The 42,834-nt window shown below is 70.2% G+C and carries 36 protein-coding genes; 18 read left to right on the top strand and 18 right to left on the bottom strand.

The window, feature by feature from the left end; translation table 11 throughout:
- Positions 1-233, bottom strand: a 233-nt coding sequence (locus tag AB0O34_RS22475) for a hypothetical protein (protein WP_363918232.1), incomplete at its 3' end; no start/stop codon positions are given.
- A gap of 489 nt (positions 234-722) precedes the next feature.
- Here AB0O34_RS22475 and AB0O34_RS22480 point away from each other — a divergent pair.
- The 4 genes from AB0O34_RS22480 (at position 723) to AB0O34_RS22495 (ending at position 4,489) form a co-directional block, all read left to right on the top strand.
- Positions 723-2,246: an ATP-binding protein gene (locus tag AB0O34_RS22480; RefSeq protein ID WP_363918234.1), complete on the top strand. Its 1,524-nt coding sequence runs from the start codon at positions 723-725 to the stop codon at positions 2,244-2,246.
- Positions 2,247-3,158: 912 nt separating this feature from the next.
- A complete protein-coding gene (locus AB0O34_RS22485) occupies positions 3,159-3,539 on the top strand; it encodes a hypothetical protein (protein WP_363918236.1) in 381 nt (126 codons plus the stop codon).
- Between the two features lie 302 nt (positions 3,540-3,841).
- The gene (locus tag AB0O34_RS22490; RefSeq protein ID WP_363918238.1) at positions 3,842-4,243 is read left to right on the top strand and encodes a hypothetical protein; all 402 of its coding nucleotides are present in this window, start codon (positions 3,842-3,844) and stop codon (positions 4,241-4,243) included.
- A 96-nt stretch (positions 4,244-4,339) separates the two neighbouring features.
- Entirely contained in the window at positions 4,340-4,489 is a 150-nt protein-coding gene (locus tag AB0O34_RS22495) for a GPGG-motif small membrane protein (RefSeq protein ID WP_358552277.1), read from the top strand.
- A gap of 385 nt (positions 4,490-4,874) precedes the next feature.
- Here the strand turns inward: AB0O34_RS22495 and AB0O34_RS22500 are convergent, their stop codons facing one another.
- The gene (locus AB0O34_RS22500; protein WP_363918240.1) at positions 4,875-5,087 is read right to left on the bottom strand and encodes a SelB C-terminal domain-containing protein; all 213 of its coding nucleotides are present in this window, start codon (positions 5,085-5,087) and stop codon (positions 4,875-4,877) included.
- A gap of 158 nt (positions 5,088-5,245) precedes the next feature.
- Here AB0O34_RS22500 and AB0O34_RS22505 point away from each other — a divergent pair, with 158 nt between their 5' ends.
- Entirely contained in the window at positions 5,246-5,452 is a 207-nt protein-coding gene (locus tag AB0O34_RS22505) for a hypothetical protein (protein ID WP_363918242.1), read from the top strand.
- A gap of 53 nt (positions 5,453-5,505) precedes the next feature.
- On the opposite strand, the gene AB0O34_RS22510 is transcribed toward AB0O34_RS22505, so the two are convergent.
- Together AB0O34_RS22510 and AB0O34_RS22515 are read right to left on the bottom strand one after the other, a co-directional pair.
- Positions 5,506-6,663, bottom strand: coding sequence for an acyl-CoA dehydrogenase family protein (locus tag AB0O34_RS22510; RefSeq protein ID WP_363918299.1), 1,158 nt, complete (start codon positions 6,661-6,663; stop codon positions 5,506-5,508).
- A 52-nt stretch (positions 6,664-6,715) separates the two neighbouring features.
- A complete protein-coding gene (locus AB0O34_RS22515; protein WP_363918244.1) occupies positions 6,716-7,783 on the bottom strand; it encodes a Xaa-Pro peptidase family protein in 1,068 nt (355 codons plus the stop codon).
- Between the two features lie 308 nt (positions 7,784-8,091).
- Between AB0O34_RS22515 and AB0O34_RS22520 the strand changes: the two genes are divergently transcribed.
- The 3 genes from AB0O34_RS22520 to AB0O34_RS22530 are packed head-to-tail and all read left to right on the top strand — an operon-like array spanning position 8,092 to position 11,348.
- The gene (locus tag AB0O34_RS22520) at positions 8,092-9,006 is read left to right on the top strand and encodes a PP2C family protein-serine/threonine phosphatase (RefSeq protein WP_363918246.1); all 915 of its coding nucleotides are present in this window, start codon (positions 8,092-8,094) and stop codon (positions 9,004-9,006) included.
- A gap of 4 nt (positions 9,007-9,010) precedes the next feature.
- Positions 9,011-9,916, top strand: coding sequence for a 5'-3' exonuclease (locus AB0O34_RS22525; protein WP_363918248.1), 906 nt, complete (start codon positions 9,011-9,013; stop codon positions 9,914-9,916).
- A gap of 31 nt (positions 9,917-9,947) precedes the next feature.
- A complete protein-coding gene (locus AB0O34_RS22530) occupies positions 9,948-11,348 on the top strand; it encodes an RNB domain-containing ribonuclease (protein WP_363918250.1) in 1,401 nt (466 codons plus the stop codon).
- Between the two features lie 47 nt (positions 11,349-11,395).
- Here the strand turns inward: AB0O34_RS22530 and AB0O34_RS22535 are convergent, their stop codons facing one another.
- The 4 genes from AB0O34_RS22535 to AB0O34_RS22550 form a co-directional block, all read right to left on the bottom strand.
- Positions 11,396-14,146 (bottom strand): DEAD/DEAH box helicase, encoded by a 2,751-nt coding sequence (locus tag AB0O34_RS22535; RefSeq protein WP_363918252.1) that lies wholly within the window; start codon positions 14,144-14,146, stop codon positions 11,396-11,398.
- Between the two features lie 158 nt (positions 14,147-14,304).
- On the bottom strand, positions 14,305-14,742 hold the full coding sequence (locus AB0O34_RS22540; RefSeq protein ID WP_363918254.1) for a hypothetical protein: 438 nt from the start codon (positions 14,740-14,742) through the stop codon (positions 14,305-14,307).
- 98 nt (positions 14,743-14,840) lie between these two features.
- The gene (locus AB0O34_RS22545; RefSeq protein WP_363918256.1) at positions 14,841-15,398 is read right to left on the bottom strand and encodes a hypothetical protein; all 558 of its coding nucleotides are present in this window, start codon (positions 15,396-15,398) and stop codon (positions 14,841-14,843) included.
- An 11-nt stretch (positions 15,399-15,409) separates the two neighbouring features.
- Positions 15,410-15,922 carry a hypothetical protein gene (locus AB0O34_RS22550; RefSeq protein ID WP_363918258.1) on the bottom strand — a complete coding sequence of 171 codons (513 nt, stop codon included), beginning with the start codon at positions 15,920-15,922 and terminating at the stop codon, positions 15,410-15,412.
- A 256-nt stretch (positions 15,923-16,178) separates the two neighbouring features.
- On the opposite strand from AB0O34_RS22550, the gene AB0O34_RS22555 reads away from it, so the two are divergent.
- Positions 16,179-17,066 carry a PfkB family carbohydrate kinase gene (locus tag AB0O34_RS22555; protein ID WP_363918301.1) on the top strand — a complete coding sequence of 296 codons (888 nt, stop codon included), beginning with the start codon at positions 16,179-16,181 and terminating at the stop codon, positions 17,064-17,066.
- A 34-nt stretch (positions 17,067-17,100) separates the two neighbouring features.
- Here AB0O34_RS22555 and AB0O34_RS22560 read toward each other — a convergent pair whose 3' ends face one another.
- The 6 genes from AB0O34_RS22560 to AB0O34_RS22585 all read right to left on the bottom strand — a co-directional run bounded on the left by AB0O34_RS22560 (position 17,101) and on the right by AB0O34_RS22585 (position 21,498).
- The gene (locus AB0O34_RS22560; protein ID WP_363918260.1) at positions 17,101-17,988 is read right to left on the bottom strand and encodes a YegS/Rv2252/BmrU family lipid kinase; all 888 of its coding nucleotides are present in this window, start codon (positions 17,986-17,988) and stop codon (positions 17,101-17,103) included.
- A 52-nt stretch (positions 17,989-18,040) separates the two neighbouring features.
- Positions 18,041-18,901 carry a twin-arginine translocase subunit TatC gene (tatC, locus tag AB0O34_RS22565; RefSeq protein WP_363918262.1) on the bottom strand — a complete coding sequence of 287 codons (861 nt, stop codon included), beginning with the start codon at positions 18,899-18,901 and terminating at the stop codon, positions 18,041-18,043.
- A gap of 55 nt (positions 18,902-18,956) precedes the next feature.
- Positions 18,957-19,283, bottom strand: a complete 327-nt coding sequence (tatA, locus tag AB0O34_RS22570; protein ID WP_363918264.1) for a Sec-independent protein translocase subunit TatA — start codon at positions 19,281-19,283, stop codon at positions 18,957-18,959.
- A gap of 66 nt (positions 19,284-19,349) precedes the next feature.
- Positions 19,350-19,538, bottom strand: a complete 189-nt coding sequence (locus tag AB0O34_RS22575) for a hypothetical protein (RefSeq protein WP_363918266.1) — start codon at positions 19,536-19,538, stop codon at positions 19,350-19,352.
- A 62-nt stretch (positions 19,539-19,600) separates the two neighbouring features.
- Positions 19,601-20,557, bottom strand: a complete 957-nt coding sequence (locus tag AB0O34_RS22580) for a WYL domain-containing protein (protein ID WP_363918268.1) — start codon at positions 20,555-20,557, stop codon at positions 19,601-19,603.
- A complete protein-coding gene (locus AB0O34_RS22585; protein WP_363918270.1) occupies positions 20,554-21,498 on the bottom strand; it encodes a WYL domain-containing protein in 945 nt (314 codons plus the stop codon). Before AB0O34_RS22585 ends, AB0O34_RS22580 begins: the two co-directional genes overlap by 4 nt.
- A gap of 36 nt (positions 21,499-21,534) precedes the next feature.
- On the opposite strand from AB0O34_RS22585, the gene AB0O34_RS22590 reads away from it, so the two are divergent.
- The 6 genes from AB0O34_RS22590 (at position 21,535) to AB0O34_RS22615 (ending at position 34,750) form a co-directional block, all read left to right on the top strand.
- A complete protein-coding gene (locus tag AB0O34_RS22590; RefSeq protein ID WP_363918272.1) occupies positions 21,535-22,617 on the top strand; it encodes a DUF3866 family protein in 1,083 nt (360 codons plus the stop codon).
- 373 nt (positions 22,618-22,990) lie between these two features.
- Positions 22,991-26,461 carry a LamG-like jellyroll fold domain-containing protein gene (locus AB0O34_RS22595; protein WP_363918274.1) on the top strand — a complete coding sequence of 1,157 codons (3,471 nt, stop codon included), beginning with the start codon at positions 22,991-22,993 and terminating at the stop codon, positions 26,459-26,461.
- Between the two features lie 52 nt (positions 26,462-26,513).
- Positions 26,514-33,560: a polymorphic toxin-type HINT domain-containing protein gene (locus tag AB0O34_RS22600; RefSeq protein ID WP_363918276.1), complete on the top strand. Its 7,047-nt coding sequence runs from the start codon at positions 26,514-26,516 to the stop codon at positions 33,558-33,560.
- Positions 33,560-33,826, top strand: a complete 267-nt coding sequence (locus AB0O34_RS22605; protein WP_363918278.1) for a hypothetical protein — start codon at positions 33,560-33,562, stop codon at positions 33,824-33,826. The genes AB0O34_RS22600 and AB0O34_RS22605 overlap by 1 nt, the downstream gene beginning before the upstream one ends.
- Positions 33,827-34,179: 353 nt before the next feature.
- A complete protein-coding gene (locus AB0O34_RS22610) occupies positions 34,180-34,491 on the top strand; it encodes a type II toxin-antitoxin system Phd/YefM family antitoxin (protein WP_363918280.1) in 312 nt (103 codons plus the stop codon).
- 94 nt (positions 34,492-34,585) lie between these two features.
- Complete coding sequence (locus AB0O34_RS22615; RefSeq protein ID WP_363918282.1) at positions 34,586-34,750, top strand: type II toxin-antitoxin system RelE/ParE family toxin; 165 nt, start codon at positions 34,586-34,588, stop codon at positions 34,748-34,750.
- A gap of 78 nt (positions 34,751-34,828) precedes the next feature.
- On the opposite strand, the gene AB0O34_RS22620 is transcribed toward AB0O34_RS22615, so the two are convergent.
- Complete coding sequence (locus AB0O34_RS22620; protein ID WP_363918284.1) at positions 34,829-35,056, bottom strand: DUF397 domain-containing protein; 228 nt, start codon at positions 35,054-35,056, stop codon at positions 34,829-34,831.
- Between the two features lie 19 nt (positions 35,057-35,075).
- Positions 35,076-35,930 carry a helix-turn-helix transcriptional regulator gene (locus tag AB0O34_RS22625; RefSeq protein WP_363918286.1) on the bottom strand — a complete coding sequence of 285 codons (855 nt, stop codon included), beginning with the start codon at positions 35,928-35,930 and terminating at the stop codon, positions 35,076-35,078.
- A 317-nt stretch (positions 35,931-36,247) separates the two neighbouring features.
- Between AB0O34_RS22625 and AB0O34_RS22630 the strand changes: the two genes are divergently transcribed.
- Entirely contained in the window at positions 36,248-36,448 is a 201-nt protein-coding gene (locus AB0O34_RS22630) for a hypothetical protein (protein ID WP_363918288.1), read from the top strand.
- A gap of 243 nt (positions 36,449-36,691) precedes the next feature.
- Positions 36,692-36,883, top strand: coding sequence for a type II toxin-antitoxin system RelE/ParE family toxin (locus tag AB0O34_RS22635; protein WP_363918290.1), 192 nt, complete (start codon positions 36,692-36,694; stop codon positions 36,881-36,883).
- Positions 36,884-37,049: 166 nt separating this feature from the next.
- Here AB0O34_RS22635 and AB0O34_RS22640 read toward each other — a convergent pair whose 3' ends face one another.
- On the bottom strand, positions 37,050-40,970 hold the full coding sequence (locus tag AB0O34_RS22640; protein ID WP_363918292.1) for a DNRLRE domain-containing protein: 3,921 nt from the start codon (positions 40,968-40,970) through the stop codon (positions 37,050-37,052).
- 304 nt (positions 40,971-41,274) lie between these two features.
- Here AB0O34_RS22640 and AB0O34_RS22645 point away from each other — a divergent pair, with 304 nt between their 5' ends.
- Positions 41,275-42,273, top strand: coding sequence for a winged helix-turn-helix domain-containing protein (locus tag AB0O34_RS22645; protein WP_363918294.1), 999 nt, complete (start codon positions 41,275-41,277; stop codon positions 42,271-42,273).
- A gap of 56 nt (positions 42,274-42,329) precedes the next feature.
- Here AB0O34_RS22645 and AB0O34_RS22650 read toward each other — a convergent pair whose 3' ends face one another.
- Entirely contained in the window at positions 42,330-42,803 is a 474-nt protein-coding gene (locus AB0O34_RS22650; RefSeq protein ID WP_363918296.1) for a DUF3291 domain-containing protein, read from the bottom strand.
- Positions 42,804-42,834: the final 31 nt, after the last annotated feature.

Below are 42,834 nucleotides of genomic sequence, written 5' to 3' on the forward strand. Positions count from 1 at the left end.
GACGGCGGGCCCGGACGGCGGGCCCGGACGGCGGGCCCGGACGGCGGGCCCGGACGGCGGGCCCGGACTGCCGGGCGCCGGTGGTGGCGCCCGGCCGTCACGGCCATGTCTCCCGGCCGTCTCCCGCGCACGGTCGAGCCGTTCAGCACGATGTCGTCGACGGCGATGGCGCCGCCCTTGTTCAGCCCCCAGATCAGGTAGTAGTCGGCGAAGTTCTTGGTCGTGAACGTCACCGAGGCCGTCTTCACGTCGCCGTCAGAGGTCTCGTCCCACCTGGTGAACCCGGCGTCCTCTTCGACTTGGTCTCATCGATAATCTCTCTCGGCGGGAAGCCCGCGTATCGGAGCTTGGCGACCGGGTGCCGCGCCGGCCTGCCGGGGAGTTCCGGACAGCGAAAGCCCGGCCGTGTCCCCACGGCACGACAGGAGAGCGGCCCCGGAACGCCGTGGCCCGGCGAGCGCGTGGATTCGGGCACGTGTGAAAGCGCTTACGGATAACCGTCACACGAGGGCAAATAGATCATTTGATGAGTAATCCCGCCCGGTTCCGGCGCTATCCACCGCGCGACTGATCCGTGGTCACCCCACAGGTTGACGGGTTTCCGGCCCGGTGGGCGTCCGGGCGTCGGCATCGCCGAGGCCGAGTGGGCCGCCGGCTCCCTGTGTCGCTACGATTCCGGGCATGTTCCCCACCGTTGAGATCGCGCCGGGCACGGCGTGAGCGTGCGCTGGAGCGCTCAGGCCTGGTTCAACCTGGTGCTCGTCGTGATGGTCGTCATGCTGGGCGTTTCCGCGGTGGCGGGTTCGGCGGTCCTCCGCCACACCACGCAGGTCTCCAACCGGCTGACCGATGTGATCTCCCCCGCCAGGCTCCAGGCCGAGCGCGTCCAGACCGGCCTGCTCGACCAGGAGACCGGCCTGCGCGGCTTCCTGCTCTCGGGCAAAGACGAGTTCCTCGAACCGTACCGGCGCGGGCAGGTGACCGAGAGGCGGGCCGCCACGGCCATCCGCGAGCTGGCGCCCGGCGCGCCGCCGCTGCGTGAGCTCGACGAGATCGAGCGGCTGAGCGCCGACTGGCGTGCGCGGCACGCCGAGCCGATGATCGCGTACGTCCGGAGCCAGGGCGCCGACAGTGTGCCCGGCGACCAGACCGAGGCCGGCAGGCACGCCTTCGACGCCATGCGCGCCGCGCTGACCGCCCAGGAGACGGCCTGGGCCCGCGCCCGCGAGGACGCCCGCGCCGACCTGGCCTCGGCCAGAACCTTCAGGGACCTCTCCTTCGTCACCATCGTGGTGGCCTTCCTGCTGACCATCCTCGCGCTCGCGCTGCTGCTGCGGATGGTGGTGTTCCGGCCGCTGACACGGCTGAGCGCGGCCTCGCGCAGGGTCACGGCGGGCGACTTCGGCCACCACGTGGACACCGGCGGTCCCGCCGACCTCGCGGCGCTGGCCCGCGACATGGAGGCGATGCGGCGGCGGATCGTCACCGAGCTGGACGAGACCCGCCAGTCCCGCGAGCTGCTCGCCCAGCAGACCGAGGAGCTCAGGCGCTCCAACAGCGAGCTTGAGCAGTTCGCCTACGTCGCGAGCCACGACCTGCAGGAGCCCCTTCGCAAGGTCGCCAGCTTCACCCAGATGCTGGAGCAGCGTTACGGCGACGAGCTCGACGAGCGGGCCAAGCAGTACATCCACTTCGCCGTCGACGGCGCCAAGCGGATGCAGGTGCTCATCAACGAGCTGCTCAACTTCTCGCGCATCGGCAGGGTCAACGCCGAGTCGGTGCGGCTGAAGCTCAACGACGCCGTGGAGGTGGCCCTGCGTAACCTCGGCGCCCGGCTGGAGGATTCGGGCGGGCGGGTCGACGTGGGGGACCTACCGGAGATCAGCGGCGACCCGACCCAGTGGGTGATGCTGTGGCAGAACCTCATCGGCAACGCGCTGAAGTTCCGCCACCCTGACCGCGTCCCCGTGGTCGCGATCGAGGCCGAGCGGGCCGGCGACCAGTGGCGGATCACCGTCGCGGACAACGGCATCGGCATCGAGCCGCGCTTCGCCGAGAAGATCTTCCTCATCTTCCAGCGGCTGCACAGCCGCGACCGGTACGGGGGCACGGGCATCGGACTCGCGCTGTGCCGGAAGATCATGGCCTACCACGGCGGGCACATCGAGCTGGACACCGGCTACACCGGCGGCACCCGCTTCGTCCTCACCCTGCCGGCCGAGGACGCGCCGCCGGACACGCCCTGATGGACGGTGCGCTCACTCCTCGGGGAGAACGTTCATCACCAGGATGATCCCCCTCGGCGACGCGTCCTCGGCCTGCGGCCGGGAGAGCTCGACCTTCAGGCGGGCGGGACGCCCGCGCCGGATCACGGTGGAGCGCCGGTTCTCTACCTCCGGGGGCCTCCCTCGGCGTGCCCGGCCAGCTGGGGCAGGAACTTCGCGGGCGGTGTTCGCGGGGGGAACGGCCGGGCGTGGCCCGCGCCTGAGGGCGGGGCCCGGCTCCCGCTCCGGTCAGGAGCTACGGGAGGGGCTCGCGTACGGCCTGGATCGGACGTGCTGCGTGGTGGTGGGAGCGTCCACCTGGACGCCTCCCGGAGGCGTCGTGAGGTCGGCCCGCTCACCCGAGCACTGACAGTAGCCGTGAGTGAGGATGAGCCGGGCCCGGACCAAGGTGTAACGGCCGGGATCGATAGCGGTGAGAACTCCGCGACATCTGCCGCACTGGCCACCCTTGACTGCCATGCCGTTCCTCGCGTTCGGTTCGTCGTCTGTCCAGACGATGGCGACCCGGCTCAACGCCCTTCAGAGCCCGGGCCGGGTCTTCGCCGGGCAGAGATCTCATCGGTCACGCCGAGAGGGGGCATCCCCGATAGGCCACAGCATATGGTGACGACGCGAATACGTCTGGTTGATGCGTGTTTTGTGGTTACAGCCCCAACGCCAGGGGGATCCGGTAGGCCGCCGCGGGCGAACCGGGGGCCTCACCTGGCGCGACGGGCTCCGGTGTTCCATGCCAAAGCCCAGGTAATCATCTGCGCCAATGGATCACTCCGGGCGGGACCGGCCCCGTGCGCGGGTATGGAGGGTGACATCGCCCAGATGCCGACCGGCCGGTCCCCGCCGCCATATGACCTGAAGGGGCAGGTGCCCAGCGACATGACCCGTCACGGCGCGGAGAGACCGCTCGCCGAGGTGCCCGCCCATGTACGACGGCTGACGCTGGCCGCGCTGGTGATCGCGGCGGCGGGGGCCGTCGCCTCGCCGTCGCAGGCGAGCGCGGGGCCGCCGGCGACTTCCCGGGGCTCCCTGGCGGCCGTCCTGGCCGGCGATCACGGCCCTGTCCGCATGCGCGACGCCAACGGCAAGCACAACACGAGCTATTCGCAGATCCTCAGCCCCATCGCCAGTACGGGCCTGCAGAATGTGTCGAATACCAGCGTAGGCGGAAACAGCCATACCGAGTCGGCCGTCTGCAAGAAGAAGGTTCGTATCTGTGAGATCACCCAGAAGCTCCGGACGCGCCTCGAGCGGTGGTAGCGCCGCCCACAATATCGACGCCCACAAGTGGTTCATTTTGGTATTCATCGTATTTGCTAGACGCCTGACGGATTTCACCATCACCCAGGGCAATGATGCGGTAATAATCTGGGGGTGAATCACCGGGAACGCGACCTACGCCCCGATGAACGATATGTTGACGATCAGGTCCGGATCCAAGGACTGCCTGCCCGGACTCAGTCTGATGCAGCAGGGGGCGACAAACAATGATTTGTCAGCATGACGGCATGGTTCTTCCACGAAGGACCCTTGCCGTGTGCTTTCTTGCCGGTGTAACGGCTTTGACGACGTTCATCGGGATCATCGCGCCTTCCCCCGCGCGCGCGCTCGCGGAGCGCCCCCACACGCACCACGCGGCGAGAGACGGCGGAGGCGATGACGACGACCGCGGCGGGGTGCGCAGCCATGACGGCAACGGCACCCGCAACCGCAACATCTTCTCCGTCAAGAGCCCCTCGATCAACCGCGGTTACCAGCACACCTCGGCCAGCACCGCGGGCGGTGCGACCACCGTTCAGAACGCGCTGTGCAGGCATGCCAAGGTCTGCAACATCACCCTCCAGGTCATCGTCATCGCCCCGAAGAAGGCCAAGAAGCCGGCCTCGAAGAAGGCGAGGGAACAGGACACGACCGACGCGGACGAATCCGGGGACGACGACCGGTGTTGTTGCGAGGACGACTGACGCGGGACGCCGCAGGCGACGGCCGTGACCGAAACGCGATCTTTCCCGCGTGACCGGTCTCGTTTACCGCCCCGGCGCTCGGGCAGCGGCTAGGTCATGGCTACCTTGTTGTGGATCCTCGCAGTCGTCCTCGTCATCTCTGGCATCTACGTCCTCCTGGCACGCCGTGACATCCTCTGGGGCGTGGTACTGATCGTGGTCGGCCTCCTGGTCGGGCCTGGAGGAGTGAGTATCTTCAATGTGTAGGCACGGGATACCGTGCCCAGCTGACCCTTCCGTGGTCGCCAATCCTTGACCACCCACCCGGCCGGCGACGGCGCCGGGTCCGTGGCGGGCGGTAATACCGAGAAACAGGGCCGGATGCCCCTCCCAATGGAGGGCACCCGGCCCTTCGTCATGGCGCCTCGATCCCGCCGTCGGTACGGCGGCGTAGCTCGCCGCCCGGTTCGGGAGCTGGTCGCCCGGCCTGCCCAGCAAGGGGAAGCGCAGCGCCACCGAGTCCATGCCGTAGCGGCGGGCCATCATCGCGGCGGTCGCCTCGTCCACCTGCTTCGACAGGGCGTAGGGATCCTCCACCTGGAGCGGCAGCGGGCGCTGGCCACGGTCAGGATCGGGTGCCGCCGGAGAGGTCTCATGGCGCGCGGCGGCGCCCACCGTCTTCGGACCGGACGGTCAGCCCGAGCCGGTCGAGGTGCTCCAGCAGGGGGACGGCGACGCGGCGGCTGGTACCGAGCGCCTGGCGCGCCTGGCTGACCGTGAAGGGCTGGGGCAGCCCGGTCAGGAGCCCGGCGGCGCGGCGGTCGGCGCCGGGGAGCAGCACGATGCCGTCGGCGACGCGGAGCAACGCGCCGGCCCTAACTGCGCGGCCCGTACGACCTGATCTTCGATTCGGGCTGCTTCCACCACCTGCCGCCGCACCGCCGCCTCAGCTACCTCGCCCTCCTGGACCGCGCCCTCGCGCCCGGCGGCCATTTCGCCCTCACCTGCTTCGCGGCCGGCGAGATGGGCTCCGAGCTTCCCGACGACGACTTCTACCGCCAGTCGCGCCTCCATGGCGGCCTGGCCTACACACCGGAGTCCCTGCGGTGGATCTTCTCCGACCTGACCGAGGTGGAGATCCGCCGCATGCGCGACGAACCCCCCGAGTCCCGGAGCTTCGGCGAACCCTTCCTCTGGACGGCCCTGTTCCGCCGCGACGCCCGGCCGTAGCCGCGCTGGTCAGACCATCGGAGTCGCGGGCGGCGGCGGAGCGACAAGGCACGTCACGACGGGCCGTCCTTGGTGAGGGCGCGGCTGATGACCACGCGCTGGATCTGGTTGGTGCCCTCGACGATCTGCAGGACCTTGGCCTCGCGCATGAGGCGTTCGACCGGGAAGTCCTCGACGTAGCCGTAGCCGCCGAGCACCTGCACGGCGTCGGTGGTGACCTTCATCGCCATGTCGGTGGCGAACAGCTTGGCCATCGCGGCCCGCGTGCCGTACGGGCGGCCCGCGTCGCGCAGCCGGGCGGCGTCCAGGTACAGCGCACGCGCGGCGGCGACCTGGGTGGCCATGTCGGCGAGCATGAAGCCGAGGCCCTGGAAGTCGGCGATGCGCGAGCCGAACTGGCGGCGCTCGCGGGCGTAGGACGTGGCGGTGCCGAGGGCCGCCTGGGCGACGCCGACCGCGCATGCCGCGATGCCGAGCCGCCCGCCGTCCAGCGCCGCCATGGCGATGCGGAAACCCTCCCCCTCCGCTCCGACCAGCGCGTCCGGCGGGAGCCGTACGGAGTCGAGATGGACCTGGGCGGTCGGCGAGGACCTCATGCCCATCTTGCGCTCCGGGCGGGCGAACGACAGCCCCGGCGAGGACGCCGGAACGTGGAAGCACGAGATGCCGCGGGCCCCGTCGCCGGAGGTGCGCGCCATGAGGGTGTAGAAGTCGGCCACGCCTCCGTGGGTGGTCCAGGCCTTGACGCCGCTCACGGTGTACCCGCCGTCGTCGGCGGCCACGGCCCGGGTCGTGAGGGCGGCGGCGTCCGAGCCCGACTGCGGCTCCGACAGGCAGTACGCGCCGAGCAGGTCGCCGCCGATCATGGCGGGCAGGAGCGCGGCACGCCGCTCCTCCGTGCCGTAAGCGGCGAGGGGGAAGCACGACAGCGTGTGCACCGACAGGCCGAGCCCGACGGCCAGGAACGCGCCCGCCATCTCCTCGACGACCTGCAGGTAGACCTCGTACGGCTGGTCGCCGCCGCCGTGCTCCTCGGGGTAGGGAAGGCCGAGCAGCCCGGCGCGGCCGAGCGTCGCGAACACCTCGCGGGGGAAACGGCCCTCGGCCTCGTCGCCCGCCGCGCGTGGCGCGACCTCCCTGGCGATCAGGTCTCTGACCAGGTCGAGCAGGTCATGGGCCTCGGGGGTGGGCAGGGCGCGGTCGACCGCCATCGATGCACTCCGGGTCACAGGGGGTCACTTCTCATGGGGGGTCACACCTGCGTCACACGATGACGAGATCGCGAGGCTGGTTGTTGAGGCGCTCGCCGCCCGTCTCGGTGCAGACGAGGATGTCCTCGATGCGGGCGCCGTGCCGGCCGGGAAGGTAGATGCCCGGCTCGACCGAGAACGCGAAGCCGGGCGCCAAGGGCTCGGTGTTGCCCGAGACGATGTAGGGCTCCTCGTGCGTCTCCAGGCCGATGCCGTGGCCGGTGCGGTGGACGAAGCGGTCACCGTGGCCCGCCTCGGCGATCAGCTCCCTGGCCGCCGCGTCCACCGCCTCGCAGGTCACGCCGGGCCGTACGGCCTCACAGGCGGCGTCCTGGGCGAGGCGCAGCACCTCGTAGTAGGCCGCGAAGTCGGCGGGAGGCTCGCCCACGCTGTAGACGCGGGTGGAGTCGGAGCAGTATCCGCTCGGCATCTGACCGCCGATGTCGATCACTACGGGGTCGCCCGCCTGGATCACGCGGTCGGACAGCTCGTGGTGGGGGCTCGCGCCGTTCGGGCCGGAGCCCACGATGACGAAGTCGACGGTGACGTGCCCGGCGGCGATGATCGCCTCGGCGATGTCCTTGCCCACCTCGCGCTCGGTGCGGCCCGCCTTGAGCAGGCCGGGCACCTGCGCGTGCACGGCGTCGATCGCGGTGCCCGCCTCGCGCAGCGCGGCGACCTCGGCGGGGCTCTTGCGCATGCGCAGCTCGCGCAGCACCGACCCGGCGAGCACCTGCTCGGTCCGCGGCAGGACGTCGCGGAAGCGCAGCGACTGCATGGCCCACATGCGGTCGGCCAGCCCGACGGTGGCCACCCTGCCGATCCTGCCCGCCACCAGGGAGTACGGATCGTCGGTCTCGTCCCAGGGGACGAACTCCAGCCCGAGGCGCGCGGCCGGCGAGGCCTCCGCGGCGGCCAGCTCCAGCCTCGGCACCACCATGAACGCCTCGCCGCCGGCGGGCACCACCAGGCAGGTGAGCCGCTCCAGCGGAAGCGCGTCGTATCCGGTGACGTAGCGGAGGTCGGGGCCCGGGGTGAGCAGCAGGGCGTCGATGCCGGCGGCGGCGGTGGCCTCACGCACGTCCGCAACGCGGGTAACGGGGTAAAGATCAGACGACGTCGTTGTCACACCGACCAATGTATTCCACCGGTGTTCCCCGGCCCGCACCCCCTGCCGCCCAGATCACACCGCCGGCGGCCCCCGGGCACCGATGGGGGTGTACCCCACCAAGGCGGACCACCCGGTGGAGCCGACCCCCCAGGGAAACCCCTGCCACCAGAGGAAACACCCCTCACGCTCGCTCCGGAATGATTACTATTCGCATAGGGGCGATCACGATCCGCTCCTTAATATTCCAACTACCCGGTGTTTTGAGAGCGAGCTGCTACATGGTCGGCGTAGTGGGCGGCTCACCGCCACCCCTTCCCACACCGAACGACCCAGAGGCTGCACTCCCCCACGGCTCCGCGCCGCTGACGACCACCGAGACGATCCTGCGGCTGCGAGCGCGGCTCGCCAACGCGCAGCGGATCATGTGGGAGTCCCGGAGGCAGCTCCTGCAGGCGCGCCAGAAGGCGGCGGAGGCGCGGCGCGTCTCGGTGGCCCTGCGCGATGCGATCCTGCCCGATCCCGGCGGGTCGATCCTGATGCCGAGCGCCCACATCGCCGTGCGCTACGTCCCAGCCGAGAAGACCTCCAGCCTGGGCGGCGACTGGTATGAGGCCACCACGCTGCCCGACGGGCGGGTGCTGCTGGCCATCGGCGACGTCGCCGGCCACGGCCTGCCCGCGATCGCCCAGATGGCGCAGCTCCGCCACGCCCTGGTGGGCCTCGCCATGACCGGGAAGCCGGCCGACCGGCTGCTGGCCTGGCTCAACGGCCTGGTGTGCCACCGCATGGGCGAGGGCACGGCCACGGCCGTCGCCGGCCATCTGGACCCGCTGTCCGGCCTGTTCACCTGGGCGCAGGCGGGCCATCTGCCCCCGATCCTCGTCAGGGACGGGGTGGCCCGGCAGCTGAGCCCCCCCGACGGGGTGGTGCTCGGCGCGAGCCTCGACCTGCCGTACGCGCTGGGCAGCCTGAGCCTGTGCCCGGGCGACCTGCTGCTGCTGTTCACCGACGGGCTGGTGGAGCGGCGCGGGCGCGACATCGACGAGGGCCTGGCGCTCACCGCCGCCGCGGCCGAGACGCTGACGTGGGACGCCTGCCTGGAGGAGAAGCTCGACACGCTGGTCGAGTCGGTGGGCGGGCCGAACCCGGAGGACGATATCTGTCTGCTCGCCGTGGGAGTGCTGGAAGGATAGGGCCATGCCAGGGCTGATGCTTCTCGACACCCCATCTCTGTACTTCCGGGCGTTCTACGGGATCCCGGAGTCGATGACCGCCCCCGACGGCATGCCCGTCAACGCCGTCAGAGGGCTGATCGACATGATCGCCACACTGGTCCGCGGCCACTCCCCCGACGAGATCGTGGCGTGCATGGACGCCGACTGGCGGCCCGCCTTCCGGGTGGCGGCGATCCCCTCCTACAAGGCCCACCGTGTGGCGACCGGCCACGAGGAAGAGGTCCCCGACACCCTCGCCCCCCAGGTTCCGGTGATCGAGCGGGTGCTCGACGCCGTCGGCATCGCCCGGGTCGGCGTGCCGGGGTACGAGGCCGACGACGTGATCGGCACCTACACGGCCCGCGCCGCCGGGGAGGTCGAGATCGTCACCGGCGACCGCGACCTCTTCCAGCTCGTGAACGACGATCAGCCGTGCCGTGTCCTTTACACGATAAAGGGGATCCGCAACCTCCAGGTGATCGACGAGGCCGAGGTGTCCGCGAAGTACGGCATCCCCGGTCGCGCGTACGCCGACTTCGCCACCCTGCGCGGCGACCCCAGCGACGGGCTCCCCGGCGTCCCCGGGGTCGGCGACAAGACGGCCGCCGCGCTGGTCACCCGGTTCGGGTCCCTCGACGCCATGCTGAAAGCGATCGACGACGGGGTCACCGACGGGTTCCCCGCGGGCAGCCGCCTGAAGCTCACCAAGGCTCGCGACTACCTCGCCGTCGCCCCGGCGGTGGTCAAGGTGGCCCACGACGCGCCGCTCCCCGATGTCTCCATCGCGCGCCCGTCCGCGCCGCGCGACTCCGAGGCGCTGGTCGCCCTGGCCGACCGCTACGGCCTCGACAACCCCTTGAACCGCCTGCTCGCCACGCTGGCCCCCTAAGATCCTCGATGTGCGTCCCAAAACGATCCATGTGTCCGACGCGCCGCGGCTCGCCGAGGGCTTCGAGCGCATCCGCGGCGAGCTAGAGCTCCCCGGGGAGTTCCCTCTTCCCACGCTGGAGGAGGCTGCCCGGGTCGCCTCGGCTCCGCTTCCCTCGCTTCCCGACCGCACCGACCTGCCGCTGCTGACCGTCGACCCCCGCGGGTCGATGGACCTCGACCAGGCGGTGTGCATCGAGGAGCGGCCCCGAGGCTACCGGGTCTGGTACGCCATCGCCGACGTCGCCTCGTTCGTCCCGCCGGGGAGCGCGATCGACGCCGAGGCCAGGAGGCGCGGCGAGACCGTCTACATGCCGGACGCGCGCGTCCCGCTGCATCCGCCGGTGCTGTCTGAGGGGGCGGCCAGCCTGCTGCCCGGCGTCGTGCGGCCGGCGGCGCTGTGGTGCGTCGACCTCGACTCCGACGGGCGCACCGTGGGGGCCGACGTGAGCCGGGCGCTGGTACGCAGCCGCGAGCGGCTGGACTACGACTACGTGCAGGCGGCGATCGACACCGGCACCGCCGACGGCACCCTGCGGCTGCTCCCCATCGTCGGCGGGCTGCGCCAGGAGCTCGAACGCGCGCGTGGCGGGGTGAGCCTGCCCACGCCCGAGCAGGAGGTCGTCGGCCACGGCGACGGCTACCGCGTCGAGTTCCGCACCCCGCTCGCCGCCGAGGACTGGAACGCGCAGATCTCCCTCATGACCGGCATGGCCGCCGCCGCGATGATGCTCGACGCGGAGATGGGCGTGCTGCGCACGCTGCCGCCCGCCCCGCAGGACACCGTCGCGCGCGTCCGCAGGATCGCCGCGGCGCTCGGCGTGCCCTGGCCGGAGGGCGCCGCCTTCGGCGAGGTCGTGCGGAGCCTCGACCCCAAGATCCCCGGCAACGCGGCGTTCCTCAAGGAGTCGACGGTGCTGCTGCGCGGCGCCGGGTACACCGCGTTCAACGGCGAGCCGCCGAGGGACGCCACCCACGCCGCCGTCGCCGCGCCGTACGCCCACGTGACCGCCCCGCTTCGTCGCCTGGTCGACCGCTACGGCACCGAGGTGTGCCTGGCCGTGGCCGAGGGCGTGCCGGTGCCCGAGCCGGTGCAGGAGGCCCTCGAAGGGCTTCCCGCGCTCATGGCGGGCACCGGACGCCGCGCCGCCGCCGTCGAACGCGCCTGCGTCGACCTGGTGGAGGCGTTCGTGCTGCGCGACCGCGTCGGGCAGACCTTCGACGCCGTCGTGGTGGACGCCGAGGACGGCAAGGCGGGCGGGGTGGTGCAGGTGGCCGACCCCGCCGTGGTCGCCCGCTGCGACGGCGAGGGGCTGCCCCTCGGCGCGAGGGTGCAGGTGCGGCTGACCCGGGCCGACCTCCTCACGCGAGAGGTGCGGTTCACCCTCGCCTGACCCCGCGCCCCTCCCGCGTTGCGCGCGGAGGGGCGCGGCGGGGCAGGTCAGGCCACCGAGGAGTAGGCCACGACGCCGCGGCGGAGGGCCTCGATGGCCTTGGCGGCGTTCTGCTTGACCTTGCTGCCGGGGGGCGCCGCCTTGCCGACCTGGTCGAGCAGGTCGAGCAGCTGCTTGACCCAGCGCACGAAGTCGCCCGCGGCGAGGTCGCCGTCGGTGAGTACCGCGTCGAGGCTGTGGCCCTTGGCCCAGCGGAAAGCGGCCCAGGCGAACCCGAAGTCGGGCTCCCTGATGAACGACAGCCCGTGGTCGCGCTCGATGTCCTCCAGCTCGGCGAAGATGCGTACCGTCGAGGCCAGCGCCTCCTTGGCGCCGCCCGCCGGGATCTTCGGCTGCCGCGCGTCGTCAGCCTGCCGGGACTCGAACACCAGGGACGACACGCACGCGGCCAGCTCGGCCGGATCGAGCTCCTCCCAGATGCCGGCACGCAGGCACTCGGCGGTGAGCAGGTCGAGCTCGGTGTAGAGCTGCGCGAGCCGGCGGCCCTCGGGGGTGACGGCCTCCTCCTCCAGGTATCCGAGCTGGTCGAGGACCCCGCAGACCCGGTCGAAGGTGCGCGCGATCACGTGGGACCTGCTCTCGACCCGCCGCCGCAGGCTTTCGGTCTCGCGGAGCAGCTTGTAGTAGCGCTCGGCCCAGCGGGCGTGGTCCTCGCGCTGGTCGCAGCCGTGGCAGGGGTGGGCGCGCAACCGGCGGCGCAGCTCGGCGATCTCCCACTCGGGGGTGCCGGGAGTGGCGTCCCTGGCCAGCATGCTGTCGGCGTCGTGGTCCCGGGCCCGGACGGGGCGGCCGAAGTCCCGGTCGCCGATCTTGGCATGCAGGGTGGCGACGAGGTTGGCACGGTCCTTGGGCGCACGGGGGTTGAACCCCTTCGGGATGCGCAGGTGCTCGACCGGCTCGACCGGCACGGGGAAGTCGGCCGCCGACAGGCGCTTGACCTGCTTGCCGATGGTCAGCACCAGCGGTGAGGGGCCCTCGGTGCGCATGGTGAGCCCGGGGTCGAGGATGACCGCCAGGCCCGCGCGCCTGCCGCCGGGGACGCGGATCACGTCACCGGGCTTCAGCGCCTCCAGGGAGCGCACGGCCTGCGCCCGCCGGGCCGTACCGCGCTGGCGCGAGAGGTCGGCCTCCTTGTCGGACAGGTCCCTGCGCATCCGGGCGTATTCCTGGAAGTCCCCGAGGTGGCAGGTCATCGCCTCGGAGTAGCCGTCGAGCGCCTCCTCGGCCCGCCGTACCTGCTTGGCGATGCCGACGACCGCCCGATCGGCCTGGAACTGGGCGAACGAGGCCTCCAGCAGCGTGCGGGCGCGCTCCCTGCCCACCTGGCCGACCAGGTTGACGGCCATGTTGTACGAGGGGCGGAAGCTGGAGCGGAGCGGGTAGGTGCGGGTGCTCGCCAGCCCGGCCACCGCGACCGGGTCCATGCCGGGCTGCCAGGCGACCACGGCGTGGCCCTCGACGTCGATGCCGCGCCGCCCGGCGCGCCCGGTGAGCTGGGTGTACTCCCCCGGGGTCAGGTCGGCGTGGGTCTCGCCGTTCCACTTGTCGAGCTTCTCGATGACGACGGACCTCGCGGGCATGTTGATGCCCAGCGCCAGGGTCTCGGTGGCGAACACGGCCTTGACCAGGCCACGGGTGAACAGCTCCTCGACCACCTCCTTGAAGGCCGGGAGCATGCCGGCGTGGTGGGCGGCGAGGCCCCGCTCCAGGCAGTCGCGCCACTCCAGGTAGCCGAGCACCGAGAGGTCCTCGTCGGGCAGGTGGGAAGTGCGCTCGTCGACGATCTGGCGGATCTCGTGGCGCTCGCTGTCGGTGGTGAGCCGGATGCCCGCGTGCAGGCACTGCAGAACGGCCGCGTCGCAGCCGGCCCGCGAGAAGATGAACGTGATCGCGGGCAGCAGGCCCTCGGAGTCCAGCTTCTCGATGGCGTCGGAGCGGCTGACGGAGTTGGCCGAGCGGCGCGGCCTCGAGTAGCCGCGCCTGCCGCGCGCCTGGGCCAGGCGCTGCTCGTCGCGGGAGATGCGCATGAGGCCCGGGTTGATGCGGGGCCGGTTGTCCTCGTCGACGAACAGGTCGTACAGCTTGTCGCCGACCAGCATGTGCTGCCAGAGGGGCACCGGCCTGTGCTCGTCGACGATCACCGTGGTGTCGCCGCGCACCTCGCCAAGCCACTCGCCGAACTCCTCTGCGTTGCTGACGGTCGCCGACAGGGCGACCACCCGCACGGACTCGGGGAGGTGGATGATGACCTCTTCCCAAACGGCGCCGCGGAAGCGGTCGGCGAGGTAGTGCACCTCGTCCATGACCACGTGGCTCAGCCCGGCGAGCGTCGTTGAGCCGGCGTACAGCATGTTGCGCAGCACCTCGGTGGTCATGACCACGATCGGCGCGTCGCCGTTGACGCTGTTGTCGCCGGTGAGCAGCCCGACGTTCTTGGCCCCGTAGCGGCGTACGAGGTCGTTGTACTTCTGGTTGGACAGGGCCTTGATCGGCGTGGTGTAGAAGCACTTGCTGCCCTGCGCAAGGGCCAGGTGGACGGCGAACTCGCCCACGACCGTCTTGCCTGAGCCGGTGGGGGCCGCCACCAGCACGCCGTCACCCGCCTCCAGCGCGCGGCAGGCGTCCAGCTGGAACTCGTCCAGCTCGAAGTCGTACAGGCCGCGGAAGGAGGTGAGCGCCGGCCCGCTGGCTGCATGCTTTTCACGGAAGGCGGCATAGCGTTCCGCAGGCGTCGTCATGCACTTCAGCCTACCGATAACCGAATTCCGGTCCTGTCGGCCGCTCGGTCTGGATCGGGCGGAGCGCGCGGAGAGACGGCGTCAGTGCGGCATGTCCATCTCGTGACCCGGCACGTTCCCATTCGCGTCGAGGAGGAAGGGATGGACGGCGGTGTCGCTCATTCCGTGTCCTCGCTGCCGGGGTCGCCTACGAGCCTGCGTGCGGCCGCCATGTCGTTCTCGTCCCAGCCCCAGTGGCCGTCGCGCCGGGGCTCCTTGGACTGCTCGTCGATCCATCGGCTGTGGGCCTCCCACGCGGCCTGCTTGCTGGTCCCCAGCGCGGCGCCGATCTGCGACCACGAAGCGCCGGCCCGGCGGGCGGAGCGCACGGAGAGCTGACGTCCGTAGCCCGCCTTTCGCGCGATCACCTCGCCCAGCGCGAGAAGCTCCAGCGTCTCACCGCGCGCCAGGGGCTCCGCGCCGGGGTCAGGCGGCGTGAGCTCGGGGTCGTTCTCATCTGCCGGGGACGCCAGGGCGTCACGGGCACGAAGCGCGTCATAGCGCGCGGCCGCGGTCAGCAGCGTGAACCGGCGTTCAAGCTCATCGGGAGTGGACATGGCCCGAGTATTCCGTCAAGCCGTCTTGACGTCAAGGCAGCTTGACGGAAAGGTCGCGAGTGACGGCGGTCCCCACCACGTGGAGCCCGCCGGAGACGTCACTCGATGCGGGCTACCAGGCGGTATCTGAACCCCTTGCCGGGGGTGGACGAGGCGTCGATGATCTGCGTCCCGCCCATGACGGTTACAGGGATGCTCAGCAGCAGGTCATCGCCGATGACGTCGTCCTCCCACACCTCGATCGTGAAGCGGGCGCCGGGGGCGAGGGTCAGGTGGACGTACGGCCCTGCGGAGGGCTGGGCCGATCCCGGGGAACAGCCCGCGGCGGTGCTCGTCAGGACCCAGCAGGTATTGACCTTGGTATTGGCCTCGGTGCCGTTGGTCGGCCACATCTTGTACCACTCGCCGCCGTCGGCCTTGACCTCGATGCGGACCTCGTCCTGGCCGCTCTCCTCCAGGTCATACGCCTGGAGCGAGCCGAGCACCAGCTTGAGCGGCCCGGGGGCGAGGCCGGAGTTCTCTGAAATGATCTTCTGGGATCCCGCGTCCGGTACCGGTACCGGTTCCGGCGAGGCGGCGTGGGCGGGCGGCGCCAGGACCGCGGCGAGCGTCAGCGCGGCGGCCGTGGCGGTGATTCTCGACAGGAACGTGCTCATGCTGCCCTCCCTCAGGCCCAGGCCGGTTCGAGCCGGAACTCGATCACGTAGTGGTAGCCGTTGATGTCGGCCTCCTCCCGGTGGTGCTCGTTCTGGCTGATCGGCTGCGGCCAGAGCGGCACGTTGACCAGCGCGTCGTCGCCCGAGAGGTCGTCGTCCCAGAGGACCACCATCAGGAGCTGGCCGTCGGCCGGGTAGGACGGCGTGTTCACCGCGCGGAAGCTCCTCAGGCGGCTGCCCACGGGGCAGTAGCCCCCGTTGATGGAGACGCAGTCGTTCTTGGCGACCGACAGGTAGGAATCCGACTGCGGAAAGAGCCTCTGAGCCTTGTTTCCGCGCTGGGCCATCACGAAGATCTCGTCGTGACCGCTCTCCTCCAGGTCGTAGGCCATGAAGCTCTCCAGCACGACCCGGACCATCGGCGCGGTGTCCGCGTGCGAGGGGCTCCCCGTCAGCAGCGATCCCGCGACCAGCGCGCCGCCGAGCGACACGCGGGTGAGTAAGCGGGTGATCAGCCGGTACATCCCCGTTCTCCGTTCGTCGTTGATCATTTGAGACCAGCGTGGCCGGGGAAGCTTGTCGATCTCTTGGAATCCACTGCAGGCCCGGGTGATCCGGCTGGATTTACCCACCCCTGTCGCGGTGAAATGAGTCCATGGGCCAGGGAAGTGATCCGGGAAGCGGTACTGAGCTCCGCGTCGGGCCGGACTCGGCCCCCTCGGACAGTCCGGTGTCCCCCGGCCATCCAAGCCTCGGTCCCACGCATGGACGCCGGTGAGCATGGCGTCCGGTGTGCTGTTCGTCGGGTTGTCCACCTTGGATCTCATCCAGTCGGTCGAGCGCATGCCGCACGCGAACGAGAAGGTCACCGCCCTCGAACAGGCGATCTCCGCGGGTGGGCCCGCGACGAACGCGGCGGTCACGTTCTCCTTTCTCGGCGGCGCCGCGACGCTGCTCAGCGCCGTCGGCGCGCATCCGCTGGCCGCCGGGATCATGGCCGACCTGGAGGACCGCGCCGTACGTCTCGTCGATCTCACGCCCGGCGCCCGTGACGCCCCCACCATGTCGACGATCATGGTGACCAGGGAGACCGGGGACCGGGCGGTGGTGTCCGTCAACTCCGCCCGCCGTGACCTTCGACCGCCTCCGGATCTTTCCGGGCTCATCTCGGAGAGCCAGGCGGTGCTCGTCGACGGCCACCACGCGAGGGTGGCGCAGGCCACGGCCCGCCTCGCCCGCGATCTGGGCCGCCTCACGATCCTGGACGGCGGGAGCTGGAAACCGGGCACGGCCGAACTGCTTCCGCACATCGATGTCGCCGTCGTGTCCGCCGACTTCCATCCACCCGGCCCGCGGACGCCCGAGGCGACCCTCGCCCATCTGCGGGCGTCAGGAGTGCCCTGGGCCGCGGTGACCCGGGGTCCCGGCCCGATCTTGTGGCAGGGGCCGGGCGAGGTCCGTCTCCTTCCGGTCCCCGCCGTCGACCCGGTGGACACCCTCGGCGCCGGAGACGTGTTCCACGGCGCGCTCGCCTTCGCCCTGTCCGCGACGGCGGCCAGGGGGGCCGAGCTGACCGAGGACGCCTTCGCCGAAGCGCTCGGCTTCGGGGCCTCGGTCGCCGCCACCTCGTGCGGCTCCTTCGGCACGCGATCTTGGATGCTACGATGAGGTACGGCCGGGGTGGACCTGAACGTGGTACCGCTCAGCTCGCCGCGGGGACGAGGACGCGCAGGGCGCCGGGCTCGACGGTGCACGTCAGCGGCAGGGGGCCTATGCGCTCCCCGTCGGCGTAGGCGACGATGCCGGGAGCGTCCAGGGTGACCGTGCGGGCCCGGCGCGAGGTCACGGCGGGGTGGCCGAGATGCGTCCCCCGGTAGACGCGGGGGAAGGTCCGCAGGAAGGCCCCCTTGGGGATCCTGCCGACCGTCAGCACGTCGAGCAGGCCGTCGTCCGGCACGGCGTCCGGGCAGATTCGCATGCCGCCGCCGTAGGAGCCGGTGTTGCCCACGGCCACCATCATGGCCTCCTGCTCGACCACCTCGCCGTCCACAGTGATCGTGAAGGGGACGGGGACGAAGGAGCGCAGCTCCCGCACCATCGCCAGGAGGTACTTCGCCGTCCCCGGCGGACCCGCCAACTGGTTGGCCCGCTCGTTGACCTTGGAGTCGAAGCCGCAGGCCACCACCCCCGCGAACCACTCGTCCTCACCGATCCGGGCGGCGTCCACCACCCGGGTCTTGCCCTCGGCCACGATGCCGGCGGCGGCGAGCGGGTCCCGCTTGGGGATGCCCAGGGCGTCGGCGATGTCGTTCCCCGTCCCTGCGGGGATGATCCCGAGGGGGACGTCGGTGCCGGCGACCGCCTGGACCGCCAGGTGCACCAGACCGTCGCCGCCGAAGGCGACCAGGGCCTCCGGCCCTTCCGCGACGGCCGTGCACGCGCGTTCGAGCGCGTCCTCGGCGGAGGTCCCCACGATCACCGAGACGGGGCGGTCACCGGAGCGGAGGCGGCGCACGACGGGGTCGAGCAGCCGGAGGGTACGGCCGCCACGGGCCGCGGGGTTCACGAGGACTACTAGCTCACCAGCCACAGCCGGAACCTATCCGGACACACCCCACTAATCCAGGGGTAAAGCGCTGGGACTACTCGGAAGTGCGGGCGGCGGGGCCGTCCAGCTCCTCCTCGATCTCCCTTTGGTGCTGCGCTTCCAGCTCGTCCTTCTTGCGGTCGTGGAAGTACATGATGACTTCGGCGATCAGGAACATGCCGACCATCGGCAGCGCCAGCGCCAGCATGGTGATGGGATCCTGGCTCGGCGTGGCCACGGCCGCGAACACGAACATCAGGAAGATGACCATGCGCTGGTGCTTGCTGACCAGGCGGAACGGCAGGATGCCGATCAGGTTGAGGAACACCAGCAGCAGCGGGATCTCGAACGACAGCCCGAAGATCACCAGCATGGCCATCATGAACCCGACGTACTGGTCCATGCTGATCAGCGGGATGACGTTGCCGGGGGCGAAGCCGAGCAGCAGCGACAGGCCCTTGTCCATCGTGAGGTAGGCCAGCGCGGCACCCGCGGCGAAGAGCGGGACCGAGATCGCGAGGAACGACAGCGAGTAGCGCCGCTCGTTGCGATAGAGGCCAGGGGTGACGAACGCCCAGATCTGGTAGAGCCAGATCGGCGCGGAGACGATCGCGCCGAACATGAGGGCGACCTGGAGGTTCACCATGAAGCCCTCGAACACCCCCTGCACGACCAGGGTGCACGCGCCGTCCTTGAGCTTGTGGGCGGCGGGCAGCCGGCAGTAGGGCCCGGTCATGAAGACCCAGAGCCGGTCGAAGAAGATGAAACCGACCGCTGTGCCCAGGGTCAGGCCGAGGATGGCCTTGATCAGGCGGTTCCGCAGCTCACGGAGATGATCCATGAGCGACATGCGGCCGTCCACGTCGGAGGCGGCCGCGCCGTCGCCCGCCGGGCTTGACCGTTTCAGCAATGCCATCCGAGGTCCTGATCTAGTCCTGGTCTGAGGGGGGCGGTCAGGTCAGCGGCTCGCGTCAGACGGAGCCCTGATCCTTGGGAGCGGCCGCGGCCTGGGCGTTGCGCAGCCGGGCGTTCTCCTCCTCGAGGACGCGCAGCCGGTCTTCGACCGAGGGCGTCACCGGCGGGAGGGACTGCTGCGGAGCGGGGGCCGGCTGAGGGGTGGCGGTGGCGGACTGGGCGGCCCTGACCTCGTCCTCTTCGTGGAGCTTGGTGGTCTCCTTCTTGAAGAGCCGCAGCGACTGGCCCAGCGCCTTAGCGGTGTCCGGAAGCTTCTTGGCACCGAAGAGCAGGACGAGGACCAGGAGAATGAGGATCCATTCCATGGGACCAAGTGAAGGCATGACACATCCTTACGCCGAGCGACGTGCAATCTCAAGCTCGATCGTACGCTGCCGCCACCACTTCGTTCACCCCTCCCGCCCGCCCGATGCGCCGATCGCCGCGCTGAGCCGCCCCTGGACGGGCTCCAGACGGGTAGTGGCCCTGTCGATTTCACGTGCCAGCCCACGCATGGCCACCAGCACACGGGCCCCCAGCACCACCAGCGGCACCAGCCCGGCGACACCCACGCCCACCGCCACGTAGATCCAGATCATGGCCTGGAACTCTATCGAAGGCAGGTCGTGACGACCTACCCCGGAGGAGGTCCTCGCGAGGATCAGGAGACCGACTCGTACCGGGAGAGCGCCGCGGAGGCCTCCTCGCGCACCCGGTCGATCAGTGACACCGGCGAGACCACCCGCCCGCCGTCGCCGAGGCGCAGCGCCAGCCGTACGAGCCAGCCCTGGTCGCGGGCGCGGAGGGTGACGCGCAGGCGCCCCTCCCCCAGCTCGGTGACCTCCTCGCACGGGTAGTACTCGGCGACCCAGCGACCGGCGGGGGTCAGCTCCAGCTCCACCAGCTCGTCGGTGGGCGAGGGACGGAACACCCCGTCGGCGACGTCGATCGGCTCGGCCCCGGCGGGCGGGTCGGCGGCCACGTCGAGCATGTCGACGCCGACCATGCGGTCGAGCCGGAACAGCCGCATGCCGTCGGCGCGGTAGCACCAGCCCTCCAGGTAGGAGCGGCCGTCGGCCATCACCAGCCGTGTGGGGTCGACCTCGCGCGGAGTGATCTCGTCGCGCCCCGGGACGTAGTAGCGCAGGGACAGCCGGCGCCCGGCGCGCAGCGCGGCCCTGACCGTGGCCATGGCGTCGGGGGCGGCGTCCAGCTCGAAGGCCACCTGGCTGCTGACCGCCGCGGCGCCCTCGCCCGCCGCGCCCTCCAGCTTGGCGATCACCCGGGCCAGCACGTCGCCCTGTTCGAACTCGGGAAGCTCGGCCAGCATGCGCAGCGCGACCAGCAGCGCGCTCGCCTCGTCGATGCCGAGGCGGAGCGGGCGGGCGATGGTCTCGGCGTTGTCGATGAGGATCTCGCCGCCGTCCCAGGAGACGTCGATGAGGTCGCCGGGGGTGTGGCCGGGCAAGCCGCACATCCACACCAGCTGCAGGTCGTCGACGAGCTGCTTCTCGGTGAGCCCGAACAGCTTGGCCACCTCTGGCACCTGCGCCCCGGGGTGGGACATGAGGTAGGGCACCAGCGCGAGGAGCCGGGGCAACCGGTCGGCTGTGCTCACGCCAGCGCTCCCTTCAGTCGGCGGATGACCGCGTCGCGGACGTCCGGCGGGTCGAGCACCTCGGCGTCGGCCGCGAACGCGACGATCGACCCGGCGAGCCACTCGGGGTCGGCGAAGTCCAGCGTGACGATGTCCCACCCGTCCTCGCCCGGGCTCACGGCACCGACCTGGCGGAGCCACTGGCAGGTGCCCTCGCGGACGCGGACGGTGGCGGCCCGCTCGGGTAGCAGGCTGTCGCGGTGGCCGACCATCGAGCGGATGTCGACCCCCTCGGGCACGCTCACCGCCCCCGCACGCCCGACGGGCACGACGGACCCGCTGATGCGGCTGAGGCGGAAGACCCGGGGGGCGTCGCGCTCGCGGTCGTGGCCGACGACGTACCAGCGGCCACGCCGGCTGACCACGCCCCACGGCTCCACCGTGCGGGTCAGCAGGACCTCGCTGCCGGCGGCGCGGTAGTCGAACCGGACGACCCTGCGGTCGCGCACCGCCTCCCACAGGGCGGGGAAGGCGGGGTCACGGGTGTCCACCCGCAGCTCCAGCGGCCCGGCGGCGGCCTCGTCGGTCTGCACCCCGGCGGCGCGCAGCTTGAGCAGCGCGCCGCTCGCCGCCTCGGCGAGGTTGGCCCGCTGCCACACCTGGGCGGCCAGGCCGAGCACGGCGGCCTCGTCGGCCTCCAGCGTGATCTCGGGCAGCTCGTAGGCCTGCCGCATGATGCGGTAGCCGGGCTCGTCGTCCCAGGGGTCGCGATGGACCTCCACCGGGATGCCGATCTCGCGCAGCTCGTTCTTGTCGCGCTCGAACATGCGCTGGAAGGCCTCGTCGTTGCCGGCGTCGTAGCCCGGCACGGCGTGCCGGATCTGCTCCGCGCTGAGCGGGCGGCGCGTGGCCAGCAGGCAGATGACCAGGTTCAGCAGCCGCTCGGTCTTCCGGCGGGACATCGGGCCTCCCTTCTCAGGTGACGCTACCCTTGCCCCGTGATCAGATGGCGCAAGGGCGAGGTGCTTTCGGTCCGGCGCGAGTGGCCGGGCGCGGTGGAACTGGACGTGACCCTCCCTGAGGGGGAGTGCCGGGCGCTGGCCTACCCCCCGCTGGTAGGACGTCCCGAACCCGGCGACACGGTGCTGCTGAACACGACCGCGCTCGCCATGGGCCTCGGTACGGGAGGTTACGCCATGGTAGTGGCCGTGCCGGACCGTTTGCCCGAAGATCCCGAAGATCCCGAAGGACCGGGGCACCTGGTCAAGGCACGATACACGCCCCTGCAGGCCACCGTGCTGGGCGCCGACGAGCAGGACTCCCCCTACCACGAGACGCTGCGCGACGCCGACTCGATCGAGGGCATGCCGGTGATCGTCGCCGACCTCCACTCGGCCCTTCCCGCGATCCTGTGCGGCCTGTACGGCTCGCGCCCCTCCGCGGCGCCGAGGGTCGCCTACGTCATGCTCGACGGCGGGGCGCTGCCGGGCTGGTTCTCCATGTCCGCCGCGCGGCTGCGCGAGATCGGCTGGCTGTGCGGGGTCGTCACGACCGGGCAGTCCTTCGGGGGCGACGTGGAGGCGGTCACCGTTCATACGGGGCTCCTGGCGGCCCGGCACGTGCTCTCGGCCGACGTCGCGATCGTGACCCAGGGCCCGGGCAACCTCGGCACCGGCACGCGCTGGGGCTTCTCCGGGGTGTCGGCGGGCGAGGCCCTCAATGCCGCGGCGGTGCTCGGCGGCCGGCCGGTGGGGGCGCTCAGGGTCAGCGAGGGCGATCTCCGCGAGCGCCACATCGGGGTCTCCCACCACTCGCTGACCGCCTACGGCCGCGTGGCGCTCGCGCCCGCCCAGGTGGTGGTCCCCGAGCTGCCCGGCGCGTTCGGCCGGCGCGTGACGGCGCAGGCCGCCGAGCTCGCCGCGCGCCACGAGCTGGTCAGCGTGCCGGTGGACGGCCTGGAAGAGATGCTCGGGCAGAGCCCCGTGAAGCTGTCGACAATGGGCCGCGGCCTGACCGAAGACCTGGCGGGCTTCCTGGCCTCAGCCGCCGCCGGCCGCCACGCCGCCTCCCTCCTCTCCTGAGGACCGTGTCTCCGCGTCGTCGCGGCTGGAGCCGGACGTGGGTCAGGAACTTCCCGCGTCCCTGACCCGCGACGGCGGTGACCCCGGCCGAGGCGCGGGAATCGCGGTGTGGGGACCTCATGACATAAGGCCCGGTGCTCGGTACCGTGCCGGTTCTATGCATGGTCGTACGCCCGTGACCTAGGGATTTGCACTGAGATGCAAGCATTTATGCCGCCTGGGTGACCCGCGCTGACAATGGTGGTCGATTTTCGCTCACCGGCACTACCGGCGATGTGGCGTGGATGCCCTGGGCCCGCATCCGTCCTCGGGGCCCGGCGGAACCGATGAGCACTCCGTGAAACGCGGATCACACAGGTTCTCTGGAGGCTCGATGCGCCGCCGTTCCCCCCGTGGAGTGGTCCTCGCCGTGGTCATGTCACTGTTGGCCGGTTCGTTCACCGCCGGCGGTGCCATCGGGACCGCGACCCCTGCGGCGGCGGCAACGGCCGACCCGCCGGCGTGGACCGAGCAGACCGCCGCGCGTCAGGCCCGTACCTCGGGGCACCGGGTTGAGGTGCTGTCGCTGCGTACCGAGACCCGGCAGGTGTTCGCCAACCCCGACGGCGGCTTCACCTCCGAGATGGCGGCGCTGCCCGAGCGGGTACGGCGGGGCACCGGCTGGGCCGACGTCGACACGACCTTGGCCTTCGCCCCCGATGGGACCGTGCGGCCGGTCGCCACACCGCTCGACCTGGCGTTCTCCGGCGGCGGGACGGCCCCGCTGGCGACCATCGGCCAGGACGGCCGCTCGGTGGCGATGACCTGGCCAGGCACGCTGCCGAAGCCGGTGCTGGACAAGGACACCGCCACCTACGGCTCGGTGCTGCCCGGGGTGGACCTGAAGGTCACCGCCTCGGTGCTCGGCTACTCCGAGGTCCTGGTGGTGAAGACGAGGGAGGCCGCGGCGAACCCGGCGCTGGCGAAGATCCGGTTCGGCACGCGTGGCACCGGGGTGTCGGTGCGCAGGACGGAGACCGGCGGGCTGAGCGCGGTCACCGACGGCGGGGCGACGGTGTTCCACTCCCCGGCGCCGCGCATGTGGGACTCCTCGGGCACCCTGTTGGCCCGTCCGCTGGCCGCGCAGCCGAAGGTCGACGGCCGGCAGGCGGTGATGGGCGTGGAGGCCACGCCGGGCGAGGTCGTGCTGACCCCGGATGCCGGGTTGCTCACCGGCTCGGGGACCACCTACCCGGTGTACATCGACCCGCAGTGGTCGGGGTCCAAGCAGGCGTGGACGTACGTGGACCGGGCGTTCGCGAGCCAGGAGTACTGGAACTCCAGCCACATGCCGGAGGCCGGTAACTACGGCAGCGGGATCAAGCGGTCGTTCTTCCGGATGGACTCCGACAACGTCAACGGCAAGCACATCCTGAAGGCGACGTTCCGCATCACCCAGGTCAAGTCGTGGGGGTGTACCTCCAGCCCGCAGAACGTCGAGTTGTGGCTCACCGGAGGGATCTCCGGCTCGACGAACTGGAGCCATCAGCCGTCCTGGATCGACCACCTGGACAGCGTCGCCTCCGACGCCGGCTACAGCTCCTCGTGCCCGGACAAGGGCATCGAGTTCGACGTGACCGGCGCGATCGTCAAGGCGGCCAAGGGCGGCTGGTCGAACACGACGTTCGGGCTCAAGGACTACGACGACACCGGCAGCAGCACCTGGGGGTGGAAGGGGTTCAGCAGCGCGCCGAAGCTGGTCGTCGACTACAACACCCCGCCGTCGGCGCCCTCGGGCGTCGGCACCTACCCAGGAACGCCCTGCGTCACGGGGACGGGCAGGCCCTCGGTCAACGCCGGCGACGCGCAGAGCCCGCTCCAGCTCAAGGCGAAGATCTACGACCCGGACAAGGCCAACGACGGCGTGCGGGCCGAGTTCGTCATGAACCACTACAACACCGCCACCGGCGCCTGGGAGGACGTCACCTCCACGCTGCCCGGCGGGGGCAAGACCGCCTACAAGTACACCACCACGGCGACCGACCACTCGATCACACTGTCCAACCTGGTCGACGGCCAGAGCTACTCCTACAAGGTGAAGGCCTACGACGGCACCGACTCCAGCGCGTGGAGCAAGTGGTGTGAGTTCACCGTGGACACCGTGGACCCCGCCACGCTGCCGAAGGTCGCCTCCACCGACTATCCGGCCGGCACGCCCGACGACTGGCAGGGCGGCGTGGGGCGAGCGGGCACGTTCACCTTCGCCCCCGGCGACGGCGAGACCGACGTGACCGCGTTCAGGTTCGCGCTGGAGGACCCGGCCCTGGCCACTCCCGCGACGCAGGTCACGATCCCCGCCGGGCAGACCGCGGCCGTCCTGCCGATCGCGCCCCGTCACGACTGGCTCAACACCCTGTACGTCTTCGCCGTCGACAAGGCGGGCAACGTCGGCAAGACGCCCGCCGTGTACAGCTTCTACGTCAAGGCGGGCGCCGACCCGGTCGGGCAGTGGCGTCTGGACGAGACCGCGGGCACGACGGCGGCCGACTCGGCGGCGACGCCCCATCCGGTGACGCTGGCCGGGGGCACCGGATGGACCGGTGGCCGCGTGGGCGGCGCGGTCCGCGTCGACGGGACGTCCGGGTACGGGAGCACGGCCGGCCCGGTGGTGCACACCGACCGGGGCCTGACGGTCTCGGCCTGGGCCCGGCTGAGCGACGGTTCCAAGAACGCCACGGTGGTGAGCCAGTCGGGCACGCACGGCTCGGGCTTCAGCCTCTACTACTCCTCCAGTTACAAGCGATGGATCTTCAACAAGTACGACGCCGACACCGACTCCGACACCATCATCCGGGCGCTGGGTGACAGCGAGCCGCAGCTCAACGTGTGGACCCACCTGACCGGCGTGTACGACGCCCCCGGCAAGCAGCTCCGGCTGTACGTCAACGGCAGGCTCCAGTCGGCCCCCGCCGCCTACCCGTACACGCCATGGGACGCGACCGGCCCCCTGCAGCTCGGGCGGGTCAAGTGGCACAGCGCCTTCTACGAGAACTTCGCCGGCGACCTCGACGACGTGAAGGTGTGGGACCGGATCCTGTCGGATGACCCGCGCACGGTGAACGACCCGGCGCTGGGCAACGAGATCGCCGCGATGGCCAAGCAGCCCCCGGCCGAGCTGGGCCTGTGGAAGCTGGACGAGGGGACGGGCACCACCGCCGCCGACTCCTCCGGGTATGGCAGGACCGCGACGCTCAACGGCGGCGCGGGCTGGTCCGACGACGGCTTCGACGGCGCGGGCGTGCTCAGCCTCAACGGCACCACGGCCTACGCCTCGACCGCGGCGGCCCCCGTCCGCACCGACCACAGCTACGCCGTGGCGGCCCGGGTGCGCCTGGCGGGCGACGACACCTGCGCGCTGCCCGCCCGGGTGATGACCATCCTCGGCCAGGACGGCACCAGGAACAGCGGCTTCTACCTCAGCTACCGGATCTACACCGAGAACGGGGTCAAGGTGTCCCGCTGGGGGTTCTCCACCGCCAGTGACGACACCGACTCCGAGACGATGACGGTGGCGAAATCCGCCGACCCGATCGACTGCTCGGCGATCAACACCTGGACCCACGTGGCCGGGGTGTACGACGAGGTCGCCAGGCAGATCCGGCTCTACGTCAACGGCCAGCTCGCCGACCAACGGCCCTCGACCGGCTGGCACGCGAGCGGCGGCCTGGAGATCGGCAGGGTCAAGTACAAGGGCGCCTTCACCGACTACTTCGCGGGAGACGTGGACGACGTCCGCACCTACGCCGGCGCCCTGACCGACCGCCAGGTGGTCAACCTCGCCATGGGCCTCCCCATAGACGGCTAGACCTCTCGACCGACGTTCGTTGACGCATCACCACCCCCCTCGGAGGAAAGCCGTGCTCGGTTCTTGGCGAGGCCTGGCCATGGTCGCCGGACTGCTGGCCGTCGTGGTGCCCACCACGCTGCTCAGCCCGGTGGCCGCCCAGGCGACCGACGATCCCGGATGGCACAAGGCGCAGCAGCAGAAACCCGTACCCGGCCATGCCGTGACGGCACGGGCGCCCCTCGCGGACCCGGGGGCGAAGTACGACCTGAAGGGGGCGCCCCCGGTGGCCTGGCCGGCGCCGGGAACGGCGGTGGTCAAGCTCCCGCAGGCGGGGGCTACCACGACATCTCCGGGCCCGGCCGCGACGCGGGACGCCATCGGGCCCGGAGACGCGGCGAAGGTCAGGGCGGGGCGGCTGCCGGTCTGGCTGGGCCCGGCGACTTCGGCGACGCGGGGAGACGGCGAGGCCCCGGCCACGTCGGCGACGCCGGGGAACGGCGAGGCCCCGGTCGCGCAGGGAGCGGCCGGCACCGCGCTCGCGGCCGTACCGGCCGTCCAGGTGCGGACGCTGGACGCGCGCGCGGCGGGGGCATCGGGCATCAACGGCCTCGGGCTCCGGCTCACGCCGCAGGCGAGCCCGTCCGGCCCGGCGCGTATGGCGGTCGAGGTGGACTATTCGGGGTTCCGGTACGCCTTTGGCGGTGACTGGGGGTCGCGGCTGCGGCTGGTCCGGCTGCCCGACTGCGCGGCGACGACCCCGGAGCGGCCCGAGTGCCAGACCCGGACGCCCCTAGTGACCCACAACGATGTCAAGGCCGGGCGGTTGGCCGCCGACGTCGAGTTCGCCTCGGCGGCTCCGATGACGCTGGCCGCCGTGGCGGCGCCGTCGGGGTCTGCGGGCAGCTACGAGGCGACCTCGCTCTCCCCCTCGGCGACGTGGAGCGTCAGCAACCAGAGCGGGGCGTTCTCCTGGTCCTATCCGCTGCGGCTGCCGCCGACCCCGGGGGGCCCGACTCCGAACATCGGGTTCGGGTACTCCTCGGGCAGTGTCGACGGCCGTACGGTCGCGGTCAACAACCAGGCCTCGTGGATCGGGGAGGGCTTCGACTACTGGCCGGGTTTCATCGAGCGCAAGTACAAGCAGTGCGCGGACGACGGGGTGACGCCCAAGCGCGCCGACCAGTGCTGGGGCAACCACAACGCCACCATGTCGCTGAACGGCCAGGCCACCGAGCTTGTGCTGGACGACGCGACGGGCACCTGGCAGCCGGCCGACGACGACGGCGCCAAGGTCGAAAGGCTCACCGGGGCCGACAACGGGGACAACGACGGCGAGCACTGGCGGGTGACCACGCCGGACGGCACGCAGTACTACTTCGGCCTCAACCACCTGCCCGGCTGGGCGAGCGGCAAGGCCGAGACGCAGTCGACCTGGACGGTGCCGGTCTTCGGCGACGACTCCGGGGAACCGTGTCACAAGGACAGCGGGTTCTCCGACTCCTGGTGCCAGCAGGCGTGGCGGTGGAACCTTGACTACGTCGTGGACCCGCACGGCACGGTCAGCACCTTCTGGTACACCCCGGAGACCAACTACTACCGGCGTGATGTGACCACGCTGACCGATGGGGTGCCGAACGGCACGCCGACCGTGTACACCCGTGGCGGCTATCTCAAGCGCATCGACTACGGCCAGCGCTCCGACGCGATCTTCTCCTCCTCGGCGCCCGCGCGCGTCGCCTTCGAGGCCCAGGAGCGGTGCATCGCCACCTCCTCCTTCGACTGCGCGGCGAGCAAGTTCACCAAGGACAACGCCAAGTACTGGCCGGACGTCCCCTACGACCAGAAATGCGATTCCGGTGAGAAGTGCACCGACATCTACTCGCCGACGTTCTGGACGCGCAAGCGGCTGGCGTCGGTGACCACGCAGGTGCTGGTCTCGGGCAGCACCTACAAGGACGTAGACGTCTGGACGCTGAACCAGGAGATGCGCGCCCCGGGTGATGGCACGGCCGCCACGGTGTGGCTGGCGGGCATCCAGCACACCGGCAAGGTCGGCGGGTCGGCGTCCCTGCCGGACGTCAGGTTCGCCGGGGTGCAGAAACCCAACCGGGTGGACGCGCTGGAGGGGCGGCCGCCGCTCACCAAGTGGCGCATCTCGGCGATCGACAACGAGACCGGCGGCGCGCTGTCGGTGACCTACTCGGACGAGGACTGCACGGCGGGCAACACCCCGCAGCCTGATTCGAACACCCGGCGCTGCTACCCGCAGTACTGGTCTCCTGAGGGCGCCACCTCGCCCAAGATCGACTGGTTCCACAAGTACGTGGTCACCCAGGTGCGGCAGATCGACCGCACCGGCGGAGCTCCCGACGTGGTCGACTCCTACGAGTACCTCGGCGGCGGGGCGTGGCATCACGATGACGACGACGGGCTGACCAAGGAGAAGTACAAGACCTGGTCGCAGTGGCGGGGTTACGGCAAGGTGCGGGTGCTGCACGGCGACCCCGCCGAGCAGCGCTCCCAGGCCGAGTTCACCTACTTCCGCGGCATGGACGGCGACGAGCTGTCCGGCGGCGGCACCAGAGACGCGAAGGTCACCGACTCCGAGGGAACGGCCGTCACCGACGCGGAGGCGCTGCAGGGCCAGATCCGGGAGGAGATCCACCACGACGGCCCCGGCGGACCGGCGATGGCCGGGACCATCACCGGCTACTGGGTCAAGCAGACCGGCAAGCGGGTGCGCTCATGGGGCACCACCACCGCAAACATGGTGCGGCCCGAAAAGGTCGCCACCCGCACCGCGCTCGCCGCCGGCGGATGGCGGCGCACCATGACCGACACCGACTACAACGGCGACGGCCAGCCCACCCAGGTCAGCGACCTCGGCGATGAGTCCACCCCGGACGACGACCAGTGCGTCCGCACCACGTACGTCCGGGACGCCACCCGGTGGATGGTCTCCTACGCCTCGCGCGTGGAGACCGTGACCAAGGCCTGCACCGCCACGCCCGACCGTCCGGCCGACGTGGTCTCCGACGTGCGCAAGTACTACGACGGCAAGGCGTTCGGCGCCGCCCCGTCCAAGGGCGATGTCACCAAGACCGAGAAGCTCGGCTCGTGGAACGGCGGCCCGCAGTACGTGTCCGCCGGGACCACCACCTTCGACGTGTACGGCCGGCCGCTGGTGGTGACCGACGCCCAGGGCACCAAGACCACCACCTCCTACGCCCCGGCCACCGGTCCGCTCACCCTCAAGCAGGAGACCAACGCGCTCGGCCACCTCAGCAAGACCGAGATCGAGCCGGCCTGGGGCCTGGCCACGGCGACGACCGACCCCAACGGCCGGCGCGCCGAGCTGGCGTACGACCCGCTCGGCCGGTTGACCGGGGTGTGGCTGCCCGGCCACGCGAAGGCGACGTATGGGTCGCTTCCGAACATGAAGTTCGGCTACCAGATCCGCACGGACGGGCCGACGGCGGTCTCAACCTCGACGCTGCGCAACGACGGGACCAACTACACCACCGGGTACGCGCTGTACGACGGCCTGCTACGGGCCCGGCAGACCCAGCAACCCGCCCCCGGCGGCGGCCGGGTGGTCGACGACACCTTCTACGACACGCGCGGCCTGGTCGCCAAGACCAACCAGGGCTACTACACCGAAGGCGCGCCGGGCACCGCGTTGTGGACCCCGGCCAGCGACGACGACGTGCCCGGGCAGAACGTCACTGTCTACAACGGCATGGAGTGGCCGACCGCGCAGATCTTCCGCAAGCGCGGCACCGAGCAGTGGCGCACCACCACGACCTACGGTGGCGACCGCACGAGCGTCGACCCGCCGGTCGGCTCCACACCGGTCACCAAGATCGTCAATGCGCAGGGCGAGACCACCGAGGTCCGGCAGTACAAGGGCGACGGCCCGTCCGGTGAGTACGACGCCACCAAGTACACCTACACCCGCACCGGGCAGCCTGCCACGATCACCGACACAGCGGGCAACGTCTGGGCCTACCACTACGACCTGCGCGGCCGCCTCGTCCAGCTCGACGACCCTGACAAGGGCACCGCCAAGCTGACCTACGACGACAAGACCGACTGGCTGCAGACCGCCACCGACGCCCGCGGCAAGAGCCTGTTCTTCACCTACGACGCGCTCGGCCGCAAGACCGCCGAGTACGCGGGCACCTCGGCCGGCGGCACCAAGCTGGCGGAGTGGACGTTCGACAAGCTGGCCGACGGAACGGTCGTCAACGGCCAGCCGGCCTCGTCCACGCGGTACGTCAAGAACGCGACCACGGGCACGCTGGACGCCTACACGAGCACCGTCACCGGCTACGACCAGGCCTACCGGCCCACCGGCACCCAGACCGTCATCCCCGCGGCCGAGGGCGGACTGCAAGGCACGTACAAGACCAGCACCGACTACAACCCTGACGGCACCGTCCACCGCACCGTACTCCCCGCCGCCGGAGGCCTGCTCGGCGAGACGATGCTGTACGACTACGACGACCAGGGCAATCCGACCACGACGCGCGGCCTGACCGACTACGTTACCTCGACGACGTACTCCAAGCTCGGCCAGGTCCTGGACATGACGCTGTCCACCGGCGGCAAGCGGGTCAAGCAGACCAACTTCTACGAGGAAGGCACCAACCGGCTCACCCGGTCCCTGTACGAGCGGGAGACCGCCCCCATCTCGGTCGCCGACACCAACTACACCTACGACCCGTCCGGCAACATCACCAAGATCGCCGACACGCCCTCCGGGCAACCCGCCGACGTGCAGTGCTTCAAGCAGGACCACCTGCAGCGCCTGACCGAGGCCTGGACCGCCACCGACGGCTGCGCCGCGGCCGACCCCTCACAGGCCATCGTCGGCGGACCCGCCCCGTACTGGCAGTCCTTCTCCTACGACGTCGTGGGCAACCGCACCAAGGAAGTCGACCACGACCCGGCCGGCGACGTCACCAAGAACTTCACCTACGCCGGCGCCGGCAATCCCCAGCCGCACACCCTCACCTCGGTTTCCTTCCAGGGCGGCACGCGGAACGGCCAGACCGACACTTACGCCTACGACCAGGCCGGCAACACCACCGAACGCGGAGACGGCCGCACCCTCGAATGGGACGTCGAAGGCCACCTCGCCAAGTCGACCGACCCCTCGGGCGTCAGCACGTTCGTCTACGACGCGGGCGGTGACCGACTCATCCGCCGCGACCCCACCTCCACCACCCTGTACGTCGCGGGAATGGAGATCCGGCTCGACACCAAGACCGGCGCCAAGACCGCGACCCGCTACTACGCCCACGCCGGCCAGACCATCGCGACCCGCACCACCAAGGGAGTGACCTGGCTCGGAGCCGACCACCACGGCAGCGCCGACACCTCGGTCGACGACACCGGCACGCAGGCGACCACCCGCCGCCGATTCACCCCGTTCGGGCAGATGCGCGGTCCCTCACCGGCGTACTGGCCGGGGGAGAGGGGCTTCGTCGGCGGGACCATCGATACCAGCACCGCGCTCACCCACCTCGGCGCACGCGAATACGACGCCGAGACCGGCCGGTTCATCTCCGTCGACCCCGTCTTCGACGACTCCGACCCCCAGAGCTGGAACGGCTACGCCTACGCCGACAACAGCCCGGTCACCTCCTCCGACCCCACCGGCCTGACGCTCGACGGTGGCGCCCAGTGCGGCTGGTACAAGAACAACCCCTGCAACTGGGGGAAGAAGTACAACAGCGGCTGCGTCGACTGCGGCGCCCAGGAGCGGGCCACACCGCCCCCGCCCCCGCCGTACAACCCGCCCCACTGTGGACGCTGGAGTTTCGGCTGCAAGGCCAGGAACTTCTGGAACCAGCACAAGGCCACCATCGTCAACGTCACGGTCGCTGTCGTCGTCACCGTCGGCTGCGAGGCGGCCACGGCAGGCGCCGGCAGCATCGGCTGCGCCGCGGCCGGCGGAGCCGCCGGCAACCTCGCGGGCTACCTGGTCTCCACACCACGCGACGAGTGGAGCGCCGGCGGAGCCTTCAAGGCGGCGGCCGTAGGAGCCGTAATCGGAGCGGCGGGCGGCGCCGTGGGCAAGGCGGCGGCCGCCGCCATAGGCAAGCTCGCCACCACGGCGGCGGGCAGAGCCGTCACAGCAGCGGTGGGCAAAGCGGCGGGGAAGGCAAAGGCGGCCATCGGACGTCTGGGCGGCGCCGCGGAGGACGCCGAAGCCGCCGGGGGCGCGACGGCCAAGGGAGCCGCGCGAGGCGGGGAAGGCCCGCGGTCGACAGGGGGCGGTCCCAGGGGCTGCAACAGTTTCGTCGCCGGAACCAAGGTCAAGCTCGCCGACGGCACGTACAAGGCGATCGAGAAGATCAAGACTGGCGACAAGGTCCTCGCCACCGACCCGGCCACCGGCAAGACCACGGCCAAGGTCGTCCTCGCCGCCTACTCAGGTCTCGCCTACGTCAACCTCGTCCAGGTCACCGTCGACACCGACGGCAAGCGCGGCAACGCCACCGGCGTCATCCTCGCCACCGAACACCACCTGTTCTGGGACGCCAAGCACCACACCTGGGTCCGCGCAGACCAACTCACCAGCGCCGACCGCCTCCAGATGCCCGACGGCAAGCCCCTGGACGTCGTCGCAGCCACCGCCCGGCAGGGCCACCCCACCGTCCACGACCTCACCGTCGCCGACTTCCACACGTTTTACATAAAAGCCGGCACGAGCCCCGTTCTCGTGCACAACTGTGACATCATCGCAGGTCCAAACCTTGGGTCGCTCAGGGTTTCCGCAGCGAACCCGTCCGCTTCCGAAACCCGCGCTGCGGAGTACATGGCCTCTCGCGGCAATAGAGTGGTTCTAAGAGATCCGGTTGGAACGCGGGCAGAAGGCGGGACGAGCGACTTGCTGGTCAATGGGGCGAACTGGGATGTTTACACTCCGAAGACGGGAAATGTCGGCAGGATCGTCAGCTCGGTAGCGTCGAAGGGAAGTCAGGTCCATGGTGGCGGTGTGATCGTCGATCTGTCGGAAACCAGCGTTGTCGCGGAGCAGCTCGCCAACATCCACATCCGGCTCGCCGGGATCGGTGCTCGCGTCGGCGAAGTCGTGCTGATGCCCTGATGGCCAAGATCCGATGCATCTGCCAACACATCATCACCACCAGTGGCGCCATCCCCAATCCGCTCGAATGGAAGATCATTTCGGATCCCAGGTTCGATGACTTCGAGGGGTTGGTCGAGGCGGAAGAGGTCTATCGGGCATGTAGTTCGATGTTCCGTTGCCCAAAGTGTGGACGTCTCTGGGTGTATTGGGATGGCTTCGATGGTGAGCCTGCGTGTTACACGCCGCAATCTTTGGATCCCGCTAAAGAAGTGGAAGAAGCGTAGACGCCGGGCGATGTAGGCGCGGGGTCTCAAGGTGAAAGCTGGGCCGTCTGCCGGAGGAACTTCGCAAAGCGGAATCCCCAGGCATTCCGGCCTGGGGATTCGGTGCTGGTCGGCGATACCGGGATTGAACCAGTGGCCTCTACCGTGTCAGGGTAGCGCTCACCCCATGAACTAATCAGGCGGTCGAACCCATGGCGTCATTGGTCGTCTGTGGACACAGGGCTAGGACGTTCAAGATCCGCTTGGGGCACCAGGTGACGTGACATCGCTGGGAACTTCCTGTGACCGGGGCCTTGTCGAGGTCCAGATTTTCCCAGGACAGGCTGAGGAACAACCAGGAGCGTACGGCGGATGTGACGACAATTCTGGTCATGACGACGATTCCACTGGCTGATGCCAAAGAACGGCTGTCCGCGGTGCTGGATGAGGTCCGCGACACTCACGAACGTGTGGTGATCACGCGTAACGGCTGCCCAGAGGCGGTCATCATGTCGGTATCCGATCTGGAGGCACTGGAAGAGACCTTGGATCTGCTGTCAACTCCAGGAGCGTACGAAGAGATTCGCGCGGCCGAGACCGAGATCTCCCGCGGTGAAGCGATTGGCGCTGATGAGTTGCGCCGCCTGATGGCCGAGCGGGCGCGCATCGAGCAGGCGGACGCGTGAGCGACGAAGCGTACGCTTTGTCGCTGGCGCCGTCGGCGCGCCGGGCGCTCGTCGAAGGCCCCCACGGGGACTGCCACTGGCGGTGGCGACGGCGGTGAGAGAATTTCTGACGGGCCTGCTCCTGGACAACCCTCAGCGAGTCGGCGAGCCCCTCACACGGGAACCAAGCAAGTACCACTCCGCCAGACGCGGTGCCTACAGGGTCGTCTACCGCATCGACGGGGCCACACGGGTCGTTCACGTTACGCATCGACCATAGCGCCGACGCCTACCACACTCGCTGAGCATCACCCACCTTGAGCCACCTTGAGCCGATCCGGGCAGTGCGAGCGAGTGGTCAGCCGGCGAAGAAGTCGAATTCACCGGCTTTGGCGCCGGCGATGAAGGCTTGCCATTCGCCGCGCGTGTAGAGGATGACCTCGCGGTCGGGGTGGTGGCTGTGGCGTACGGCGACACGCTCGGTGCCGTCGGCCAGTGGCCCTGCTTCGACACACTCTCCACCGCCATTGGCGCTTTTGGTGCTGATGTGCCAGGCGACATTGGCCAGCTCCTCGGGGGTGGCCATGCTGGTTGCCTCCGTTTGGTCAGGTTGTATCTTCTGCTGCGGCCGTGATCAGTGCCATGGAGTCGTCGGGCGCGAGTGTGGCCTTTTGCAGGCAATCGTACGCCTGCGCGAAGCGTTCCATGTCGTCTCCTTCGACGTAGATCGCGCCTGCTCGTGTCTCGATGTACGCGACATCTGGGTAGGGCTCAGGCATGTTGAAGATCGTGAAGGGTCCTTCCGGGCTGGCGCTGGCGCCCGCGTCGAAGGGCAGGACGCGGATGCTGATGTTCGGACCCTCTGCCGCCTTGATGAGGTGCTGGAGTTGACCGCGAAGCACGTCCCTGCCACCGACTCTTCGATGCAGTACCGCCTCGTCGAGGAGCACCGAGAGTCGCAAAGGCTCATCTCGGCTGAGCACCTGCTGCCGGTTCAGCCGGAACTCCGCCCAGATATGTATACGCTCTTGCGGCTTGTTCGGGTCTGCCGCGCGGATCACCGCTTCGGCGTACTCGCGGGTCTGGAGCAGCCCTGGAATCACCATCGCGTCGTACGACCGTAGTTCGATGGCCCGGGACTCCAACCAAGCGTGATCGATGATGCGGCCCGTGAACGCGCCAGCGTAACCATCCCACCAGCTCTTCTGCCAGATTTCGCGGCTGAGGCGTTCGAGTCCGTCGCGGAGATTGACATCACTCACGCCGTAGAGGTTGAGCAGGGTAAGGACGTCGGGGACGCGCATAGGCGTGATCCCCTGCTCCATGCGGCTGAGCGACGACTGGTCACGCTGGATGTAGTCTCCGGCATCTCTCAGGGTGAGTTTGGCCGCTTCGCGTAGTTCACGCAGCTGTTTGCCCAGCCACTGGGCACGAAGTGTCGGCCCTTTTCTGGCACCCATGATGTCACCACCCTATGGCCCTAATCGGGCATAGTAAGCAATATTGGTCATTCGCATTTTCTACTGAAGCCAATCTTGCACATGTTCAGAGTTGGTGCCACTCTTTCTGTGACACTCGCATCACGGAGTGTGATCACAGAATGCGAAGAGGCCGGGACGGGTTGGCGTGCGATGGCTGTGCCCGTCCCGGCCGGGGTGCCGGAGAAAGGGGTGACCCGATGGATCAGCGACCCGATTCCAGCCTGCCGACTGTCTATCACGACGCAGGCGGGGAATGTGCGGCCGTACCTCGGTTGAGGGTGGAGGAGCGGGCGCGGTTGTTCGCGTTGCTGCGTGACGCCGACGACGAGCAGGGAGACGAGGGCGGGGTGGAGCTGTACGGGGTGCAGCTGCCCGGCGGTACGGCGGCGACGATCACCGTGAAGGGCCGGCCTCACGGGTGCTGGTCGAGCTCCGAGCGGCTGGCGGACCGGCTCGGCCTACACTTGGTCTGGCTGGACCCTGAGATCCGCCGCTGACGGCAACTGTCACAGTCGGGCCCGCGCCCGGCTGCGGTCGGCTCATCATCGGGCCCGCTCACCTGGGGCAGCCCGCAACCGTCAGTACATCTTACCGGCGGTGACTATGACGGCCGAGCGGGCACGCATTGAGCAGGCGGAGGCGTGAGCGACGACGCGTACGGTTTGTCGCTGGCACCTTGGGCGCGGCGCGCCCTCGTCGAAGGTCCTCCACGTGGACTCCCGTTGGAGGTTGCGAGGGCGGTGGCCGAATTTCTGACGGGCCCACTGCTGGACAACCCTCAACGAGTCGGCAAGCCCCTTACTCGCGAGCTGAGCGATTACCATTCCGCCAGACGCGGCGCGTACCGGACCGTCTATCGGATCGACGATGCGACGAGAGTCGTCCACGTCGTGCGAATCGACCACCGCGCCGACGTCTACCACACTCGGTGAGCTGGTTTCACGGCCAGATAGGCCGCACATTCACCCGATGCGCTGGGAGTCGTCCGATGTATTGGCGAACGGGGCAGGGCACCCGGTGGGTGGACCGGGTGCCCAGGTGGGAGGGGGGATCAGAGGCTTCCGCGGAGAGGTCGCGGGGTGGCCGTTGCGATGCCGCTCACACGACGAGCCTCGCGTAGCCGATGTGCGTGCCGCTCTCCTTCACGCTGGAGACCCTCGCGTCCAGTCTCTTGTTGCTGTGTGCGGTGTAGAAGATGCCTCTTTCGTTGGAGGCCGTCTTCTTCGTGACGATCGTCATGTGCTCGGGCCCGTCGTGGAGCCACGGATCGAAGTCCCAGTACATGATGTCGCCCACGCGCACCTCGGAGAACGTGGAGCGCCATTGGATCCGGTGGCGGTTGCTCATGTGACTCATGCTGTTGGTGACGATGCGGAAGGTCAGCGAGTCCTTGCCGGTGGGCGCCGCCCAGAACCAGTTGTTCAGGTTGGCGCGCTTCTGCGCGGCCGTCCTCCCGTAGTTGCGGATCTCCCTGGCGCCGCCGCCGAATCGAAGCGCCTTGGAAGCGAAATTGGTGCAGTCGTTGTGGCCGTACTCCTCGTGGCTGTTCCAGTTCCTCCGCGCCCAGCCGGCGATGCCGGACGGGCTCACGGAGTTGACCGAGACGGTGCCCTCGGGGGCCGGGGCGGGTTCTGCCACGGTCAGGTCTTCCTCCATGTCCGCCGTGATCGAGCCCTCAGGGTAGACCTGGGAGTCGACCCCGTCACCGTCCGTCCGGCCCGCCAGGCCGTCGGCGGATCCATCCGGGCGCAGGCCCTGACCTGTGATGACGACGTTGAAGGAGTAGTCCGCGGGATTGTCTTCCTCTCCGGTGGTCTTCTCCCCCGTCGGGTCCCGTACGACGCGGGACTGGTGCACGGTGACGCGGACGGTCACGGTGGCGCCGTCGGAGGACAGGGAGACCAGCGGGTCGCTCAGCGTGGTGGTGGAGCTTTCCTGTGCGCCTCCGTCGGCGTCGGCCTCGGATTTGGCGGCCAGGAGCGCCTGCTCGTCCGCCTGGAGGAGCGACTCGAACCGGTAGCCCTGGGTGTGCCCGCCGATGGCGTCCGAGGCGCTCGTGAAGCGTCCCTCGACGACGCCTTCCCGGCTGTCCAGATACTGGGCGACCGCGTCGATGTACTCCTGACGGTCGGGGACGGCCTGCGGCTTGACGGCCGCGGTGGTGCTCCAGGCGCCGCTGCCCTGGTCGTTCTTGGCCCGCACCCGGAAGGTGTAGGCGGACCCGTTGGTCAGTCCGGTGACCACAGCCCTCGGCTCGGCCGGCGTCAGCGTCTTGACGACACTCCCCGAGCCGCTGACGACTTCGAGGTCGAAGCCCGTGACCCGCGTGTCACCGGTCGCCTCTGACGGCGGGCCCCAGGTGACCAGCGCTCCGCCGTCCCCTGGGCGCACGCTCACGTTCTGCGCGGTTCCCGGCACGGCGGGCCGGACATAGGCGACCGTGATGGTCGCCGAGCCGAAGGTCACCTCCGGTGCCGACGGGTCGGAGGCTCGCAGGGCGAGCTCCGCGAAGCCCTGGCCGTCCTGGCGGTCTCCCTGCGCCGAGCCGGTGATGTCGATCTTCGGGTCGGCGAGGTCCGCCTCCGCGAACGGCTCCTCCAGCAGCTTGGCGGAGGCGTCGGTGCCCGAGGCGTCGGCGGCGAGGTCGTCGCTCAGCTCGTACGCCGACACCTTCACCGTGGCGGGGCAGGTGCCGGCGCAGGTGGGAGCGCCGAGGTCGAGCGTCGCCGAGCTGATCTCCGCTCCGGCCGGGATGGCGCCGAGATCGGCCTTGAACATGGAGATCCGGCCGCCCCCCAGCTGGAACGCGCCCGCGTTCTGCAGCGGGCAGGCGTTCCCGCCGCAGTCGCCGGACCCCGTCCTGGCGGCGCGTATGGTCAGCACGCCGGCGTCGAGGGTCGTGGTCTGGGTGGGCTTCTCCGCCGCCGGTCGCGGGGCGGTGAAGGTGAGGGGCGCGGTCCGGGCGCTGCAGGTGGAGCCGGCGCAGGCTTCCATCTGCCATTTGTAGACGGCGCCTGGCGTGAGCAGGTCAGGGGAGACCTTCAGGGCGGCGCGCTGCCCGCTCTGCACGGTGCTGGTTCCCGCGGGGCTCGCCCCCACGACGGCGCCGGCGCCGTCGAACAGGTAGAACCTGGCGGTCAGCGTCTCGCCCGAGGGCCGCGAGACCACGCCCGACAGCACTACGGCGGACGGGTCGCTCGTGCCCGTGGCGAGGCCGGCGGGCACCTTCGGCACGTCCGTCGCGAGGGGCGTCCATGCCGACCACCCACTGGCGCCGGTCTGGCTCATCACCTTGACCCGGAACCGGTACGCGCCGGGGTTCCGCAGGACGTTCGCGGGCATCTTCCAGGTGGCCGTCGCGCCGGAGGCCACCGCCTTGGGGCCTCCGGTGGCGATCACGTCGCTGTCGCCCGCCTTCGTCACCTCGAAGGTGTAGTCCAGCGGCTTCCCGGCCGGGTCGGTCGCCTTGGCCGACAGGGTGGGCGTGAGGCTGGCGACGGTGTTGACCGCCGGGTCCGAGGAGGCCCTGGGGGCCACGTCGAGCCCCGAAGGGGTGCCGAGCTTGTAGGTGAAGGTGACGCTGAGCGCGGGTTCCTTCTCGCCCTGGGCACCGGAGACGTAGTTGGAGGAATAGTAGCGCCGCCAGGTCGAGGCGTCCTTCTCGTCCGCGCCGCGCAGCTGAATGCCGTAGTGCGGCTGGCCGTCGGCCCACGCCTGGGCCATGGCGGTGGTGTTCCAGTGCATGAAGTCCTGCGGGCAGCTCGCCGCGCCGTAGGCGGTCTTCGTGGTGACGGCGCCGGCGGTGGTGGTGGCCGGCTCCGAGCCGTACCTGATGGTGTCCGGGTCCCAGGCCGCGGTGATGCGGCGCGCCTGCACGCCGGCGCTGGGGTCCACGCAGACCGACGACCAGAAGGTCCACAGCCGAAGGTCCGCGGCCGTGATCTGCGTGCCGCGCAGGTCGTCGACGTGCCGGAACTGCAGGTAGGAGCGGGCGACGTGGGTGCCGTCGTAGGTGCCGGCCTTCAGCTCGGTGGAACCACGCTGTGAGTCGGGGATGTCACTCTGCACCCAGGTGTCGGTCTCCACGGTGAGCGTGCTCGTGGGGTCCACGGTGACGGGGTACTTCACCGCCGGGTCCGCGAGGAACCTCGCGTCGGGCTTGAGCACCAGGACGGTGCCGTGGTCGGTCCGCCTGACCGTGGTCTCGATCGCGGCCTGGTGGACGGGCTCCCCGGAGCGCGGGTCGGTCGTCGAGTCCCACATGCGGGGCGCGGGAGCGGACGCCAGCAGGCCGCCGGCCGCGTCCCGCAGGTTCAGCCCGTTGTCGGCCGCCTCCGAAAGGCGCAGGCCCTTGGTGGCCACCGGCAACGTGATCTCCAGTGGCTCGGCCGGACGCCTGCGCAGGACGATCGAGTGGCTGAACCCGTTCGGCAGCGTCTTCACCGTGAGGTCGCCCCCGGGCACGACGTCCTTGTAGGTCGCCGTGTCTCCCTTGATCCGCGGCGGAGGCAGGGTCTTGCCCCAGGAGACGGCGAACGAGCGATCCGCCCGCCGCACCTCGGCGAACGGTTTCCCGCCGCCATCGGACACCTGCACATCCGACCCGGTGAGCTTCGGGCGCAGGCCCGCCCGACCGTCACGGACCAAGGACGTGTCGATCGGACGCCAGGCGCCGCCGACCTTCACGCGTACCGGGCCGGGGAAGGTCTCCAGCGTGAAAGTGCCGTCGGGGTCGGCCCAGAGCGACGAGCTGTCGGTCTTCTCGCTTTCCACCTCCACCCGCACACCCTGCGCCTTCGCCGTCCGCGCGGCCACCGCCCGTTCGGGCTCGGGCGCGGCGGCGACGCGGTCCTGCTCCGGGGCGACGGCGGCCCCGTAGGGCGGGGGCGGGGTGTCGTCCGCCCTCGCGGCCGGTGAACCCGCGATCTGTCCGGTCAAGGACCCGGCGATCATCAGCGCCGCCAGTCCGGTGACCGCGTGGCGGCGGCCGGCCGGATGACGGCGTGTCCTCTTCTTCACTCTGCTCCCTCGTTACCTCGGCCGTCACGGACCGCCGGCCGGCGGTCCCGAGACAGCCGGTGAGCTCGAAACGGCTCTATCTTGGTAGCGCGCCCGGTCAGGACGTAGAACCTTCCATCTGGGTGCAAATGCGCTGGTCACGCCGACAAGAGGAGGGAGGGAAGCGGCACAGCGAAATGGCCTTCACCCAGTCATTAACAGATGCACGACATTCCGGTCAGTGCGGACTTGTCGCTGGTGCCTTTCGTCGGCACAATCCCGGGGGGCGCGTAAGTCCTGCGGGAGCTTGGTCGAACGGGGGTCCATGGTGCTGCGAATTCATTTCACCGGGGAAGACCTGGCACGCACGCGCATCGCACCTGAATGCGACGTTCTGTGGGAGGTCACCCTCAGCCTCTACAGGTTGTGCCGCCGCGAGCACGCCGTCGTCTTCCGCCAGTGGAAGAATGAGGCCCTTGCCAAGGCGCCCGCGGCCACCGGCGTGCTGACGACCCTGGTGCCGCCGCGGGGCTACTCCGTCGACTTCCTCACCCCTCGCGCGGAACCGGGCTCGGTGGCCGCGGGCATCGAAGCCCTGCGCGGCACCGCGCGCGAGCGGCTGCGCATGGACCTGTCGGAGCTGTCCATGCGGCATCCCAACCGGCGGCTTCCCGGGTGGATCGGCGACCTGGCGAGGGGCGAGTCCGAACCCCTGGGCGCCGTCGCCGACGCGGCTGGGGCGTACTTCGACGCGTGCCTGTCCCCGTACTGGCCGCGCATCCGAGCGCAGGTCGCGCAGGAACGGGCGCGCCGCCTCCGGATGCTCTCCGAGGGCGGCTGGCACGTGGTCTTCTCGACTCTGCACCCGTCGGCCCGGTGGAGTTTCCCAACTCTGGAGCTGGCCTATCCGGCCGACCACGACATCCATCTGAACGGCCGGGGCCTGGTGCTGCAGCCTTCGTTCTTCTGCAGGCAGACCCCCATCACCCTGCGCGACCCCGACCTGCCCCCGGTGCTGGTCTATCCGATCGAGCACGACCTGATCTGGGCTCACGGCGACAGCCCCGACAGGCATCCGACGCTGACGAACCTGCTCGGCCCCACCCGGGCCCAGGTCCTCGAGACGATCGGGCACGGCGACTGCACCACCGGCGAGCTGGGACGACAGCTGGACATTCCCACGTCCACCGCGAGCCGGCAGGCCACCACGCTGCGCGAGGCCGGCCTCGTGTCGAGCCACCGGTTCGGCCGGGCGGTGATCCACACCATCACCGAGCTCGGCACCGCCCTGCTCAACGGCCACCGCCCCGGACTGACCGCCTGAAGTCCGAGCGGCCACCGGGTTGTCCTCGGAGTCGCCGGGCCTCGACGGACGAGGGCTCAAGCCGGCTGGCCGGCCAGGTTCTCCGCCTCGGCCGTCGGCGGCTCGTGGAAGTCGGTGAAGGTGAAGGCCTCCGGCCCGGGGCCTTCCGCCCTGAGCCTCCGCAGCCTCTCCATGCCCTCCGCGAGGCTCGGGGTGTAGCCGTCGGGGATCCACCACATCACGCTGTACGGCTCGGCGTTGCGGAGGAACCATTCGCGGCGGCGGCGCAGGTAATCCAGGTGCGCGGTGCGGTAGACGAAGTTCCACAGCGTCTCGCGGGACTCCCATACCGAGAAGTTGATCAACAGCAGGTCGCCGTAGTCGTGCCGCACGGTGTCGGTGGGGTCGTCTCCGCCCTTGAGCCGCCAGACGAAACCTGGGGCCACGTCCGAAATGGCATTGATGGGCTCAAGAGCCGCGACGAACTCGGCAAGCTCGGGGGATTCCTTGGGGGCGCGCATGTGCGCGACGTTGAGCTGCGCCAGATGCATGCGCCTAGGACACCACGTCGGCCCTTTCTAT

This window comes from Sphaerisporangium sp. NPDC088356 (assembly GCF_040685555.1).
Classification (GTDB): domain Bacteria; phylum Actinomycetota; class Actinomycetes; order Streptosporangiales; family Streptosporangiaceae; genus Sphaerisporangium.

Bases quoted from the DNA above. Each gene is read 5' to 3' on its own strand.
- AB0O34_RS22595 (WP_363918274.1), top strand. From the start codon at position 22,991: ATGCGCCGCCGTTCCCCCCGTGGAGTGGTCCTCGCCGTGGTCATGTCA.
- AB0O34_RS22495 (WP_358552277.1), top strand. From the start codon at position 4,340: ATGGCTACCTTGTTGTGGATCCTCGCAGTCGTCCTCGTCATCTCTGGC.
- AB0O34_RS22545 (WP_363918256.1), bottom strand. From the start codon at position 15,398: ATGAGCACGTTCCTGTCGAGAATCACCGCCACGGCCGCCGCGCTGACG.
- AB0O34_RS22645 (WP_363918294.1), top strand. From the start codon at position 41,275: ATGGTGCTGCGAATTCATTTCACCGGGGAAGACCTGGCACGCACGCGC.
- AB0O34_RS22585 (WP_363918270.1), bottom strand. From the start codon at position 21,498: ATGTCCCGCCGGAAGACCGAGCGGCTGCTGAACCTGGTCATCTGCCTG.
- AB0O34_RS22605 (WP_363918278.1), top strand. From the start codon at position 33,560: ATGGCCAAGATCCGATGCATCTGCCAACACATCATCACCACCAGTGGC.
- AB0O34_RS22550 (WP_363918258.1), bottom strand. From the start codon at position 15,922: ATGTACCGGCTGATCACCCGCTTACTCACCCGCGTGTCGCTCGGCGGC.
- AB0O34_RS22555 (WP_363918301.1), top strand. From the start codon at position 16,179: ATGGCGTCCGGTGTGCTGTTCGTCGGGTTGTCCACCTTGGATCTCATC.
- AB0O34_RS22485 (WP_363918236.1), top strand. From the start codon at position 3,159: ATGACCCGTCACGGCGCGGAGAGACCGCTCGCCGAGGTGCCCGCCCAT.
- AB0O34_RS22535 (WP_363918252.1), bottom strand. From the start codon at position 14,146: ATGACGACGCCTGCGGAACGCTATGCCGCCTTCCGTGAAAAGCATGCA.
- AB0O34_RS22510 (WP_363918299.1), bottom strand. From the start codon at position 6,663: ATGGCGGTCGACCGCGCCCTGCCCACCCCCGAGGCCCATGACCTGCTC.
- AB0O34_RS22650 (WP_363918296.1), bottom strand. From the start codon at position 42,803: ATGCATCTGGCGCAGCTCAACGTCGCGCACATGCGCGCCCCCAAGGAA.
- AB0O34_RS22540 (WP_363918254.1), bottom strand. From the start codon at position 14,742: ATGTCCACTCCCGATGAGCTTGAACGCCGGTTCACGCTGCTGACCGCG.
- AB0O34_RS22575 (WP_363918266.1), bottom strand. From the start codon at position 19,538: ATGATCTGGATCTACGTGGCGGTGGGCGTGGGTGTCGCCGGGCTGGTG.
- tatA (WP_363918264.1), bottom strand. From the start codon at position 19,283: ATGCCTTCACTTGGTCCCATGGAATGGATCCTCATTCTCCTGGTCCTC.
- AB0O34_RS22625 (WP_363918286.1), bottom strand. From the start codon at position 35,930: ATGGGTGCCAGAAAAGGGCCGACACTTCGTGCCCAGTGGCTGGGCAAA.
- tatC (WP_363918262.1), bottom strand. From the start codon at position 18,901: ATGGCATTGCTGAAACGGTCAAGCCCGGCGGGCGACGGCGCGGCCGCC.
- AB0O34_RS22620 (WP_363918284.1), bottom strand. From the start codon at position 35,056: ATGGCCACCCCCGAGGAGCTGGCCAATGTCGCCTGGCACATCAGCACC.
- AB0O34_RS22525 (WP_363918248.1), top strand. From the start codon at position 9,011: ATGCCAGGGCTGATGCTTCTCGACACCCCATCTCTGTACTTCCGGGCG.
- AB0O34_RS22520 (WP_363918246.1), top strand. From the start codon at position 8,092: ATGGTCGGCGTAGTGGGCGGCTCACCGCCACCCCTTCCCACACCGAAC.
- AB0O34_RS22505 (WP_363918242.1), top strand. From the start codon at position 5,246: ATGGGCTCCGAGCTTCCCGACGACGACTTCTACCGCCAGTCGCGCCTC.